The organism is Burkholderia sp. R-40 (genome assembly GCF_049942845.1).
GTDB classification, from domain to species: Bacteria; Pseudomonadota; Gammaproteobacteria; order Burkholderiales; family Burkholderiaceae; genus Burkholderia; species Burkholderia ambifaria.
Map to the genome: position 1 here is coordinate 975137 of NZ_CP187969.1, position 56358 is coordinate 1031494.

The window sequence follows — 56358 nt, forward strand, 5'->3', positions numbered from 1 at the left end:
GGTTTGTCGGACCTGTACGTCGTTCACGCCTTCGACGGCGTTGAAACTCGTGTTCCAGGTATGACCGCCATCGGTCGAGTATTCGATCGTGGCGCCGGTTTCGACACCGGTGAGATTCAACGTGCCGACATTGGTGATGTGATCGGTCGAGCCACTGCCGGAATCGGTGGTCAACGCAACACCCGGCGCGGCGGCCGACGTATCGAGCGTGAAGCTGAACGCCGTCGAGTCCGACGTATTGCCCGCGACATCGGTTTGCCGAACCTGCACGTCGTTCACGCCTTCGACGGCATTGAAACTGGTGTTCCAGGTGTGGCCGCCATCCGTCGAGTATTCGACGGTGGCGCCAGTTTCAATACCCGTAAGATTCAACGTACCGACGTTGGTGATGTGATCGGTCGAGCTACTGCCGGAATCGGCGGTCAGGGCGACACCGGGCGCAGCGGCCGACGTATCGAGCGTGAAGCTGAACGTCGTCGGGTCTGACGTATTGCCAGCGACATCGGTCTGCCGCACCTGTACGTCGTTCACGCCTTCGACGGCGTTGAAGCTGGTGCTCCAGGTATGCCCGCCATCGATCGAGTATTCGACGCTGGCACCCGCTTCAACAGCGGTCAGATTCAACGTGCCGACATTGGTGATGTGATCGGTGGCGTTGCTGCCGGAGTCGGCGGTCAGCGCAACACCCGGTGCAGCGGCCGAGGTATCCAGCGTGAAGCTGAACGCCGTCGGATACGACGTGTTGCCTGCGACATCGGTTTGCCGAACCTGCACGTCATTCACGCCTTCGACGGCATTGAAACTGGTGTTCCAGGTATGGCCACCATCCGTCGAGTATTCGACCGTGGCGCCCGTTTCGACACCGTTGAGATTCAACGTACCGACATTGGTAATGTGGTCGGTGGCACTGCTGCCGGAATCGCCGGTGAGCGCGACGCCAGGCGCGGCGGCCGAGGTGTCGAGCGTGAAGCTGAACGCCGTCGGGGCAGACGTGTTGCCTGCGACATCGGTTTGCCGAACCTGCACGTCGTTCACGCCTTCGGCGGCATTGAAACTGGTGTTCCAGGTATGACCGCCATCGGTCGAGTATTCGACAACTGCGCCAGTCTCCACACCCGACACGTTGAGTGCACCGACGTTCGTGATGTGGTCGGTCGAGTTGCTACCGGAATCGCCGGTGAGCGCGACGCCAGGCGCGGCGGCTGACGTATCAAGCGTGAAGCTGAACGCCGTCGGATCCGACGTATTGCCTGCGACATCGGTCTGCCTGACCTGTACGTCATTCACGCCTTCGACGGCGTTGAAGCTGGTGTTCCAGGTATGGCCACCATCCGTCGAATATTCGACCGTGGCGCCGGTTTCAACACCGGTGAGATTCAGCGTGCCGGCACGGGTGATGTGGTCGGTCGAGCTGCTACCAGAGTCAGTGGTCAGCGCGACACTTGGCGCAGCGGCTGACGTATCGAGCGTGAAGCTGAACGAAGTCGGGTCTGACGTGTTGCCTGCGACATCGGTCTGCCGAACCTGTACGTCGTTCAAGCCTTCGACGGCATTGAAACTGGTGTTCCAAGTATGGCCGCCATCGGTCGAGTATTCGACGGTGGCGCCGGTTTCAATGCCGCTAAGATTCAGCGTGCCGATATTGGTGGTGTGATCGGTAGCGCTGATACCGGAATCGCTCGTGAGCGCGACGCCAGGCGCGGCGGCTGACGTATCGAGCGTGAAGCTGAACGACGTGGCCGACGACGTATTGCCAGCGACATCGGTCTGCCGAATTTGTACATCGTTCAAGCCTTCGACGGCATTGAAACTGGTGTTCCAAGTATGGCCGCCATCGGTCGAGTATTCGACAACTGCGCCAATTTCCACCCCAGACACGTTGAGTGTACCGACGTTGGTGATGTGGTCGGCGGCGCTGCTACCGGAATCGCTCGTGAGCGCGACACCGGGCGCAGCAGCTGAGGTATCGAGCGTGAAGCTGAATGAAGTCGGGTCCGACGTATTGCCCGCGACATCGGTCTGCCGGACCTGTACATCGTTCAAGCCTTCGACGGCATTGAAACTGGTGTTCCAAGTATGGCCGCCATCGGTCGAGTATTCGACAACTGCGCCAATTTCCACCCCAGACACGTTGAGTGTACCGACGTTGGTGATGTGGTCGGCGGCGCTGCTACCGGAATCGCTCGTGAGTGCGACACCGGGCGCAGCAGCTGAGGTATCGAGCGTGAAGCTGAATGAAGTCGGGTCTGATGTATTGCCAGCGATATCGGTTTGCCGGACCTGTACGTCGTTCACGCCTTCGATGGCGTTGAAGTTGGTGATCCAGGTGTGGCCACCATCCGTCGAGTATTCAACGGTGGCGCCGGTTTCAACACCGGTGAGATTCAACGCGCCGACATTGGTGATGTGATCGGTCGAACCACGGCCGGAATCGGTGGTCAGGGCGACGCCGGGCGCGGCGGCCGACGTATCGAGTGTGAAGCTGAACGCCGTCGGGTCCGACGTATTGCCCGCGACATCGGTTTGCCGAACCTGCACGCCGTTCACGCCTTCGACGGCATTGAAACTGGTGCTCCAGGTATGACCGCCATCGATCGAGTATTCGACAACTGCGGCAGTCTCCACACCAGACAGGCTAAGTGTGCTGAAGTTCGTGACGTGGTCGGTAGCTTTGCTGCCGGAGTCGGCGGTCAGTGCAACACCTGGTGCAGCGGCTGAGGTATCCAGCGTAAAGCTGAACGAAGTCGGATCTGATGTATTGCCAGCGATATCTGTCTGCCGAACCTGGACGTCATTCACCCCTTCGACGGCATTGAAATTGGTGTTCCAGGTGTGACCACCATCGCTCGAGTATTCGACGGTGGCACCCGTTTCAACACCGGTGAGATTCAGCGTTCCGACATTCGTGATGTGGTCGGTCGAGTTGCTGCCGGAGTCTGCGGTCAGTGCAACACCCGGTGCAGCGGCTGAGGTATCGAGCGTGAAGTTGAGCGAGGTCGGGTCCGACGTGTTGCCTGCGACATCGGTTTGACGGACCTGGACCTCATTCACGCCTTCGACGGCGTTGAAACTGGTGCTCCAGGTATGACCGCCATCGATCGAGTATTCGACAACTGCGCCAGTTTCCACACCAGACACATTGAGTGTACCGACGTTGGTGATGTGGTCGGTGGCGTTGCTGCCGGAGTCGGCGGTCAGTGCAACGCCCGGTGCAGCGGCTGAGGTATCGAGCGTGAAGTTGAGCGAGGTCGGGTCCGACGTGTTGCCTGCGACATCGGTCTGCCGGACCTGTACGTCGTTCACGCCTTCGATGGCGTTGAAGCTGGAGTTCCAGGTATGGCCGCCATCGGTCGAGTATTCGACGGTGGCGCCCGTTTCGACACCGGTCAGATTCAACGTGCCGACATTGGTGATGTGATCGGTCGAGCCACTGCCGGAATCGGTGGTCAGCGCGACACCCGGCGCGGCGGCCGAGGTGTCGAGCGTGAAGCTGAACGAGGTCGGATCCGACGTATTGCCTGCGATATCGGTCTGCCGAACCTGTACGTCGTTCACGCCTTCGACGGCGTTGAAGCTGGTGTTCCAGGTATGGCCACCATCGGTCGAATATTCGACCGTGGCGCCCGTTTCGACACCGGTGAGATTCAACGTACCGACATTGCTGATGTGATCGGTGGCGCTGCTACCGGAGTCGGCGGTCAGTGCGACACCGGGCGCGGCGGCCGAGGTATCGAGCGTGAAGCTGAACGAGGTCGGGGCCGACGTGTTGCCCGCGACATCGGTCTGCCGCACCTGTACGTCGTTCACGCCTTCGATGGCATTGAAACTGGTGTTCCAGGTATGACCGCCATCGATCGAGTATTCGACGGTGGCGCCGGTTTCAACACCGGTGAGATTCAACGTGCCGGCATTGGTGATGTGGTCGGTGACATTGCTGCCGGAATCGGTGGTCAATGAAACGCCGGGCGCGGCGGCCGACGTATCAAGCGTGAAGCTGAACGCCGTCGGGTCCGACGTATTGCCTGCGATATCGGTTTGACGGACTTGCACGTCATTCACGCCTTCGACGGCATTGAAGCTGGTGTGCCAGGTATGACCGCCATCGATTGAGTATTCGACGGTGGCGCCCGTTTCGACACCGGTGAGATTCAGCGTGCCGACGTTGGTGACGTGGTCGGTCGTGTTGCTACCGGAATCGCTCGTGAGTGCGACACCGGGCGCGGCGGCCGAGGTGTCGAGCGTGAAGCTGAAAGAGGTCGGGGCAGACGTATTGCCTGCGACATCGGTCTGCCGAACCTGTACGTCGTTCACGCCTTCGACGGCGTTGAAACTGGTGTTCCAGGTATGGCCACCATCCGTCGAGTATTCGACAGCCGCGCCCGTTTCGATACCGGTGAGATTCAACGTACCGACGTTGGTGATGTGATCGGTGGCGCTGCTACCGGAGTCGGTGGTCAGTGCGACACCGGGCGCGGCGGCCGAGGTATCGAGCGTGAGGCTGAACGAGGTCGGGGCCGACGTGTTGCCAGCGATATCGGTTTGCCTGACCTGTACATCGTTCACGCCTTCGACGGCGTTGAAACTGGTGTTCCAGGTGTGGCCACCATCCGTCGAGTATTCGATCGTGGCGCCGGTTTCGACACCGGTGAGATTCAACGTGCCGACGTTGGTGATGTGGTCCGTAGCGCTGCCGGAATCATTCGCGAGCACGACACCGGGCGCAGCAGCCGAGGTATCGAGCGTGAAGCTGAGCGATGTGGCCGATGACGTATTGCCCGCGACATCGGTTTGCCGGACCTGGACGTTGTTCACGCCTTCAACGGCATTGAAACCGGTGCTCCAGGTGTGGCCACCATCGATCGAGTATTCGACAGTCGCGCCGGTTTCGACACCAGTGAGATTCAACGTGCCGACATTGGTGATGTGGTCGGTAGCGTTGCTACCGGAGTCGGTGGTCAGTGCGATACCGGGCGCAGCAGCCGAGGTATCGAGCGTGAAGCTGAGCGATGTGGCCGATGACGTATTGCCCGCGACATCGGTCTGCCGGACCTGGACGTTGTTCACGCCTTCGACGGCATTGAAACTGGTGCTCCAGGTGTGGCCGCCATCGATCGAGTATTCGACAGTCGCGCCGGTTTCGACACCAGTGAGATTCAACGTGCCGACATTGGTGATGTGGTCGGTAGCGTTGCTACCGGAGTCGGTGGTCAGTGCGATACCGGGCGCAGCAGCCGAGGTATCGAGCGTGAAGCTGAGCGATGTGGCCGATGACGTATTGCCTGCGACATCGGTCTGCCGGACCTGGACGTTGTTCACGCCTTCGACGGCATTGAAACTGGTGCTCCAGGTGTGGCCGCCATCGATCGAGTATTCGACAGTCGCGCCGGTTTCGACACCAGTGAGATTCAACGTGCCGACGTTGGTGACGTGGTCGGTAGCACTGCTGCCGGAATCGGTGGTCAGGGCGACACCCGGCGCAGCGGCCGACGTATCGAGCGTGAAACTGAACGACGTTGCCGACGACGTATTGCCCGCCACATCGACCTGCCGAACCTGCACATTGTTCAGCCCCTCGACGGCGCTGAAGCTCGTGTTCCAATGCCCACCGTTATCGATGCTGTATTGAACTGTGGCGCCGGTTTCGATGCCAGTGACGTTCAACGTACCGACATTGGTGACGTGATCAGTGGAACTGCCACCGGAATCGCTCGTAAGCGCAACACCCGGCGCAGCAGCCGCCGTATCCAGCGTGAAACTGAACGAGGTCGGAGCCGACGCATTACCCGCAACATCGACCTGCCGAACCTGCACATTGTTCAGCCCTTCGACGGCACTGAAGCTCGTGTTCCAATGCCCGCCGTTATCAACGCTGTACTGAACGGTGGCCCCCGTCTCGATCCCCGAGAGATTCAACGTCCCGACATTGGTAACGTGATCTGCGGCATTGCCACCGGAGTCGGTACTCAACGCAACACCGGGCGCCACAGCCGCCGTATCCAGCGTGAAACTGAACGAGGTCGGAGCCGACGCATTCCCCGCAACATCAACCTGCCGAACCTGCACATTGTTCAGCCCTTCGACGGCACTGAAGCTCGTACTCCAATGCGCGCCATTATCAACGCTGTACTGCACGGTAGCACCCGTGTCGACCCCGGTGACATTCAGCGCCCCGACATTCGTAACATGATCCGTCGCACTACTACCCGAATCGACCGCCAACGCCACCCCGGGCGCCGTCGCCCCAGCCGTATCCAGCGTGAACGTGCACGAAGAGGCGGCCGACGCATTGCCGGTCACGTCGATCTGCCGCACCATCACGGTATTCGTTCCTTCGACGGCGCAGAAGCTCGTGTTCCAGTGCGCGCCGTTGTCGGTGCTGTACTGAACGGTCGCGCCATGCGCTACCGCGCCGACCGACAGCGTACAGTCCGACGTGAGGTGGTCGGTCGCCGACATCCCCGTGTCGTGCGCCAGCGAGACGACAGGGGCGGGCGGCGCAATGTCGACATAGGCGGTCGCCCAGCTCAGCGTACCGTTGCCCAGCCGGATCGCATACGTGAAGCTGTCCTGCGCGTAGCCGAGCGTATTGAAGCTGTTCGACAACCACGACGCGTCGAGATGGCTCGCGTCATACCCGACCTTGCCGTCCGACGTGATCCAGATGTGCGCGCCGTGCGCGCTGAAATCCGTGCTCACCGATTCGGCCCGGACCGTATCCTGCGTCAGCAACGCCGCCTGTTCGAGCGAGACGGTCGTTTCAGTGCCGGAGTCGAGCGAATAGAGCGTCTTGGCCGCGCCGCCGAGATCGTTCGCCATCACGTTCAGGTAGACGGTGGTGAGCGAGTTGTCTGTGAGCCCCGTCTGCGCCGACGTAAATACGTCGTTCGTCGCCTGCGGCGTATTGCTGATGGAAACCGCGGTCCCGCTTGAAGTCGTCGCCATGTCGTGCTCCCCGTCCTGTCATGTTTTGATGCGGGCGCTGCGCCGCCCGATGCGGCGCACCCCCGACGAACTGCAAACCGCTTTTCGTGTCAACGCTCGCGCAGCGCCATTTCCTTGGTCTTGATGACGGGCTTGAGCAGGTAATGCAATACGGTACGGCGCCCGGTGCGGATGTCGACGGTCGCGATCATCCCCGGCACGATCGCGACGGGCTGGCTCCGGCCGCTCGGCTTGCTTTGCCGGGTGCGCACCAGTACGCGGTAATAGCTGTCCGGTTTCTCGCCGGGACGGTCCGGCACGATCGTGTCGGCGCTGATGTCCTCGACGACGGCGGGAAAGCCGCCATAGATCGAGAAGTCGTACGCGGACAGCTTGACCGTCGCGTCCTGCCCCGGATGCAGGAACGCGATGTCCGCCGGCCGCACGCGTGCTTCGATCAACAGCGTGTCGTCGAGCGGCACGATTTCCAGCAGGTCCATCCCCGGCTGGATCACGCCGCCCACGGTGTTGATCTTGATCTGCTTGATCATCCCTTTCAGCGGCGCGCGCACGAGCGTGCGCGTGACGCGATCCTCGAGCGCGACGTTGGCCGCACTCAGCGCCGACTGATCGGCGCGCGCGAGATTCAGCTCCTTCATCGCGTCGGCACGAAAATGCGCGGTCGTTTCGTCGATTTTCTGGCGCGCCTCGCGATAGGCGGCTTCCAACCGCGGCATCGCGAGCCGCGTCGCATCGAGGTCGCCCTTCATGTCGGTCGCCTGCCGCTCGAGCCGCAGCACCTCGACGTCCGAGACCGCGCCTTTCTCCACGAGCGGGCTCGTCAACGCCAGCTCCTTCGCGACGAGCGCGTAGCTGTGTTGCAACTGCCCCTCGCGCGAGCGCTTTTCCGCGAGCTCCTGCCGGTGCTGTTCGGCCTGTTGTCTGAGCACGTCGAGATTGGCCTGCAATTCGCGCTGACGCGACTCGAACAGCGAGCGTTCCTCGTCGAGCAGGCCCGGGTTCGCGTGTGCCAAGGCGGTTGGCACGACGAACGCGGCGCCGTTCGCTTCGGCGCTCAGCCGCGCGATGCGGGCGAGGAGGGCGGCATCCTTCGCCTGTCCTTCCTTGTACGACGACGTGAACCGCGTATCGTCGATGCGCATCAGCGGCTGGCCTTTCTGCACGACCTGGCCGACACGCACCATGATCTCGGAGACGATCCCGCCCTCCAGGTTCTGCACCACCTGCACGCGGCTGGACGGAATTACCTTGCCTTCCCCGACGGTGACTTCGTCGACTTCGGCGAACGCGGCCCACAGGAGCGCGATGACGATGAACGCGAGCGTCGCCCACAGGATCCAGTGAGTGAAGTAGCGCGGCCCCTCCATCGCGGCCGCGCAGCGTTCGCGCATGAACGCGGTATCGTCGGCGCGCGGCTTCAGCGCGGCGCCGATGCGCGCGCGCAGCGCGTTGAGCGCGGCGATGCGATGCGTCGTCGGCGCGCCGGCGCCGTCGGGTTCAGCCAGCAGCGACATGGAGCTTTCTCCCTGCAAGAGCCGCGAGGACCTGGTCCTTCGGGCCGTCAGCGACGACACGTCCTTGATCCATCACGATCAGGCGGTCGACGAGCGTGAGCAGCGACGGACGGTGCGTGACCAGCAGCAGCGTGCGGCCGGCGAGCTGAGCCGACAGACGCGCCTTGAACAGTTCTTCGGAGCGGTTGTCCATCGCGCTGCTCGGCTCGTCGAGCAGCAGCACCGGCGGCGACAGCAGCATCGCGCGGGCGATGGCGATGGCCTGGCGCTGCCCGCCGGACAACGCTTCGCCGCGTTCGCCCACCGCGAGGTCGAAGCCGTTCGGCACCCGATTGACGAAGTCCGCGACGCCGGACACCTGCGCGGCGCGCAACACGGCGTCGTCGTCCGCGCCCGGCGCGCCGAGCACGATGTTGTCGCGCACGGTGCCGTTGAACAGCATCACGTCCTGCGGCACGTGACCGATCCCGCGCCGCAGCGCGGCAGGATCGTACTGACGCAGTTCGACGCCGTCGATCAGCACGTTGCCGGATGAAGGCGGGTAGAGGCCGAGGACGAGTTTTTCGATCGTGGTCTTGCCCGAGCCGACGCGCCCGATGATGCCGACGCGCTCGCCCGCGGCGATGCGGAACGACACGCCTTCGAGCGACACGCCGCTCTGGCCGGGGTACGCGAAGCTGACGTTGCGGAATTCGATCTCGCCGGCGAGTGCGGGCCGATGGACGAAGCGCTGCTCGGCCGGACGTTCGCCGGGCAGGTTCATCACGCCGTCGATCGACGCGAGCGCGCTGCGCGACTGGTGGTAGCGAGTCAGCAGCGACGCGACCTGGCCCATCGGCGCGAGCGCGCGGCCGGTGAAGATCGTGCAGGCGATCAGGCCGCCGGTCGTGAGCCTGTCGTCGCCGATCATGTACACGCCGCACAGGACCACCGCGAGATAGGCCGCCTGCTGCGCGAACATCGCGAAATTGACCGCGCAACCCGACAGCAGGCGCGACTTGAGGCCGAGCCGTGCGATCTCGCCGAGCATCTGCTCCCAGCGCGCCTGCATCGGTCCTTCCGCGCCGTTGACCTTGATCGTCTCGAGGCCGACCAGCGTTTCGATCAGCAGGGCCTGGCGCTGGCTCGCGTGACGCTGGCTGGCTTGCACGGCCCGCGCGAGCGGCCCCTGCACGGCCACGCCCGCGCCGATCACGAGCGGCAAGGCCAGCAGCGGCAGCCAGCCGAGCCCGCCGCCGACCCAGAACATCGCCACGACGAACACGATCGAAAACGGCAGGTCGATCAGCGCCGCCGCGGTCGCCGACGTGAGGAATTCGCGCACGGCTTCGAATTCCTGGATCTGCGAAGCGAATCCGCCGACGGACGGCGGCCGCGCCGCCATCCGGATGCCGAGTACTTTCTCGTACAGGTTTGCCGACAGGATCACGTCGATCTTCTTGCCGGCCACGTCGATGAAATAGCCGCGCAACGTGCGCATCACGACGTCGAACACGATCACGAGCGCGATGCCGGCCGCCAGCGCCCACAGCGTCTCGAGCGCGCGGTTCGGCACGACGCGGTCGTAGACGTTCATCGTGAACAGCGGCATCGCCAGCGCGAAAAGATTGACCAGCGTCGATGCGAGCATCACTTCCGCATAGATCGGCCACGATTGCGCGACCACGCCCCAGAACCAGTGGCGCGGGCGCGGCACGACGCTTTCCGGGTCGCGTGCATCGAACCGGTGGGCCGGGCGCGCGAACAGCACGTGGCCGGCATGGCGTTGCGCGAGTTCGGCCGCGTCGACGGCTTCCTCGCCGATGCCGGTTTCAGGAAGGATCACCTGCAGGGTGCCGCACGCGTTGCGGCGAACCAGCACGCAGGCCTGGCCGTCGTTGAGCAGCAGCACCGCGGGCAGGACCGCATCCGGGATGTCGGGCAGCGCGCGCCGGGCCAGTTTGGCCGACAGGCCGGCGCGCGCCGCGGCCCGCACGAACAGGGCCGGGGTGAGGCGCCGGCCGGCGAGCGGCAGGCCGGCCACGAGCGTGTCGACGCCCACCGGCCGGTCGAACAGCCGCGTCAGCACGAGCAGGCAGCCCAGCAACGGATCGTCTTCGACACCCGATCCGTGCGGCAGATTCCAGCCGTGCGCGGCGCACGGCTCCCCGGCCGCGGCAGCGGCTTGCGTAGCGGCGGCCTGCATTACAGCACGCCGCCGGCCTGATGACGGTTCGACCGGTGCGGCAGCCCGCCGCGCGCGCATATCGCCGCCGTCAAGCGCTCCGTCTTGTTCATGCCTCACCCCGATTGTTTATGTGCTGTTGGTCGCTTGTGCGACTGCTTGTGACTGGCTTGTGTTTGCTTCTGTTTGCGTCGGAGCAACAGCAAGGAGCGGGCCAGATGCGGCGACTGCCGCGCGGGGTGGGGTTTAGGCAGGCATGCGCCGGCCGACGGTGGTATGCGAATGCGGGTTTGGTTTCAGGTTTGATACATTGCGGCTGCGCGGGCGCCGTGGGATTTCGTGCCTATCCAGCGGCAATGGCGCACTGGAGAAGGCGCGCACGCTACTGCTGATGCGGAATCGCGGTCGGCACGGGGCCGGATCCCGTATCGCAAATGTTTCAGGCGTGAAACGTTGCGGTTATGGGGGCGTATCGGTGGTGTACATATCCGTCGGTCAACGCACCGTCGGGCGCCTGCACTTCATGCGCCTACGCGCCGGGTCGTGACGCCGGATGTCAGGCTTCGATCGGAACCGTGACGAATCGAAAAGGGATGCTTTGCGGTCTACCTCCATCGCAGCCGCGTTCAATCCACGATCTTGAACACCCGGTTCTTCTCGATCACGCCGGCTTTCGGCAGTTTGCCGTCGTCCTCTGCCTCGGGGCGCAGATGCCGTTCGTCGAGCGTCGGCCCCGTATAGCGGCTGCGCGGCCGGATCACCTTGCCCACGCGCAGCTGTTCGATGCAGTGGGCCAGCAGCCCGACGCTGCGTGCGATGGAAAACAGCCCGAAAGCCGCGTCGCGCGGCAACCGAAGCTGTACGGACAGCATCGCGAGCGCGACATCGATGGTCGGCCGCTGGCCGGTGAGCGTCGTCACCTTGTCGATGAAGTGCGCGAGTTCCGTCGGCGGATCGAGCCGTGCGAGCAACGCGGCCGCGCGCGGGTCGCCGTCGGGGTACAGATGATGACCGAAGCCGGGAATCGGGAGCGCGGACTTCAGGTGATGATCGACCACGTGCGCGGCGCCGAGCCGTTGCACGTCGTCGAACACCGCGCGCACGCGGCCTGACGCATCGCCGTGCAGCGGGCCCGACAACGTCGCGAGCCCGGTCAGCAGGCAGCCCGCGAGCGACGCGCCGGTCGACGCGGTGATGCGCGCGGCGAACGCCGAACTCGTGATCTCGTGATCGGCGACGAGCACCATCGCGCGGCGCAGCAGGTCCGCGCCGCGATCGTCCAGGCCCCAGCCCGCCGCGAGCCGCTGATGGGTCCACGGCAGGGCCCCATCGTCGTGTGCGCCGAACGCGCGCGCGACGATCGCGACGAGTTGTCCGGCTTCGATGTGCAATGCGCTGTCGAGCCGGCCGAGCGTCGAGTGGCCGTGCGCCGCCAACGTGGCAAGCAGCGTGAACGCGCACTGGCGATCCCGCTCGCCGCCCGGCAAAGCGACCGCGGGCGCGTCGAACGTCACGGGCGTGGTGGCTTGCCAGAGCAGCGCGGCCGTGTCCTCGAGCGTGGCGGTGTCCGACAGTTGAATGCTGTCGCGGCCGCGATACCACGCACGGCCCTTGGCGAAGGTGGTGATGCCGCTCGGGATGCACGGCTCGGCGCCGAAGATCGTGCCGGCCGCCAGCGCCGCGCGCTTGCGGCCGACCTGTTTCTTGCGGCACAGCGCGATCACGTCCTCGGCGCGGTACAGGCTCTTGCGCGGATCGTCGGGATCCTGCATCACGGCGATGCTGCCGCGGCTCGCATACGCGTAGACGGTCTGCGCCCGCACGCCGAGCCGCCGCGCGGCTTCCGTCAGGGTGATCCAGTTGTGCATGGGGAGTCGTGATGAGGACGCGGCCGGTGCCCGGCCGCTTGCGCCGACTATAGACCGGGTTCAGCCCGATGTCATCTCGGCCGGGCGCCGCTCGAGCACCTCGACGAGGATCTCGCCCGGCGCGCGCACGAAACAGCCGCGCACGCCGGCGCGGATCCGTGTCACCGGCTGGACGATCTCGGCGCCATGTTCGACCAGGTGCGCGTACGCGGCATCGAGATCCTCGACCAGCACGCCGAAGTGATCGATGCCTTGCGCACGTGCGCCGTCGGGCACGGTGGCCGGTCGCGCGTCGGGCAGGGCCGTGATGAACAGGTTGATGGCGCCGATCCGCAGGTCGACGCGGCCCGGGCGTCGCACGATCTCGGCGTTCAGGCAGCGCGCGAACCACGCCGCGCTGGCCTCGGCGTCAGCCGAGCAGAGTTGCAGGTGATCCCATTTGAATTCGATCATGATCGTGGGCCGGATGGGGGTTGAGCCGCCGCGGCGGCCGGTCAAGGGAGGCGAACGCGTTCAGAGCTCGATGCGCGACAGCTTGCCGAGCAGCACGGAGTACGACAGCGTGCCGACGAGGCAGATCGCACCCATCAGGTTCAGCGCCCAGAAGAAGTTGCCGGTGTGCTGGGTCACGTAGCCGATCATCAGTGGGGTGGTGACGGCCGCGATATTGGCCGCGAGGCTGGTGATGCTGCTGGTGAGCCCGACATAGCGTCTCGGCGCGATCTCGGAGACGGCGGCCCAGGACATCGAGCCGATCCCCTGCGCGAAGAACGCGACGGTCAGGATCGCGATCACCAGCGCGTTCGAGTGCACGAAGTTGACCAGCACGATCGACGCGCCGAGGAAGGTGCCGATCACGAGCGGCGCCTTGCGCGACGACGACATCGACACGCCGCGCCGGATGCAAAGATCGGACAGGTAGCCGGCGATCAGGATTCCCAACGTTGCGCCAATGAACGGCATCGCCTGAAAGAAGCCGACCTTGATCATCGACATGTGCCGTTCCTCGACCAGATAGGTCATGAACCAGGTCGTGAAGAACACCAGCAGCGTGTTGTTGCAGAACTTGCCGAGACAGATCGCGAGGATCTGCCGGTAGCCGAGCAGGCGCAGCGCCATGCGCCAGTCGAAGCGCTCGCGCGCGGTCACGACAGGGCGCCCTTCGGTGATGTACTGCAGCTCGGCCGCGTTGACGCTGCGATGCCGCGACGGATCGCGATAGAGCCGGTACCAGACGAGGCTGAACAGAATGCCGAAGCCGCCCGTCGCGAAGAACACCGCGCGCCAGCCGAACGCCGACGAGATCCACAGCAGCAGCCCGGCGAAGAGCGGCGTGCCGATGTACTGACCCATCACGTAGACGCTCGTCGCGAAGCCGCGCTCCTGGACCGGGAACCACATCGTCACCGCGCGCGCGTTCGACGGGAAGGCCGGCGCCTCCAGCGCGCCCATCGCCAGCCGCGAGCCGAGCAGCATGTGATAGCCGTGCGCGAGCCCTTGCGTCAGCGTTGCCAGCGACCAGCCGACCAGCGACAGCGCATAGGCGACGCGCGAGCCGAGCAGGTCGGCGAGCACGCCCGCCGGCACCAGCGCGATCGAGTAGGCGAGGCCGAACACGGCGAACAGTTCGCCCATCTGCACGCGAGTGAGCGCGAGATCCTTCGACAGCGCCGGTGCGACGATGCCGAGCGCCGAGCGATCGACGTAGTTGAGAATGGTCGCCACCAGCAGCATCGACAGCACGCCGTAGCGCACGCGCGATCTCCTGGCGACGTCCGCGTGCGAGCCGAACTCGCGCATGACCGAAACTTGTTCTTCTGCGGTTTTCAAGGTTGTCTCCTGTCTCCTGATGGGGGGGCCGGCGCGGTGTCGTCATGCGCGCCGGCGATCGTCGGGTCAGCCGCGCCCGACGTAGGGCATCGCGCTTGCCATGATCGTCATGTTCAGAATGTTGGCTTCCAGCGGAAGGCTCGCCATCTGCACGATGGCGTTTGCGACGTGCGTGACGTCCATGCGCGCCTCCGGCGCCATGCGTCCGTCGGCCTGCAGCACGCCGTCCGTCATCCGGTCGGTGAGCGACGTCGCCGCGTTGCCGATGTCGATCTGGCCGCACGCGATGTTGAACGGCCGGCCGTCGAGCGCGAGCGAGCGGGTGATGCCGAGGACGGCATGCTTGGTGGCCGTGTACGCGATCGTGTTCGGGCGGGGCGAGTGCGCCGAGATCGAACCGTTGTTGATGATGCGGCCGCCTTGCGGAGTCTGGCGCTTCATCTGGCGCCACGCGGCGCGTGCGCACAGGAACACGCCCGTCAGGTTGGTTGCGACCACGTCGTTCCAGAATTCGAGCGAGTAGTCGTCGAGCGGCACGGCGCCGGCATTGCGGCCGGCGTTGTTGAACAGCACGTCGAGGTGTCCGAACTCGCGTTCGATCCGCGCGAAGCTTGCGTCGATCGACGCCTCGTCTGCGACGTCGGTCGGAATCGCCGCGGCCACCCCGCCGGCCTGCTCGATGATCTCCTTCGTCGCGAGCAGCGGCTCGATGCGCCTGCCGAGCAGTGCCACGCCGAATCCGGCTCGCGCCAGCGCGACGGCCGCTGCGTGGCCGATTCCCGTGCCGGCGCCCGTCACCGCCGCGATTTTTTTCCGTGCCTGCATTTTCACGACCTCGTCTTCCGTCCGTTGAATATGCAAAAAGCATTGCGCGGCGGCGGTTCCCCAGCAATCTTGATTCTTTCAATCAATATCAAGTGCCCCGTCGCGACGGGGCTGCGTCAGGGTTTTCCTGAGTTCGCGGGCACGTCGTCCACGGGCCTGCGCGGGGAATGCGCATGATGCGCCGCAACCGGAGCCGGCCCGGGAAACAGGCAGCGCGATGCCGCGCGGACACGTTGATTGGATCAATCAATATTGACCCGCGCCGAGCGCGCTTCGTAGGCTGTGCTCCGTTTTCCGACCCAAGGACGAGACCATGCCTGACAACAATCACCCCCGCCTGCTGGTAGCGCGACGGGTTCCCGCGGCCGTGGCCGCCCGTGCCGAAGCCGAATTCCATGCGTACGTGACGGACGCCGACATGGATGCGCCGTCCGTCGTCGAGTTCTGCAATCGCTACGCGACGCCGGCGGTGCTGATCGGCAAGAAATCTGGGCTGCAGGCCGAGCACATCGCGGCATTGCCGCCGAGCGTGAGGATCATCGCGAACGCGAGCGCCGGCTACGACCACCTGGATGTGGCCGCCGCGCACGAGCGCGGGATCGTGGTCAGCAATGCGCCCGACGCGCTGACCGATTGCACGGCCGATTTCACGATGCTGCTGATGCTGGCCGCGTGCCGGCGTGCATCGGAGTACGAGCGCATCGTGCGCGCGGGGTGGGGCAAGTCGTTCGGCATGACCGACATGCTCGGCACGCGCGTGAACGGCAAGACGCTCGGGATCGTCGGCTTCGGCCGGATCGGTCGAGCGGTCGCGCAGCGCGCACGCGGCTTCGGGATGAAGATCGTCTATACCGACAGGCGGACGGCGCCGCCCGAGGTCGAGGCGGGCGCCCGCTATTGCGCGGATCTCGACATGCTGCTGCCGCAATGCGACATCGTCACGCTGCACGTGCCGGGCGGCGGCACGCCGTTGATGACGCGCCGCGCGTTCGGCCTGATGCGCGACGGTGCGGTGTTCGTCAACGCGGCGCGCGGGAGTCTGGTCGACGAGGATGCGCTTTACGACGCGTTGAAGTCGCAGCGGTTGTTCGGCGCGGGGCTGGACGTCTATCGGAACGAGCCCGATATCGATCCGCGTTTCGCCGCGCTCGATAACGTGTTTCTGTCGCCGCACATGGCCAGCGCGACCATCGAGACGCGCGACCAGATGGGTTTGACCGCGCTCGATAACGTCGCCGCGGTGCTTGACGGAAGGGCGGCGCCGAATGCGGTTTGACGGGGAACGCTAGGGGGTGGGGTGAAGCTCGCGGCGCGCATCCCTGCCGCTGGCATGATGCAGTGTCGGGGCTTCCGGTGACCGGAGGCACCCAGCTGTTAGCACGGCGTTACACGTCAGAATCATTTTCCGTCGATGTCCTGGCGCCCCTGCCGAGGTCCAGCCCATGCCGGTAGAGATCTCACGGGGCCGCGGCGCGCGACGCGCGTCCGTGCGACGCCGCACCAACGGATCGCATCGCCCATCGCGACGCTTCCCGCCGGCTTCATTCCATTGCGCGATCCGGTACGCCGTATCGACGCTGTAACGTTTTTGGCGCGATTTTTCCCGTGCGCGGTGCTTGGCGAGGCCGCCCGCTGTCCCGGCAGAGCGGTCGCAAGACTGGCACGTTGTTAGCTTCACCGGTTGTGGTGGGAACGAGGGTCGCCGCGCATTCGTGATCGTCCGACGAATCGATGCGCATGCGCCGCCGGTGACGCGTTCGAAACGCGGCACATTCGCTCGCCGCCAGCCGATGGCGCCACACGGCCCACGCCGGCCGCACGCACGCGATGTGCGGAACGCGCCGGCAGCAGCGTGCTGGACATCGGCAGTCATCACACCTCCGCCGGGAGAGCATAATGTTGGCCAAGTCAATTCGCACCCTACGAGCCTTTCTGATCGTCTTCACCGTTTGCGTGATGACGTTCGCGCCCGGACGGGCAAACGCCCTGTCGAACCAGTTGCTGTTGCTGCTGCCGGACAACTTCACGCTGCCCGACCCGCGTGTGTCCGCGTGGCTCGATTCCGCGTCGGAGGAAGGGCTGCAGATCAAGGTGATGACCGACAGCCAGTTCATGGAGGGCGGCTCGACGCTGTCGCAGTACCAGGGGCTCATCCTCCCGGACCAGGTACATACGGTCGCCGACGATACCCTCGTGACCGCCATCCAGAACTATGCGTTGAACGGCGGCCGCGTGATGCTCGTCTATGATTTCGGCGTACTGAACGCAACGGGCTTCTATCCGCCCGGGCAATCGCGCTTCAGCTCGATGGCCGGCGTCAACTACGTGCTCTACGACACGCTCGGCGGCAGCATGATCGGCCTCGGCCCGGTGACCGGGATGGGCAGCACGTTGCGCGCGCTGCAGGTTCCTCCGGGCAAGTCGATGGCCTGGACGACGACTGCGTCGGGCACGACCGCCAGCCCCGCAACGTCGTTGGCGTCGCGAGCAGCTCCGGCACGTCGATACTTCGCCTCGAGTCGGCTCGACGACGGATCAGCAGCTCTTCCTGCAGCCGAGCCCGTCGAACGCGGGCGGCCTCGCCGGTTACAACCATCAGGCGCACTTCACGTACCAGATGAATAACGCCCGCAGGCAGCGGCGTGCCCCCTCGAATCTCGGGCGCGTGTGGAAGGGTGGCAAGGTCAAATCCGGATCGTATTCGCCGACCTCGACGAAGCTGTCGGCAGTGAATGGCGCGACGCAACTCGCTGGTGTCCACGTTGGCCACCGTGACGACGGACGTGCTCGAAGGAATTTCCGGCTACGTATACGGTTTCCTGTCCTATCCGAGCTACGTCACGCAAGGCACGTATACCGGCACCACGATCCTGACTTCGCCGACGTTCGGGCTGGTATCGGGCTATCAGCCGTACGGAAACGGCGGCGTGATGTTCGTCAACCTGCCGCTCGCCTATCTCGACGGACAAACCGACAGCATGCCGATCCACGGCTTCCTGCGCTACTTCGGCATGAAGCTGCTGAACCTGCCGTCGCTGTCGCCGCTGCCGAAGGCGCAGGCCGGGCTCGTGTTCAACTGGCACTTCTGCGCAGGCGACCAGATCCAGCCGGCGCTTTACCTGAAGAGCCTCGGTGTGTGGAACAACGGGCCGTTCTCGCTCGTGGTGACGGCCGGCCCGGACGACGAGCTGATCGGCGACGGAGGCGGCATCAACCTCGCCAACAATCCGCCGGCGAAGCTCCTGAAGTAGTTCCTGCTCAAGCGCGGGCATCGCGTCGGCAGTCACGGCGGCTGGATCCACGACTACTGGGGCGCGAATGCAAGCGAAACGAACGCGAGCACGTTCACGCAGTATCTGGTGATGAACCATCAGGCCGTGCAGGCCGTGACCGCTCAGCCGGACGTCGAATACGCGGCGCCGGAAGGCAACACGCCGACCTGGTCGGTGAACTGGCTCGAAGCGAACGGCTATTCCGGCTACTACTTCACCGGCCATACCGGCAATGCGCAAACGCGTGCGTATCGCAACGGTTCGCTGCTGAACCCGGGCGTCTGGGCGTTTCCGGTGATGCCGTTCGGCAAGTACGCGACGTTCGAAGAGTTCCAGCAGTTCGCGGTGCCGACGACAGACGTGCAGAACTGGTATCAGTCGCTGATGGATTTCGTCGTCGCGAACCGCACGAGCCGGCTGATCTACATGCACCCGCTGGGCGCGTCGTGGTATCCGACCGTCGTCGACGATGTCCGCCATTGCAGCACTCGCTTGAAGCTGACCGGGCAGTTCAGGTGGTACACGATGGACCACCTCACGGTGTTCGACCGCGCCGTCTGAACGTGACGTGGTCGGCCACCGACACGGGCACCGGCTGGGCGTTCTCGGCGAGGCACCCGACGAGCCTCGCGGACATGACCTGGCTGCTGCCGAAGAGCACCTATCAGATGCCGAGCGTGCAAAGCGGCAGCGCGACGGTCGTGATCACCGATCCGAACAACTGGCTGGTCATCGCGGGCACGGGCAAGTCGCTGTCGTTCACGAGCGCGAAGGCGCATTGATGCACGTCGGCTTGCCTGCCAACCGGGAAACACCATGAAACGAGCTTCGTTCATGCGTGCGCTGCGCACGCTCGTCTCGGCGAGCGTCGCGCTCACGTTCGGTGTGTCGTTCGCGCAGCACGCGCCGCGGGCCCCGCACGCGTTCGCGCGGCCGCCGCTCCATCTGCACGGGCCCGCGAAACGGAACCCGGTCGGGCTGTCGCCGCAGCGGATCCGCAGTTTCTACGGGTTCGATCAATTGCCGGCGCGTGGTTACGGCGGCGACGATCAGGTCATCGCGATCGTCGATGCGTACGACAACCCGAACGTCGAAGCGGACCTGCGATCGTTCAGCAGTACGTTCGGCCTGCCGCCGTGCGCGTCCCCGCGCTGCTTCACGAAGGTGTACGCGACTCCCGACAAGCGTCCGCCGCCGCCCGACGCGCTGTGGGCGCTCGAGAGCTCGCTCGACGTGCAGTGGGCGCACGCGATCGCACCGAATGCGCGGATCGTGCTGGTCGAAGCCGCATCGAGTTCGCTCGACGACCTGATGAGCGCGATCGCGCTCGCGACGACGCCGGCTCCCGACGGCCCCGGCGCGAAGGTCGTGTCGATCAGCTGGGGCACCCCCGAATTCCTGGCCGAAACGCAATTCGATGGACAGTTCGCCAGTGCGAACGGCGTGTCGTTCGTCGCCGGGTCCGGTGACGGCGGCAATGGGATCGACTATCCGGCCGCGTCGCCGTATGTGCTTAGCGTCGGCGGCACGTCGATCGCGACCGATGCGGGCGGCGCCTATGCCGGTGAAACGGCGTGGGCGGGCAGCGGCGGCGGACAGAGCGCCATCGAGCCGGAGCCGATGTATCAGTCGAACCTCGGAATACCGTCGGATAGCCTCGGGCTGCGCGGCGTGCCCGATGTCGCCTATCACGCCGACCCGGCGTCCGGCTTCGCGGTCTACGATTCGTACGGCTACGCGGGGCAGCGCGGCTGGTTCGTCGTCGGCGGCACGAGTGCGGGCGCACCGCAATGGTCCGCGCTGATCGCGATCGCGAACAGCGTGCGCGTCGCGCGCGGCAAGACGACGTTGAATGCAGTGGGCGCGATCCACACCGTGCTGTACGGGCTTGCGTCGAGCGCCTCCGCGACGAACTTCCGCGACATTGTCAGCGGCTCGAACGGCGCGTGCGGCACGCTTTGCACCGCGACCACCGGATACGACTACGTGACCGGCCTCGGGCGCCCGATGGCCGCCAATCTGATCCAGGCGCTGATCGCCGCACCTTGATGCGGAGGTGCGCGACGAAAGCACGATCGCGCGAATAAGCGGCTTCCCGGCTTCTCGGCTTGGGGCAGTCATGGGGTGTGCGCACTGTCCCGATACGAAATCTTGAAGTCCGCATTCCGGCAGCCGGCCCATCAGCCGGCGAGCCATGCCGCATGGTCAATTCAAGCCGTTGCGTTGCACGCCACGGCTTGCGTCTCCCATCCGCCGCTGAATGACCTAGAACCGGCCCAATTCACGCGTCGTCATCGTAATCCGTTCCGTCGCAGTCGTCGCAAATCTCCGGCCGTGGACACCGCGACCCGATCGCTTGCGCGGCGCGAAAACGGATATTCCTATAAAACTACGACGCCGTTTCCGGTTTCAGTTTGATTTATATAAAGACGATAGTGCATACTGCGGAAATCGATCGCTATCGATTGTCGTCAATGTCGCGAATATAATGCCGACGGTGTAGTCGACGGCCTTTCGCGACGACATAAAGGGCTGTTGAGCCACTTCCCACATTTCAAGGAATCCTTTCATATCCATGGCTACCTACCTCGAACTCAAAGCACAGGCAGAAGCGCTGGCACAGAAAGCGGAAGCAGCGCGGCTCGCCGAACTGGAAAGCCTTATCGCGACGATGCGTGAGCAGATTGCCGAATATGGCATCACGCCCGACCAACTTTTCGGGCGACGTCGTGCCGCTTCGTCGGGCGCCGCCCGCGCGCCGGTCGCACCGAAGTATCGCGATCCGAAAACGGGCGCGACGTGGAGCGGGCGCGGCAAGCCGCCGCATTGGATTGCAGGCGCGAAGAACCGTGACCGGTTTTTGATCGAGCAGTGAAGGGAGTCGACGGTTGAGTCAGATGCCGTCAACACTCCCCGATGGAAAATACCGGGCGACGTGCCGCGAGCGGACGATCTTTGCGGCCAGGGCGATGGGACACGGCGACGTATTTCCGGACGCCGAGTTGATCGTCGAGAATGGATGGGCCACCTTCACACGGAATGCCGCTGAAGTGTGGAATTGCAGTGCGCGCTATGCCGCTGCTCACTTCGACATTCAGTCCGCCTAGGAAGCGCCGCCAATGAGCGAGCTTGTTCAGATTGCGCCGGGTGTTGTGTTCTCGTCCGATGTGCTTGGCATCGCGTGGGCGCGCAAGTATCAGCCGGGCGGTGGGAATGCGGCGCGCAATGGAAACATGCAGTCCGCGGACCGCCCGGGCCCACCGGCACAGGAAAGCGAACACGACGCTCGCGCAACCGCGTCGGGCCAATTGTCATTGTTGTAGAGAGAGCGGCAGGATGACGGGCATCCTGCGACTATCGACTATCGGCCTTTACAGTGCCGCCAACATTACTGCTCCAGCACGGCCTGCGGCGTATTGCGGAAGCTGATCGCCATACGGTTGTAGGTGTTCATCAGGCTGACTGCAATCGTGAGGTCGACGATCTCGCGTTCATCGAATACGGCGCGCGCCGCCTCGTAGGCGTCGTCCGGTACACCGGTCGCCGCGACCAGCGTGACCGACTCGGCCCATGCCAGCGCGGCACGCTCGCGTTCGTCGAACAGATTCCCGGCTTCCCGCCATGCCTGCACCAGCGCCAGCTTTTCCACCTTCACGCCTTTCTTCACCAGGTCGCGCGTATGCATGTCGAGGCAGTACGCGCAGTTATTGATCTGCGACACGCGAAGGTAGATGAGGTCGACGAGAACCGGCGACAGCCCGCTCTGCATCACATAACCATACACGCCACCGAGGGCCTTCACGCCCGCGGGCGCAATCTGGTTGTAATCGAGACGCTTGCTCATGACGTAACTCCTTGATGAAGGGGATTTACTTGACCGGGGTGGTCAGGACCGTGTCGTTGCTGTCCGCGACGAATACCGCGAGCAACCTGGCGGGCCGCGATTCGCTCGCATTGCGGCTCACGCGATGAACGGCGCCGGGCTCCTCGAAGAAGCTTTCTCCGGCGTGATAGACGCGCTTCGGGCCGTCGTTCACCTGAGACTCGATGTCGCCCGACACGACGTACGCATAGATGAAAGCCGAGCCCGCATGCCGGTGCGCCGGCGATGCGGCGCCGGGTGCGTAGTCGACGACGACGGCGGTCAGCGACTTGCCGGGAATGTTGGGAATCGCATGCTGGAAGTTCGGCGTGACGGTTTCACCGGCGCCGTGTGCCGCGGCCGGCACCGCGATGCACAAGGCGATGCTGGTGCAGGCGGCAACTGCAAAGGACTGAAGGTTCATGGTCGTCTGGCTCGTTGATGTTCGCCCATTGTGGTGTGGGACGCGGACACCCGAAAGCACCAGGAATGAACATTTTAGTTGTACCAAGACGCAATGGCGGCGCCGCGCTTGCCGCGCCGTCAGGTGCCCGCGCGAACGAGCTCCAGCAGGCGCGCACAGTCGGCGGCAAGGGTTCGTTCGGTCAGGTTCGTCACGCCGAGCAGCAGGCCCTGTGGCCGCGACGTGCCCGTGTACCACGGCGAAAGCGGGACCGGAGCCAGCCCGAACGCGCGTGCCCGCAACGCGATATCGACATCCGACACCTCCGCGGGCAGCGTCGTCACCACGGCCATGCCGGCAGTCGCCTGAATCTTGATCGCGTTCGAGCCCAGTTCCTTCAGACAACTAAGCAGAGCCTCCCGATGCGATGCGTAGAGACGTTTCATACGACGTAAATGGCGAAGATAGTGCCCGTCATGCATGAACTCGGTGACAGCATGCTGGATGCACGCCGCCGGCGCGGGCGCGAGGCATGCCGCGATATCGCCGAAGCGGCGCGTCATGTCCGGCGGCACCACGAGAAAGCCGAGACGCAGCGCCGGGCTGATCGTCTTGCTGAAACTGCCGACGTGCAGAACCCGTCCGTCCTGATCGATCGACGCAAGCGCGGGCGCTGCCCGGCCGCTCAGCTGCAGCTCGCTCAGATAGTCGTCTTCGACGATCCACGCATCGTTTTCTCGGGCCCAGGCGAGCAGGGCAATCCGCCGGGGGAGCGACATCGTCATCCCGAGCGGCGCCTGCTGGCCGGGCGTGACCACGGCAAGCGCCGCTTCCTTCGCCTGCCGGATGCCTGCCTCCACATCGAGGCCGTCGGCGTCCACCGGCACGGCCGTCACGGTCATGCCTGCCAGCCCGAGCGCGGTGCGCGTGAGCGGAAAGCCGGGGTCTTCGATCCATGCTTGCCGGCCTTCCATTCCGAGCCCGCGAATCGCGAGGCTCAGTGCGCCTGAGAAACCGGCCGTGACGAAGACCTGCGACGGACTGCAACGAAGACCGCGGGCGACACCCAGATAGGCGGCGATTTCCCGGCGCAAGTCCGGCTCGCCGCGCGGATCGGGGTAGCCGACCGGCGCCGCGGAGGCCCGGCGCGCCGCACGTGCCAGGATCCGCGACCATAGCTTGAACGGAAACGCGTCCTGTGACGGCACGCCCATTTGAAACGCGCGAGGCGTCGCGCCGAACGCGTCGAACAGATCCGGCAGGGGCGGCGCTTCCGGCGACCAGCCGGCCGCGATCGGCACGGCGGGACGCTCCGCTACCCGCGTGCCGGCCGCCCCGAGGCCGATCGCGAATTGCTCGTCGATCAGACGCTCGTAAGCGGCGCGTACGGTGCCCCGCGATACGCCGAGCTGGGCGGCCAGATCCGACCAGGAAGGCAGCCGCGCGCCCGAAGCAAGCTTGCCGGACTCGATCGCGTCGCGGATCGCGCTGTAGATTTGCGCGGACAGCGACGTGCGTCTGGAGTGATCCAGGCCAATGGAAAGCGTCGTCATGTGTCGATGGTGCATTCGAATGTGTCGATCTTGGGACTGTTTCATGCCCCGGGAGAAGCGTAGCTTTTCTCCGTGGACCCAGCCAATCGGTCCCGGCCCGAATCCTACGCGATGGGCACGCGAGCCACACGAAAACGAGCGAACAGATGAAGGAAGATACCGTGCAGACGAATGGATCGATCAACGCCGTGATCCCGGACAGCCAGCTGGCCCGCGAGGTCGCGCAACTCATTCGCGATACCGAGGGCGATTTGCTGTTCAATCACTCGACTCGCGTCTACCTGTGGGGTGCGCTGCTCGGCGCACGAAACAACATCGCGTTCGATCGCGAGTTGCTCTACGTGGCGGCCATGTTTCATGACATCGGGTTGACGTCGATCTATCACGAAAGCCAGCTTCGCTTCGAAGTGGACGGCGCCAATGCGGCGCGCGATTTCCTGCGAAGCCATCGCATCGGCGAGGCAGACATCGAGAGGGTGTGGACAGCGGTGGCGCTCCACACGACGCCGGGCATTCCGGAGCACATGCATGGAGAAATCGCGCTGGTACAAGCCGGCGCGGGGATGGACGTGGCAGGGCGCGGCTTCGAGCAGTTCACCGACGAACAACGCGCCGCGGTGGTCGACGCCTATCCGCGCGGCGCCGATTTTGCCAACAAGATGATCGATGCGTTCTACGACGGCATGAAGCATCGCCCGGGCACGACGTTCGGCACCTTCAACGATGACTTCCTTGCGCACAAGGATCCGGGATTCGTCCGAGTCGATCTGTGCAGCGTCATGTTGAATTCGAGCTGGGGCTGAGGTTTCTCCGCTTTGGGTACGGACTCATCGATGCGATCGAATGCCCGCTGAGATCTGGCACGGATAATGGTCGGAAGAAAGGGTGCGGGCCCGACGCGCGCGGGCGCCGCAGCAAAAATCCGTATGCAAAAAACGGCCCACCATCCCCTTGAAATTTTCCGCAAAATACCTATCTTAAGTTTCGCTCAGGCAGACGCGCGGGCCGCTTCACTCCGCGCGCTGCGTGTTTCGATTTGTTTGCCAGCAAGGTGGCAGGCGAACTGGAGCGCGTAGGCCCGTTCGCCTCCATGCTGCATCGAGGAGGATGTGATCATGAGCGATCTCTACTTCGGAACCGACCTCTTCAGCGAGTTCGACCGCCTGCAGCAGCAGATGGCGCAACTCTTCGGCGGTTTCCCGTCCAGCATCCGCGCAAGCCGTTTCGGCACGTTCCCGCAGGTCAATATCGGCGCGACAGACGATTCGATCGAGATCGTCGCGTTCGCGCCCGGCGTCGAGGCCGGCGCGTTCGACGTGTCGATCGACAAGGGGCTGCTGACCATCAGCGGCGAGCGCAAATCGTCCCAGCCCGACACGGACAGCGAGCGGCGCACCTATGCGCAGGAGCGCTTTAGCGGGATGTTCCGGCGCGTCATCGAGCTGCCCGAAACCGCCGATCCCGACAAGGTTCAGGCGCGCTACGAAAACGGCTGTCTGTCGATCAGCATCGGCAAGCGCGAATCGTCCAAGCCGCGCGCCATCACCGTCCAGTAATACGAGGAGCCGATCATGAAAGACACTACCCAACTGGCGGAACGGGATTCCTCTGCCGTCGCCCGTCGCGGAACCGAACAGCCGGTGCGCCGCATGACACTCGTGCCGGCCGTCGACGTCTACGAGGACAGCCAGGGCGTCACGCTGTGGGCCGATTTGCCCGGCGTCACGAAGGACAAGCTCGACGTCAAGGTTCACGACAGCAGCCTGCTGATCGAGGCCGAGGCAATGGTGCCGACGCCGCAAAACCTGCGGGTGCAGCATGCCGAGATCCGTGAGCCGCATTTCGCCCGCACGTTCACGCTGTCGGCCGACTTCGACACGTCCAGGATCGAGGCGAGCCTCCAGGATGGCGTGCTGAAGCTGACGATCCCGCGCCGCGACGAAGCGCGTCCACGACGCATCGAAATCAAGACCAGCTGATGCGTCGGCTGCCGCGGTGCAGCACGGGGTGCCTCGCTCGGTACCCGCTGCGCTGCCCGCGGCTCAAACCAGATTGAAGCTGAATCGGAGCACGCCATGAACACCGATCCGAAAAAATGGAACCCCTTCAAGTTTCTTCGCGGCGCTGCCCGCAAGTCCGATGCGGAAGGCCCGGAAAACGCGTCGGCCAGCGAGCAATGGCGCGCGTCGTGGCCCGACATTTCGCGCCTGTTCTCGCGCGAATCGTGGGGTGCGATGGAGGACTTCTTTCATGACCCGTTTGCCGGCCGCGGCGCGCTCGAGCGTTGGTTCGGCGACTTCAGTTCATCGCGTTTCCAGCCGCGCATCGACGTCGTCGACGAAGGGCCGGTGCTGCGCGTGACCGCCGAACTGCCCGGCATGGAGCGCGACGATCTGAAGGTGAGCGTCGAGGATGGGGCAATCGTGCTGCGCGGCGAGAAAAGGCAGGACGTGCACAGTGAGGAAAACGGCTGCTACCGGCTGGAGCGCGCGCATGGAAGCTTCACGCGCACCATCCCGATGCCGGAAAACGCCGACCCCGAGCACACGTTGGCAAAGTTCGACAACGGCGTCCTCACGCTGACCGTGCCGAAATCGGAGCCGGCCAAGTTCGCGAGCCGCACGATCGATATCGGCTGATGTAACGCACCGCGCGTCGGAACCGACGCGCCCGGTTCACTCGTCCGCCATCAGATGACGAATCACGAGTGCAGGATCGGCGATATCCAGAATCAGTCGGCGCAGGATGCGCCGACGCATGTGTTCCTCGTCGAGTATCCAGGGCGCGCCCTTCTCGCTGAGATAACGGGTGATCGCGTCCTGGTGATCGGCGTTGGCGGGCAAATCCAGACGGACCGCCAGCAGTCCAGCCACGACGTCGTCGATATCGACGTCCAGCGGTTTCGAATCGATGTTCAGCTTCAGTTTCATGGCCGCTTCCACCACAAAAAGCGGCGCCGCATGACGGGAACGACTTGCGGCGCCGAACGCGTTGCGCCGGCCGCGACTGTCAGCCGGCGCGTGCAAGACCCGCAGGTCAGTACTCGAGCTCCGGTGCGGGTGCCTGCGCAGGCTTTTCGTCCTTCGGCGCATCGGCAACCGTTGCATCCGTCGTCAGAATCAGCCCGGCAATCGATGCGGCGTTCTGCAGTGCCGTACGCGTGACCTTGGTTGGATCGACGACACCGGCCTCGACCAGGTCGACGTACTCGCCGGTTGCTGCGTTGTAGCCGTAGTTGCCCTGGCCTGCGAGCAACTTCGCGACGACGACGGCTGGCTTCGTCGCCGGCGTTCGTGACGATCTGACGCAGCGGCTCTTCGAGCGCGCGCAGCACGATCTTGATGCCGGCGTTCTGGTCGGCGTTCGCGCCGGTCAGGCTGGCGATTGCCGTGCGAGCGCGGATCAGCGCAACGCCGCCGCCTGCCACGATGCCTTCTTCCACAGCTGCGCGCGTTGCGTGCAGTGCGTCTTCGACACGTGCCTTCTTTTCCTTCATTTCGACTTCGGTCGCAGCGCCGACCTTGATCACTGCCACGCCGCCGGCCAGCTTGGCCACGCGCTCTTGCAGCTTTTCACGGTCGTAGTCCGACGTCGCTTCTTCGATTTGCGCGCGCACTTGCTTCACGCGCGCCTCGATGCTCGCGGCTTCGCCTGCGCCGTCGATGATCGTCGTGTTTTCCTTGCCGACCTCGATGCGCTTCGCACTGGCCGAGTTCTGCGAGCGTTGCCTTCTGGAGTGGCTTGCCGGTTTCTTCCGCGATGACGGTCGCGCCGGTCAGGATCGCGATGTCTTCCAGCATTGCCTTGCGACGATCGCCGAAGCCCGGTGCCTTGACCGCGACGTCTTCAGGATGCCGCGCATGTTGTTGACGACCAGCGTTGCGAGCGCTTCGCCGTCGATGTCTTCAGCGATGATCAGCAGCGGACGGCCAGCCTTCGCGGTTGGCTCGAGCACCGGCAGCAGATCACGGATGTTCGAAACCTTCTTGTCGTGCAGCAGCACGAACGGGTTGTCGAGATACGCGGCTTGCTTTTCCGGGTTGTTGATGAAGTAGGGGCTGACGTAGCCGCGGTCGAACTGCATCCCTTCAACCACGTCCAGCTCGTTCTCGAGCGACTTGCCGTCCTCGACCGTGATGACGCCTTCCTTGCCGACCTTCTCCATTGCGTCGGCGATGATCTTGCCGATCGCCTCGTCGGCGTTCGCCGAGATCGAACCCACCTGCGCGATTTCCTTGTTCGTGGTGCACGGCTTGCTGACAGTTTGCGCAGCTCGTCGAGCACGGCGGCCACGGCCTTGTCGATGCCGCGCTTGAGGTCCATCGGATTCATGCCGGCGGCCACGTGCTTCATGCCTTCCTGCACGATCGCCTGCGCGAGCACGGTGGCTGTCGTCGTGCCGTCGCCGGCGTTGTCGCTGGTCTTGGAAGCGACTTCCTTGACGATCTGCGCGCCCATGTTTTCGAAGCGGTCCTTCAGCTCGATTTCCTTCGCGACCGACACGCCGTCCTTCGTGATGGTGGGGGCGCCGAAGCTGCGCTCGATCACCACGTTGCGGCCTTTCGGCCCGAGCGTCACTTTCACGGCATCGGCGAGCACGTTCACGCCCTTGACGATGCGGGCGCGGGCGCTGTCATGGAATTTGATGTCTTTTGCACTCATGTTGTTGCTCCGGATAGTAGTCGTTGACTCAATGCGGCGCGAACGGCCCGTCGGGCGTTCGCGACCGGCTCAGGATCTCAGGCGGCCTTGCGGGACGCGCCGGTATCGGACTCGAGGACGCCCATCACGTCTTCCTCGCGCATGACGAGGAGTTCGTCGCCATCGACCTTGACGGTCTGGCCTGCGTATTTGCCGAAGAGAACCTGGTCACCGACTTTCACCTGGAGCGCGCGCAGCGTTCCATCCTGCAGCAGCCGGCCGCTGCCGACCGCGACGACTTCACCCTGTTCGGGCTTTTCCGCGGCCGAGTCGGGGATCACGATGCCCGAGGCCGTCGTCCGCTGCGTCTCGATTCGCTTGACGATAACCCGGTCGTAGAGGGGACGAATCTGCATTCTCATCTCCTGAGCGATTGAAGGTTCACGAAAAAGGAATCCGGTTGCCGGGCGTCCTCACATGTAAGAGTCGCCGCCGGGCAGCCGCACCACTGTCTGGCGGAATGCGAAATAGAGGCGCCCATCGCGCCCTTCAAGATGCGTCAAAAAGCTTCTTTGTAACAAATTGTTTCAGCGTGGCAGCAGGATACGACGGACCGTACCGAGGCGGTAAACCGTGCGGCCGCGTCCATTCGCGCGACGCGGCACAGGCGGCACGGGGCAGGGCGGCTCGCGTCCGCCATCGGCGTCGAGCGTGTCGTCCGGCTCGTCGAGCGTGCGCCACACGCCGCCCTTGACGGGCCGGAACAGCCAGCGCACGTAGCCTCGGCGCGCGGCAAGCTGCATCAGCGCGTCGCGATCGGTTTCGTCAACGAGAAGCTGCGTGGGGTCGGCCGCGTTCTCGCCATAGTCGCCGAACGCCTGACGGCACGCGAGCGCCTCGGCAGCGCTGGCGCCGATCACGTTGCAGCCGCGCCGCTCGACGCGCTCGACATCCCATGCGCCGGATTGCCACGCGGCATCGAGCAGCATGGCTTCGACGGTCTCGAAGCTATGCCAGGGTGCATCGATCTGGAAAGCCGAGCCCGGAACCGGCCGTGGCGGAATCTCGACGCCGGGCAGCGCGAGCGGTGTCGCGCGCCGGAATCCATGCCAGTGGAGTATCGCGAAGAGCGGCGTATTGACCTCGGCGGCCGCCGTGACCGTGACGGCAAAGAGCGGCATGCGCACGCTGTCCATCTGTTCCCGAAGCATATCGAAAAGGACCATGAAGCCTCCCGGATGACATGTTGCAGGGCCTCTTGAAATTTCCGTTGCTTGCGCTATTTTATGCATCGCTCAGGCAGTCGCGATAAGCGCTGCGTGTTTCGATTTGTTTGTCGGCGGAGCTTTTCCACGGACGGGCGAACTGGAGCGCGTGGTCCGGTTCGTTCTTCGTGAGAGGCATCCGGTTTCAAGGAGCCAGTCATGAGCGATCTTTTCTTCAGCACAAATCTGCTGGGCGAATTCGACCGCCTGCACCGGCAGATGGCCAGCGTCCTGGCTGGCTTTCCCGCGCGCCTGCGCGCGATGCGCTACGAACTCTTTTCTCCACATCGGCCGCACCGACGACAGCGTCGAGATCACCGCGATCGCTGGCGGCGCTCGACCGTGTAGCGACCGATGGATCGCTTGAGAACCGGGTGCCGACGATCAGCGACGTGTGCAAACCGCCAACGTGCGCGACACGCACCATCGGCGCCGGCTGTCTCGACGACACCGGCTCGCCGGCGCGCTTCGTCGCGCGAGTGCGCCGCGGCGCATGGCGGCGGCGCCGTTCCATACGGCCTGCACCACGCGTCGCTTTTCTGCACCGTGCCCCTGCATTGGGACGATGTCTTATGGGAGACCAAAATGCTCAGCCCGCACGAATTTGCGACCTTGATGCTGGTTCGCCAGGCGCCGGACCAGATCGATATGAATCGCGCCGAGCTCGACGCACTGTTGGAGCGCCAACTGGTGATGCTCGAACATTGCGCCGCAGGCGCACGCCGCGCATACCTGACCGAGAAGGGCAAAACGTTCCTCGATGCGCTGCACCCGAGCGACACACCACGCCGCAGCCGGCAGACCGCTGACAACGGCGGATGATGAAGCAGGGAGGCGGCTACTGGACGCGCTGAGTGATGGACTGCGCGATCTCAACGACTAGCTTTTCGTCGCGCGTCGGGCTTGCGGCAGCGACAGCCGACATCGTGTGGCCCGCGCTCAGGCGATGCACTGCAGGAGGTGTCGTATGCAAACGGACAACGTCATCGAGTATCACGGCTGCGAGGTCCGGCCGGTGGTAACCGCCACCGGCGGTGGCCGCTACGCGGCATCGGCCATCGTCACCGACCGTGCCGGCGAAACACGCACGCTCGGCGTCGATGGGGACTTCGCCGATGCGCAGGAGGCGCGCAATGAAGCACTGGAACTCGCCGTCGCATGGATCCAGCAGCGCTCGGTCGTGTCGGAGCGGTATGTCCGACGGACCTAGCGCGGCGGTTGGAAACGGGGCTCGTGAGACGTTCCATGCATGAACGTCCGCACGAACCACGATGTCGAGCCGATGCAGTCGTGCATATAAGCCGAATGTGCTCACAGGGTACGAATCGCCGATGAAACGACCGGAAAGGAGGGGTTTATAGGCGAATACGACTGGATGTTGACGAGCATACTTGAGATCCCAATGACTCAAACCGGGCTCGTCCATGGTGACCCTGAATATGCAAGCGATTGCGTGCGGCAAGACGATTCACGTTGTGCTGATGGCTGATGCCGGGAGTGCGAACGTTTTCGTGATGGACAACGAGAACGGCTCCCGTCAATCGCAGAGCATGAAGGTTCGCCAGTACCTCGACGCAGGCATGACCGACGCGAGTGTTGCCCGCCATGTGATCAGTGTTGTCGTGGCGGCGATCGAACGTCGTGGTCACCGATGGGCGCACTGAACTTCTGCTTGCTCGTTGAGGTTGATCAACCGGTACGGGGCTCGCGTTCGCGGTGAATACACATGACGGTTGGCCACGTGCTCCCCGTTCATGCCGCGATACGGTTGAATGCTCAAGGTCCGACGCGCGTTCCTGCGCGGCTTCTGCCGCAGCACGGCTCGCGGCAACCGGCCACGGAGGGGTGGCAAATGCTCATCAATTCGACGCGGTTCCGAATCGATCCGACGCCGCGCAGGGCTGACGGAGAATTCATCGCGCACGTGAGGATCCTCACGATCCTGGAGGACGGCGACGAGAGAGAAGTGCACGTCAGCGGCGATCTGGCCGGCTTCGATGTGCGTGACGATGCAGTTGCGTATGCAACGAAGTGGGCGGAGGAATGGCTGGCCGCTCAATTTGGCTGAACTTGAGGAACGGTAACGCCGCTGCTTCGGCCATCGCGGCGCGCTACATTCACGGCCGCTTCATCTCCTCGCTTTCCATCACTGCCTGTCGCGCTTCGCTTGCGGAAACGGATTCCATCGCTTCGTCGACCGACGCCAATGCATACTCGCAGGCCAATTTCGTTTCTTCGATATCGGCCTCAGGCTCTTCGTCGTCGTTCGGAGGCGGATCGAGCATGTCCCGAAGCATCGTCGCCAGCTCCGGCGTGTCCCACGGTTCGCCTTTTTGACTTTGCCGCTTGATGTAGTGGCGAATTTCCGTGTCTTGTTCGAGTGTGAGCGGCAGGTGCCGAAACGTGCTGTTCGGGTTGGCGTCAATCATGATGTTGCTCCCGGGTCATACGGAGTGGATGCCGCGACTGTCGAGTTCCCGCACGCGCTCGGCAAACGCTTATTTGCGGAAGCTCGCATCCTGGATTCGCTGGAGGCGAGCAAAAAGCTCATCCATCTGGAGTTCGAGCACCTTGTTGCGCTCGAATCGCAAGCGGAGCTTGTTGAGCTTGACTCGCCAGTACGCGGGATCATTGACGGACGATCGGTTGACGAACGCATGTTGCGTCTTTTCAAGTAATCCGATCGATCGCCTGATATTCGCCAGCTCGTGCTCCACATCGCAGTACCAGCTCATGATTGCCACCTTCCTTTTTGGATTTAAAATTTTTGTTCGCTGAGCGGCGAAAACTCGTCACGAACGGGTGGCGCTCGTGGCGACGAACCGTGAGGATGAGCCCGTTCTTACCGGATCGCCAACGCGTGGCGGGGTGACGCGAAAGGGGCAACGACACGTGCGAGAGAGGGGCGGGGGCGGGGTGAGCAGTCAAGCCGCTTACGTGCACTCGGGCAAATTCATCATACGCGCATCCAACCTCGCGTGCGGGGCATATTTTTGCCGCGATGAAGCGGCGTTCGGAGGGAAATTGGGCTGGACGGGTATCGAGACGAGGCGTGACGTGTTTGCGTGGAATCGGAGTGCGTGACGGTCGGCGGATTCGTGTCGATCATTGCAATCGTGGGGGACGTCGTGGAGACGGTGTACGCGGCGGGGGCGCCGTGACAGCGAGCGGGGCCGGCGCGAGATCGGCATCCGCAAGGCGCTGCGTTCAATGCGTGAGCGACGCACAAGCTCGAATTCGAAGTGCTGCACGGAACAAGCACAACGCTCCCGTCGGCTACCGTTCCGACCGCCTTTTACGCGTCTTTCAGCCAGGGCATTTCCACGGGCGACACGACCAGTTGCCGGAATTCGCGTTTCAGATCGAAGATGAATCCGACCAGGATCATGGAGTCGGCGTAAGGAATCGGAAAGACATGCGGATTTTCCGGAGTACGCAGCGGGCGCTCGGGTGTGTCCGCTGTCGCCGCGGCGTTCTCGCGAACGCTTTCCAGTTCGTCGGCCATGGCCGGGCCACTGACTTTCAGCACACGGCTACGCAGGTCGCTAAAGGGCTCGATGCGCGCGGCGTCTTCGTGGTATTCGGGCACTTCGTAAATGAACCAGGACATTGTCGTCTCCCATGAGAAGGGGCGCTATTCTAACGCTGCGCGAAGATCCACCGAAAATCGACCGCGTTGAGCGATGGCCGCGGTCGCTGTGAGTCAGTCTACCAGCGGCGATTTTTGACGACGCGGGCCGCCGCCGCGGAAGCGTTCTGTCGGCTAACCCACTCATCAGTCGTCAATGTTGTCGTCCGGAGCGGGCGCCACAACCATGGCTTCACGTTTTTCCGCCCATTTCAGCATCGCATCCAAAGCAGGACACAAAGCCTGCCCCCAATCCGTTAGACGGTACTCGACCTTCGGCGGCACTTGCGGATACAGCTTTCGCGACACGATTCCATCGGATTCCAGTTGCCGAAGTTGTTGGGCCAGCATCTTCTGGGAAATCCCGGGGATCAACTTCTCGAGATCCGAGTAGCGTTGTACTTTTCCATCGAACAAATGGAAAAGGATGATCAGTTTCCATCGACCTTCCAGCAGTCGAAGAACTTCCTCTACTCCCAGTGCGGCGGTCGCGGGCGTGTATATCTTTCCCATAGCGCAGTAACTTACTTTCCGGTGCGTTCTTGTTGAATAGATAGTCTATGGCGAAAATACCAGTACAGCCAACTATCGCGAGAACGCAACCATGTCCCTTTCACTACCCGATCCAGTCTCTGCGTACTTCAAGATCACCAATGGCGAGGACGTTACGCACATCGTGCGTGTCTTCTCGCAGGATGCGTTCGTCGTTGACGAAGGCCGGACGCACCACGGTCATGATGCGATCGAGTCCTGGCGACGGGAGGCGCGTAAGAAATACGAGTACACCGCGGATCCTGTCAGCGCTTCCCAGGAAGGCGGTCGGCTGACGGTCGCGGTCAATGTCGTGGGCAACTTCCCGGGTAGCCCTGTCCAGCTCGATCATGTGTTCAGCCTGGAAGGCGACAAGATCAAGTCATTGGAGATCGGTTGATGGCCATGAACCTGGAATTGCAAGGCAAGCGCGTGTTGGTGACGGCAGGCACCAAGGGGATCGGAAAGGCCGTCGTCGGCCTGTTCCACGAACTCGGCGCGAAAGTACTCACCACGGCCAGAGGACAGCCGACCGATACGTCGGCTGACGTCTTCGTCGCAGCAGACTTGACGACAGTCGACGGCTGCGACGCGGTGGCAAGGGCCGTCACGGACCACTTTGGAGGCGTGGACATCATCGTCCACGTCGCGGGTGGTTCGATGGCACCTGGTGGAGGGTTCGCCGCATTGGGTGAAGACGACTGGGGGCAAGAATTGAACCTCAATCTGCTTCCTGCCGTCCGGCTGGATCGTGCATTGTTGCCCGGCATGTTGGCACAGGGTGCCGGCGTCGTCATTCACATCACCTCGATCCAACGCGAACTTCCGTTGCCGGAATCGACCACCGCCTATGCGGCGGCAAAGGCCGCGCTCTCGACATACAGCAAGAGCCTGTCGAAAGAGGTTTCACCGAAGGGCATTCGTGTCGTTAGGGTGGCGCCCGGGTGGGTTGAAACCGAGGCATCCGTGGCGCTGGCCGAGCGGCTTGCTTTGCAGGCGGGCACCGACTACGAGGGTGGGAAAAAGATCATCATGAATTCACTGGGCGGCATTCCGCTAGGGCGGCCGTCGCAACCCATCGAGGTGGCGAACCTCATTGCCTTCCTGGCTTCTCCGCGCGCAGCCACGATCACCGGAACGGAGTATGTGATAGACGGGGGCACGATTCCTACTGCGTAGGCATTCGGAAATATGAAGCGGCAAGGTGGAATCGCGTCGCGCGGCGTCTTGCGCGCTTGCCGCAGCGCAAACGGGCGCGCCGGCGGAAGGTGTGCCGCCTGCCCTGATCTGCGAGCCTATCCAGCCTCTTGGCTCGCCATGCCTTCCATCCATTGCTCGAACGCGGACACCGCGGCATCGTCGGCGCGATCGGCGTTCGTCACCAGCGTGTAGTCGTCGGCGCGCCATACAGGCGACGCGATGGGGCACACGAGGCGGCCTTCGGCGAGATCGCGCCCGATCAACGGCAGCGACGCCAGCGCCACGCCCAGCCCCTCGATGGCCGCGCCAAGTTGAAGATTTACATGATCGAATTCGACATGGCGCGCCGCGCGCAGATCGGCGGCGCCCGCTTCCCGCAACCAGTGCGACCAGGCTGAGCGCGTCGTGGCCGAATGCAGCAGCGTGTGATGGCGCAGATCGGTCACGCTCTGTATCGGATGCTGGCGCAGCAACGCGGGGTTACAGGCCGGCACGCGCAGGTCGGGCATCAACGGGCGCGATACGACGCCCGCACCCTGTTCCGGACCGGAGCGAACACCGATATCGAAAGCGTCGGCGACATAGCGCAGCTTGCGCGATGTCGTCGACACCCTGACGTCGATGTCGGGATACTGCGCATGGAAATCGGCAAGCCGTGGCAGCAGCCAGCAAAACGCGAAGCTCATCGGCACATTGACCCGCACGACGCCCGATATCCGGTGCGCGAGGGTATTGTGGCGCAGCCGCACAACCGCGGTACCGAGGTGTTCGAACGCGTGGCTGACGTCGTTCAGCAATACGGCCCCTTCGTCGGTCAGCACGACGCCGCGCGGACGACGATCGAACAACGGCAGGCCGAACCAGTCCTCCAGCAGCCGGATTTGTTTTCCCACGGCCCAATGGGTGACATGCAGTTCCGCCGCCGCGCCAGCGAAGCTGCCGTGCCGCGCGACCGCATCGAAAGCGCGCAGCGCATTGAGCGGCGGCAACTCGTCCCGATTCTTCGCAGCACCTCGGCTTTCGCTCATGACGTACGTGACTTTTTCTCTCCGTTGACGCGATTTTAGCTCAATTGATATGACTGATACCTCGGCCATAAAATTGACGCGTCGAACCAGAAGAACACACCACGAGTGGCTTCCATCAGCCACTCGTATAGAGAGAACGTCGATGCGCTTGCCGGTTTTTTCCCCTCCCGTCATGCGGGACGCTGTGCCATCACGACCGCGCGTGCTATGGCTATCCTGCATTGCACACGCAATCCACGATGGCTATACGGACATGATCTATGCGCTGCTGCCCGTATGGCAGTCCGAGTTCGGGCTCGACTTCGCGGCCCTGGCTATCCTGCGCGGCCTCTATGCCGGCACGATGGCGGTGCTGCAGTTGCCGGCAGGACGTCTCGCGCAACGCCTGGGCAGTCGCGCCGTCCTCGCGATCGGCACGCTGCTCGCCGCGCTGGGCTATGCAATTGCCGGCATGTCGGGTGGCCTGCTCGGTTTGTGCGTGGCGCTGGCGATATCGGGCGGTGGATCCAGCACGCAACATCCGATCGCATCGGGCGCCATCTCCCGCACCTACGGGCGTGACGCGAGAGGCCCGCTGAGCCTCTACAACTTTTCTGGCGATCTGGGGAAATCCGCGCTGCCGGCAGCCATTTCGCTGCTCGTGACCATGATGCCGTGGCGTCACGCGCTGTGGGTCGTCGCTGGATTGGGCTGCGTCGCTGCCGCCGGCATCGCGCTCTGGTTTCCCGCCGTGCCAAGTGGCGCCGGAAAGACGGCGGCAAAAGAGCAAGCGTCCGCTCAACGCACGGGCAACCAGGGGCGCGGATTCAACGCGCTGTTTTCCATCGGCGTGCTCGATACGGCCGTACGCATGGGACTGCTTACCTTTCTGCCTTTCCTGCTCAACGCAAAAGGCATCTCGCCTCAATTGCTGGGAACGGCCCTTGCGCTTGTTTTCATTGGCGGGGCGGCCGGCAAATTCTTTTGTGGCTGGCTTGGCGCGCGTATGGGTGTGGTCAGGACGGTGCTGCTCACGGAAGGCGGTACGGCTGCGTGCATCATCGGCGTGATGTATCTGCCGTTGGCGCTTACCATGGTGCTGCTGCCGATTCTGGGCATGATGCTCAACGGCACGTCGTCCGTGCTGTACGGAACCGTTCCGGAGATGTCCCCGCCCGAGCGCACGGAGCGCGCATTCGCGATTTTCTACACGGGAACGATCGCATCGGGCGCGATATCGCCCGTCCTCTACGGTTTCCTTGGCGACAGGATCGGTGTGCAGGCCGCCACGTATGCCACCGCGTTTACCGCTCTGGCAATTTTTCCGCTCGTGCTCGCACTGCGCCCGCATCTCGGAGATCACACGACAGGATCAACACCATGACGAAGTCTGACTACCCGACCGTGGCCGTTGTCGGTCCGGGCGCAATCGGAACGACCGTTGCCGCAGCCCTTCATGACGCTGGCCGCACGCCGGTGATCTGCGGCCGCTCGGCGCACGAGCGGTTGACGCTGCGCTTCGATGGCGGCGAGATCGTCGTGCCCGGGCCCGTGCGGACCGATCCGCAAGCGGTCAACGAAAGGTTCGATCTCGTGTTCATTGCGGTCAAGTCGACGCAAGTGGCGAGCGCGGCACCCTGGATCCCGGCGCTATGCGATGCGAAGACGGTGGTCTGCGTGCTGCAAAATGGCGTCGAGCAAACAGCCGCCTTCGCGCCATATGCAGCCGGCGCGGCGATCGTGCCATCGGTCGTCTGGTTTCCGGCGCAACGCGAATCGGATGCGTCGGTGTGGCTGCGCGGCAAACCGCGGCTTACTGTGCCCGATACGCCGGCGAGCAACGTGGTGGTCTCGGCGTTGCAGGGCACGCGATGCCCGGTCGAGGTGGCGGACGATTTCGTCTCGCTCGCGTGGCGAAAGCTGTTGCAGAACGCGGTGGCGGGACTCATGGTGCTGACTGGCCGCCGCGCCGGCATGTTCTCGCGAAGCGACATCACCGAACTGTCGCTCGCCTACCTGCGGGAATGTCTCGAAGTCGCCCGTGCGGAGGGCGCGAAGCTGGGCGATGAAGTGCCGCGGGAGATCGTCGACGGATTCCATCGATTCCCGCCCGATTTGGGGACGTCCATTCTTGCCGATCGGCAGGGTAACCGCCCGCTCGAATGGGACTGCCGGAATGGCGTGGTGCAGCGACGCGGACGATCTCACGGAATTGCGACGCCGATCAGCGATCTGGTCGTGCCGCTTCTCGCGGCCGCCAGCGATGGTCCGGGCTAGTAGCAAGGAGCCCGGTGGCCAAGTTCGATGTCCGCGACTAGGGACGAGTTGTTGATTGAGGCGGTGACGGATAGTCTCCAGATATGGTCGTCTATTTCATAGTAGCCGCGAGCACATTTCCAATAGCTGAAATAGCGATCCTGAGTTAGTGCGCTTCGTGGATCATCGAGGCCATCTGGATGCGGCACTCGGACAGAATGGAGAGCATCTTGCAGGATCGCAGCGACGTTTGGAAAGTCGACAGTGCGATGGTCTTCAAGTATCTCGACCAGAAGATCGCTACCGTGATATATGGGCCGAACCGGCAATCGAATCAGTGTTGCCATTGCTCGTTTTTTCTGTTGATTCGGGAATCACTTGCGGTGTGCACTCGTTGTCAAGACCATGCGAAACTTGACGTCGCCCGATTTCATCCGCCGGTATGCGTCGTTGGCCTGTTCCAGCGGCATGACCTCGATCTTCGGTCGAACTCCGGCGAGCACGCTAAACGCAAGCGTCGACTCATTTTCGTAGGGCGTGCCGGTGATGGAGCCGAGCATGCTGCGCTCGCCCACGACCATTTGGCCGGTCGAAACGGGCAACGGATCCTTGCCGGCACCCAGTAGTACCAACCGTCCTTGCGGTGCCAGGTCGGCCATCAGCGCCGACACGGTGCCCGGATGAGCGATCGTGGTCAAAATGGCCTGCGCGCCGCCCATGCTGCCGAGCTTGGCCACTGCATCTTCCTGCTCGGTGTCGATGTAGATGTGTGCGCCGAGCGCGAGCGCGTCATCGGCGATGTCGTTGCCTCGTCCGACAGCGACGACTCGGAAGCCCATGCGGCGCGCGTATTGCAGCGCCATATGTCCCAAGCCGCCGATACCCAGGATGACGACCGTGTCGCCAGCTTCGGCACCGCACTTCTTCAGCGCGTTGAACGTGGCGATGCCGGCGCAGAGAATCGGCGCCGCTTCCTCGGCATCGAGTTCGTCCGGAATAGAAACTAGCCCGGTGGCGCGTGCCAGCATCATTTCGGCATACCCACCGTCGCATGTTGCGCCGACGAAAGGTTGATTCTGGCAGAGCTGAAAGTGTCCCTTTCGGCACTGGACACATTCGTTGCAATGTCCGCCCAGGCGACCAACCCCCACGCGCTGACCTACCTTCCAGATGGAGGGAACATGCGCACCGAGCGCGGCGATGCGTCCGACCACCTCGTGACCGGGCACACGCGGAGGTTGTACTTCCGTACTGGCTCCTTCGACGTCGCCGACGTCGGCGCCGCAGATGCCGCAGGCTTCTACTTCGATCAGCACTTCGCCGGTGCCCGGTGTGGGTGTCGGACGTTCCACGAGTTCAAGGAAGCCGGGGCGCGTTATTTGCATCGCACGGTAGACGGTTTTCATGATCGTTGCTCCAAGTGTGGTCGAAAGGTATGAAGGCATTAGCGCACCGGCAAGGCCAGACGCCGGGTGTGGGGCGTCGACCATGCTCGATCGAAGTCGGACATTCGGGCCGGGTTCGAAGCTGGCCCGCGAGCTGCGTGCTCCGTGCGCTCAAATTCTAAGAGCTGCGCGAATCCGCCATCGACGACGATTTCGGCGCCCATCATGTAGCGTGAATCATCGCTGGCAAGGAATAGCACGGCCTGGGCAATTTCCATCGGCTCCCCCATGCGGCCCGGTAATCAACGCGGTTTTACCCTTTAATCTCATGGTCAATTCGTTGATATGAGTAGATTGTCAGGAGAACGTCCTAATCATTCGATTGGATCACCAATTTCTCGCTTTCCATTTCGAGCGTGGTGCTGACATCCGAGCCGCGAACAAGCGTCAAATCGACGGGGCACCGGTCGGCAATTGCGAGGAGTTTCTGCCGCTGCTCGTCGTCGAGTGGCCCCTCGAGGGAGATCGTCCGAGCGAACAGGTCGGCGGGTGTCTGATCGGGGCGCTTGCTATGCGTCACACGGGTAGATGCACGCACGAGCGGAATGCCTTTTCGGCGCGCGTACATGCGCATGGTCATGACCGTACATGCGGCGAGCGCCGCACAGACGAACTCGTAAGGCGATAGTCCGCTTGCCATCCCGCCAACGGACTCCGGTTCGTCGGCCAGGAACTGATGCTTTCCGCTGCGCATGGCCAACTGAAACAGCCCGTTGCCCGTTTCCTCGGCCAATACGCCGTCTCCCTCGGAAATATCGGGTATATCGGCGGCTGCCGCGGGCAGGTAGCGTACGGCCCAAGCCGCGACCACCGACGCGACGTAGTCCGAATCCGGCCGACGAGTCAGCAGATGGTCGGCGTCGTCGAGCGACACGAAGCTCTTCGGTTGGTGCGCGGCGACAAAGATTCGCGTTGCATGCTGAATGTCCACAATGCGGTCACCGGGCGCATGCATCACAAGCAAGGGCTTGTGCATGCGTGCAATGCGATCCTCCAGCTTCTGTTGGCGCGCATCGTCGAGAAACGACTTTCGGAACGTGAACGGGCGTCCGGCAAGCAGAACCTCGGCTTCACCGTCAGCTTCGATTTGCGCGAGCGAATCGCGCCCGAACAGCCCGAGAACGTGTTCGACGCTCGAAGGTGCGCCGATCGTTGCGACAGCCTGCACCGAGGGCATATCGGCCGCGGCGGCCAACGCGGCCGCGCCTCCGAGGCTATGACCGATCAGCAGGGAAGGCGCGCGGCCTGAGGCGGTCATGGCGCGGCCGGCCGCCACGAGATCATCGACATCTGCCGCGAAAGTGGAATTTGCGAACTCGCCTTCGCTACCGCCCAAACCGGCGAAATCGAAACGAAGCACGCCGATTCCGCTCAACGCAAGCGCTCGGGCAATGCGTGCCGCAGCGACGCTGTCCTTACCGCACGTGAAGCAGTGAGCGAAAATCGCCCAACCGCGGGGCGTGGTCTGTGGGCTTTCGAGCCGGCCGGACAGAAGGGCTCCGTGCGCGCCGTGAAAATCGAAACGTTGCTCCGCCATGATCATCTCCTCAGTGAGACGCGGTCGTCAAAGAAGTGTTTGCTGTCGCAATGCGCGAAACGAGCGCCTGCACACCTAACCCGGCGGCCTCCACCGCGCCGGCCAGATAGCCGGGAAAGTGGGGTGACCATTCGCTGGCGATACCGGTCAGGCGCCCGCTCCATGGACCGGAGGAAACCGTCGCGACAGGGGCGGTGGCATGCGCGTTCGCAGCAACGAGGTCCGCGGACGTCGCCGTATAGGGTTCCTGTGCCCAGTCCTTGATGAATTCTGCGCGAGGCGTGGCTGCCGCCGGGCCGAACAGGCGTACGAACTGCGCGCGGCTATGCATGCACAGCACTTCGTCGGATACGTTCTGGCGAACCTGGGCGGGCACGCCGAAGAAGCCGAACAGTGCCGCGCTGCCGCCGGGCATCGACGCGTCGTGAATCTCTCCCAACGGCCCGCGCGCGCTGCGGGCTTCGCCGGAGAGTCCCTGATCGCGCCAGAACGGGGTATCGTAGATCGCGATGTACTTTGCGTGGGGAGCCATCCAGGTCGCCGTAGCGCGCCATTGCCGGGCCAGCATGGGTGGAAGCTCCGGCTCGAACGCGATGGTGTTCTCGGCGAGGCGGGGCGGCAGCGCCAGCAATACCTGTGTGACGCGCCACGTCGTGAAGCCGCCGGAAGCGTCTTCACTATTCAGCTCGACATCTCCGTCCACGATGCGCATGCGCTTCACCGACTGGCCGGTGATAACCCGCTGGGGATCCAGTGCCTGGCGTAGGCGATCCACTAGCGAGCTCATGCCGCCGATCACGCGCATCGAGGCCGGCGAGTTGACATAGCCGCGCATGCGCACCGGCGGCTCATCGGGTGAGCGCTCCACCATCATGTCGCCCGTTTCGAACTGTTCGAACTGTTCCAGGCCCAATGCGTCGACGAGGCGTCGCAGCTCATGCTGATACTCGGGCCAAAACCAGGTGGGCCCAAGGTCGAAGCGGTCGATCGCGTCCGCAGTGAAACCGGCGTCGGCTGAAGCCTGTCCCGGGCCTGCGACGGAGACGATCCGGCCGCCGAGCGTATCGCGTGCTTCCAACAGCACGTAGTCCCGGATGCCCTGGCGCTCGAGCAACCAGGCGGCATAAAGGCCGCTCAATCCTGCGCCGATGATGGCAATGCGAGCTGTTTGCATGGCTATACTTCCGCTCCGATGGCGACCGGAAGACCAGTCTTGAGATAAACAGTGGCTCCCTGCGAAGCAGCGACGACGTTGAGGGAGTCGTCGGCCGGAACGCGGATCCAGCTGCCGCGACCGTAAATTTCGCTCTCTGCGACCACGGCACCCGTCAGTACGAGTAGTTCGGCACCGTCTCCCTGCGCCGTGACGAGAGCATCGTTCGGCGCCACGCGGTGCAAGCAGACTTGTTCGGTGTCGCCGGCAAACAGTGGACAGACGTCGCGGCCGTTCTGCCTGCGCCAAGCGGCTGGATCACGGGTGTCCACGCGCACACGGCGCGCCTCATGTAACGGCATCTGACGTAGCTTGACGAAGATCGTGGCGCCGTCACGACTCGAGGGCTGATGACAGGAGCCGGGCGGATTACGGAGATACCAACCGGCCGGATAGTGGCCGTCTTCGTCAGAGAAAGTGCCTGAGAGCACGAGGATTTCCTCGCCGGCTGGGTGCTGATGGCGTGGGAAATGTGAACCTGGGGCGTAACGTACGATACTCGTTGCTCGCGCTTTCTCTGCGCCCACACGATCCAGCATGACGCGTTCGACGCCCCCTTGGGGCGACGCGACCCATTGGTATTCGTGTGGCGTGACGATCGCGCGGCGCGAGAAATCGGCGTTGATTAGCATGGATTCTTCCAGACATCGGATCGAAAAATGTGGGCTGGCCGTCTCATCGCCGAGCGGCCAGCACATTTTCGTATTGCTTACTTGTTGGGCAATTGCTGATAGGTTTCGATGACACGTGCCGAATAGGTCAGCGCAGCACCTGCATTGAGGGCGATCGCAACGCCGAGCGCCTCGGAGATCTCCTCCAGCGACGCACCGGCCTCGACGGCCTTCTTGGTGTGAACCGAAATACAGCCGTCGCAACGCGTGGTCACGGCCACGGCCAGCGCGATCAGCTCGTGCATCTTCGCTTCCAGATGGCCGGTCTTCGCGGCGGCGTTGTCGATTGTCATCAGACCGCGCACGACCTCGGGGCTCTGCTTCGCGTAATCGCCCACGCGTTCCAGCAGGTCGTCGCGGTAGGCATTCCAGTCTTGCATCATGGCTTTTGCTCCTGTTGAGAATTGAGACGCCGGGTGTCGGCATGGCCCGGCGACATGGAATTACACCGTCTGGTAAATGCGCACATCGGGTGCGGCATCGAGCAGCGGTTTGAGGGCGCCCACTACGTCGGCGTTGAACAACTCGCTTTGCAGATAAGCGCTCGCATGCGCTTCGGTATCGAAGCCGTGCAGCACCTGGACATCGTCGTCTCGCACCAACAGTTCCTTGGATTTCGCACCCTCGATGGTCTCGAGGAACGGCGCCTTGTATTTCTGATAAATACCGGCAGCTGCAGCGCGATTGCCTTGGGCGACCTTCAGCGTAATTTGCAGATAGACCATTTGCAGTTCTCCTTGATAAGTGGAAGTTAATGCGAACCTGCGCGGCGCTCGTGTGCGCCGTACCTCAATTGCGGCCGGCCATCACGCCGCCGTCGACATCCCAGATCGCGCCGGTGACCCAGCTCGCCTTGTCCGAGAGCAGGAAAGCGACGACTTCCGCGACGTCTTGCGGCGTACCCACGCGGCCGATCGGGTGGAACGTGTTGAACCCTTGCAGTGCGGTGTGGACTTCCGCCTTGGGGATGAAGCCCTCGTAGATGGGGGTCTGAACGACCGCCGGCGACACGGCATTGACACGGATGTGCTTGGGCGCGAGTTCCATCGCGAGGTGCTGTGTCAGCGAGTGCAGACCGGCCTTCGCCATCGAATAGGCGGACGACGGCGTGGCTGCGATGGCCTGCTTGGCCCACATCGAACCGATGTTGACGATGGCGCCCGGCTTGCCGTTGGCGACCAGATTGGCAGCGACCTTCTGCGTGATGAAGTAGAACGCCTTGTTCAGCTTCATGTATTGGTCATAATCCGCGCCGGTATGCTCGAGGAAAGGCTTGGGGAAGAACACACCCGCGGCATTGACCAGCAGATCGATGTCGGCGTGCTGTTCGTCGATGGTTTTGAGCAGCGTTGCTACGCCGTCGTCGCTGGACAGGTCTGCGGTCACTGCCCATACTTGGCCGAGCTTGGCCAGTTCCGCTCGCGCTTCTTCCGTTTTCTCCGGACGATTGCCGACGATTACTGCGCTGCCGCCTTCGGCCAGCACCATGCGCGCCGACTGCATGCCCATGCCACTGGTACCGCCGACGACCAGCAGTTTCTTGCCCTTGAATTGGTTGCTCATCTCGAAACCTCTGTTGTATACCCGCCGATGGGCAGGTGTTGGACTAGAAGAAAAACTCGCACGGCGCGGGTGCCTCGCTACTTCGATGCCTCCGCCGGTGCGGCAGACTGCGACTGTCCGGGCTTCCGCCAGCCGCCATCGGAACCAATGCGAACAGATAAATGGGTGCTGCTTTTTCCCGTATTTGCATTGCGACAACGTCGCGGGCGGAAGCTGCTGACCGTCGACATGGGAGTAATTCTTTGCCTGTTTGCATCCGCCGACAAACGAGATAAAGTGTCCGATGTTGAAAGAAAAACTTTGTCTCCATGAAATCTCCCGTCCATCTCAACGCATTACGGGCCTTTGAGGCCAGCGCTCGCCATCAGAGCTTCTCTGCGGCTGCGGTGGAACTGAACGTCACACCGGCAGCGGTCGGTCAATTGGTTCGCACACTCGAGGATTGGTTGGGCACGCCGTTGTTTCTTCGAAGCACCAGTGGGCGAGCGAGGCTCGTCCCGACGGAGATGGCCGAACGCGCGTTGCCGGACATCAGGGCCGGTTTCGACCGGCTGACGCTGGGATTGGAGCGGTTGCAGGAGATCTCGACCAGCGGTGTGCTTACCGTGACGGTCAGCCCGGCGTTTGCCGCCAAGTGGCTGTTACCGCGTATCGATCGATTCCAGGCCGCATGGCCTGACACGGACGTGCGCCTGGATACGAACCATAAGTCAGTCGATTTCGTGGCCCAGCGGATCGATATCGGTGTGCGCTATGGGATGGGAAGCTGGTCGGGCCTCAAGGCGGACAAGCTGATGGACGAGGAGGTTTATCCGGTCTGCTCACCGGAACTGCTGCGCCAACATCGGCGTCTGCGCAAACCGGCAGACATCGTGCGCGAGACCTTGATCCATGACTTGTCGATGGACGGCCATGCAGGCTTTCCGACCTGGGAGATATGGATGAAGAAAGCGGGTGTGACGAACGCTCCTCCTACGCGCGGCATGCAGATCAACAATTCGGCCGCGGTGCTTCAGGCTGCGATCGAGGGACACGGCATTGCGCTCGCACGCAGCGTCATGGCGCGAGATGATCTCGCGAGCGGACGATTGGTTCGATTATTCCCGGATGTCAGCGTTGCATCCGAGTTGGCCTACTACGTCATTTATCGGCCGGAGTGCGCCAGCTTGCCGAGATTGGTCGCCTTTCGTGACTGGTTGCTCGCCGAGGCGACGCAGCATGACGGAACACGTCCCTGATCGAAAGAGCCTGCACTTACCTGCGTCCACATCCTTCCATCGGCCGCATACCGTGGCGGCGGGTTTATTGTTTGGGCGATCGGCGATCACCGGCTTTCCACTGAAAATCCGAAAAACCGTAACCACGGAGCAGCGGCACAAATCCCGAGCTGCATAAAACGGTCGCGCCTGAACGCCAATTATCTCGCGGTCGCCGGAAACCGACATATCAGTTTGGAGCGCGGCATTTTTGTATGTGCGCGCAATCGTCAAGTGTTTTTGTTTTAATTCCATCCAAACTGAACTTAATGAAACGAAGATCCGGATAATTCCATATTCCTGCCTCCAACGCCAATGAGGCTCAGTTGCGACGCGATCCGCGGGGATAATGTTAAATATAGATTCAATCGCGATCTTTTAATAAAGAATTAAAAAAGCAAAGCCGATTACTTGTCTGTCAGGATTTACAGGTTTATTTGAGTAACCATTCTGTGTAAATTTCAAATCGCGGGACAACTTGATGGGTCAAGTTTTCATACGCATCGTCAACTGCTCGACGATTGAGGATCGTTTTGAAAAGTCCGCGCAATGGCCGACCCATTTATTTCAATTGGAGATACTATGTCACGCGTTACCGATGTGCTCGTTTCGATCGATACCGAAACAATTCTCCAGAAGTATCCGAACCCCAGCCGGGATCCGAAAAATCCGACGCTGATCGACTGGAAGCACGTGTACATGGTCACGAACCAGGACAACGTGGTCTCCGGGCAGGCGGGCGGCGAACTGGATCTGAAAGCGCAAGTCGGCGACCTGATCCGCTGGCGCGAAACGAGTCTGTCGCTGGGCTTCGAAAAGCAGGTGGTCTTCTATGGCTTCATCGCCAATCAGGGCAAGGAGCTGATCTCGACGCCGACGCCGCGCAAGGCCACCGCATCGATCCCGATTCCGAACCCGAGTTCGCCGTCGACGCCGACCTGCCAAAAAGTCGACAACTACTACTGGTCGTCGGAAACGCTGTCCGAAGGGCGCGTTACCTACCACTTCTACTTCCAGATCATCGACCGCAATTGCCAGTCGCTGGGATGCTATCAATGGGATCCGTTCATCTCGATCCATAACTGATCGCGGCACGCGGGCGGCCGCATGGCGGTCGCCCGTGTCATTGTCTTGTCCCGGAGGAAGCGCCCATGTCTGGACTTCGTTGCGATGTGCTCGCGATCGTCGACGCAGCCACGTTGCTGTCGGCTTACCCCGATGCAAGCCGGAACGCGGACAAGCCGACTGTGATCGACGGCCGGCACATTTACGTTGTGAGCCCCGGCGATACCGGAGCGCTCGGCCACAACGACAGCCGGCTCTTTGCCGGCCTGCAGCCAGGCGACCAGCTCAGTCTGCGCGAAACGGCGCTGGCGCTGCGTGCCGAGCTGAGTGTCCTGTTCATCCGGTTCACAGTGAAGGACGCCGGCATCGTCGCGCCGATCGTCCCGGAGGTGCGCGACGGAGCGGTGCCGGTACCGAATGCCGACGACCTGCTCAATCCGGAGTGCCGCCCACAGCAAGACCACTATTGGCGCAGCGACGTGCTGGCTTCGGGCGCCACGTCGTGTACGGCTGATTTCGCCGTACTTGACCGCGACGGTGCCGTTTCGGGTTATTACCGCTGGGAGACGTCGATCGAGATCGGCGGCGGCAAGCAGGCTGCCACGCAGCCCGACCTCAACTAGCCGGATTTCAAGCCGCCGCCTCACTGCGGCGGCAATTTCCATCTGCCGCCCGATACCGACGTCAGCTCGCTCGGAGATCGGAGATCGGCGCAGCACTCCCATGCCCGCAAGATGCTGACATCGTCGCCCGGATCATCGACAATCCGGCGTGTGCGCCGCGCCACCCGCGCGCGCCAAGCCGCCCGAGAGACGCCTCCATGTCCGGACTATCCATCCGATCCGCCAGCCTCGCCGATGCGCAGGCGATCGCCGATTTTCACGTCAAGGTCTGGCGGCATACCTATCGCGATCTCGCGCCGGCGCAAGCGCATGCCGTCCTCGACGCGCACTATCGCGGCAGGAAATGGCGGGAGAAGCTGGCGTCGAACGATGGCGACCAACTGGTGCTCGTGGCGGAAATCGACGGCACGATCGTCGGAATCGGCGCGGCCGGCGCGCCGTCGGAGCCGGTCTTCGGCGGCCGTGGCGAAATCAAGTTCCTGTATGTCGACCCCGAGTTCAAGCGTCGCGGCATCGGCCGCGCGCTGCTCGCCCGGCTCGCCACGCATTTGCAGCAGATGCGGTATCGCGGCGCGGCGTTGAGTGTCGTCAAGGGAAACGACGCCGCGATCGCCTTTTACGCGTCGCTGAACGGCCGGTTGGCGGGCGAGTATGTCGATCCGGGGCCGATCTGGCGATCGCACAACATCGTGATGGTATGGGACGACCTGGCGAGTCTCGCTACCTGAGTCCGCCCGCTGCCGCGCGCCCGCGCGTCACGCCAGACGGGCGCGCAACCACGTCGTGAACGCGGTTACGAGCGGCGAATCGGCCAGCTCGTGACGCGTGACCAGATAGTAGGCGTGACGCGACGGCACGGCCGCGCTGAACGGCCGCACGAGCGTGCCGTCGAGCAGGTCGTCGCGCACGGAGAGGCTGTCGCCGAGCGCGACGCCTTGCCCGTGCACCGCGGCTTCGACGCCGATATGCGCGTTGCCGATTTCCAGAATGCGGATGCCTGGTAGCTTGTCCGCGTTCGCTTCCGCCAGCCAGCGCGTCCACGACCCCGCGTGCTCGCAGAACAGCGTGCGTCCCGCGAGATCCTGCACCTTGCGGATCGCATCGGGCCCGTTCATTAGCGCCGGACTCACGACCGGGAACAGCGCCGGATGCGCGAGCAGCTCGACGCGCCGGTTTCGCCAGTTGCCTTCCCCGTAGCGAATGCATACGTCGACGTCGGGCGAGTAGGTCTCGCGATCGTCGTTCGACGGAATCACTTTCAGGTGGATCCCCGGATAGCGCTCGAGAAAATCGCCGATGTGCCGGGCGAGCCAGCGTGACGTGAGCGACAGCGGCGTCGACACGACGAGATCGCCGGCGGCTGCCGGCGAATCGAGCCTGACGGTGGCGTTCGCGATCATGTCGAACGCCGCGCCGACCGGTTCCAGCAACGCCTCGCCTTCGGGCGTGAGCTTCACGCGGGCTTTTGATCTGACGAATAGTGCGACGCCGAGCGTGCTCTCGAGAATCCGGATCTGATGGCTGACCGCGCTCGCGGTCACGTGCAGTTCGTCGGCCGCGGCCGACACGGTGCCGCACCGGGCGGCAGCCTCGAATGCGCGAAGCGGGTTCAGCGGGGGCAGGCGGTTGCGCATCGGGGGGCGCGTCGCAGGCGACGGTGCTGAGAAAAATTTCATTAAAGCGGATTCAATTTCTCGCTACAACAAAAAAAATTGAATGCCTACAGTGGGGGTAATCCAACCGAGTCGAGGTCGACCGCAATGAGCCTTACCGAACCGATCGAGCGCCTGTGGGGCGGCCGCTTCCAGTCGAAACCGTCCGAGGCGCTGCAGAACCTGTCGCGCTCCGATCCGAGTTTCTTCCGGCTCGTGCCGTACGACCTCGCGGGCTCCTGCGCGCATGCGCGCGAGTTGCATCGCGCCGGCATCGTGAACGACGACGAACTCGCGCAACTGCTGGCCGCCATGGACGGCATCGGGCGCGACCACGCGGCCGGTGCGATCGCGCCGTCGCTCGCCGACGAGGACGTGCACACCTTCCTCGAGCGCGTGCTCACGCAGCGGCTGCCGGCGCTCGGCGGCAAGCTGCGCGCCGGGCGCTCGCGCAACGACCAGGCGGCGAACGACCTGCGCCTGTACCTGCGCGACAAGGCGCGCCAGCTCGTGCGCGGTGTGCTCGACCTGCAGGATGCGTTGATCGGCCAGGCGAGCCGGCACGTCGACACGGTCACCGCGGGATTCACCCACCTGCAGCCCGCGCAGCCGATCGTGTTCGGTCATCAGTTGCTCGCGCACGCGCAGTCGCTGTATCGCGACGTCGACCGCCTCGTCGACTGGGATCGCCGCACCGCGCGTTCGCCGCTCGGCGCGGCTGCGCTCGCGGGCTCGGCGATCTGCGTGCGGCCCGAGCTGTCCGCGCGGGAGCTCGGTTACGACGCGCCGTGCGAGAACTCGATCGATGCAGTGGCCGCGCGCGATCACGTCGCCGAATTCGTATTCGTCACGAGCATGCTGGCCGTGAACCTGTCGCGGCTGTCGGAAGAAGTGATCCTGTGGACGTCACGGCAATTCCGCTGGGTGGAACTCGACGATGCCTATGCGACCGGCAGCTCGATCATGCCGCAGAAGAAGAACCCGGACATCGCGGAACTCGCGCGCGGCAAGGCGGGGCGTCTGATCGGCAACCTGACGGGCCTGCTCGCGACGCTGAAGTCGCTGCCGCTCGCGTACAACCGCGATCTCGCGGAAGACAAGATCGCGGCGTTCGATTCGATCGACACGCTCGAGCTCGTGCTGCCCGCGATGGCGGGGATGATCCGTACGATGCGCGTGAACGTCGACGAGATGCGTCGCCAGGCGCCGCTCGGCTTCACGCTCGCGACCGAGGTGGCGGACTGGCTCGCGCTGACGGGCGTGCCGTTCAGCGAGGCGCACGAGATCACCGGCACGCTCGTGCGCGCGTGCGAGCGGGACGGCATCGAGCTGGCCGACGCGAGCGCGGAACAGTTGCTGGCCGTCGACACGCGGCTCGCGCCCGCGGTGCGCGCGCATCTGACGCTCGACGCGGCCGTCGCCGCGCGCGGCGGTGCGGGCGGCACGTCGCCCGCGCGCGTGCGCGAGCAGATCGACCGCCTGAGCGACGCGATCGAACGCCAGTCCGCATGGGCGGCCGACTACCGGGGGCCGTCATGCTGAGCGCATCCGAATCGGGCCGTCTCGATGACGCGCCGGCGCCGGCCGCCCGCGCCGCGGACGATATCGCCGGGTTCGTGCGCGTGCGCCGGCGCTACTGGGGCCGCTATGTCGCGTCGATCGCGATCATTGCCGCGCTCGCGTATGTGGCGGTCGCGTTCGCGCGCGGACAGATCGAATGGCGCGTCGTCGGCCAGTTCCTGACCGCACGCTCGATCCTGACGGGGCTCGGCAACACGATCGTGATGACCGTCCTCGCGATGACGCTCGGCGTCGTGCTCGGGGTCGTCACCGCGGTGATGCGGCTGTCGTCGAACCCGGTGCTCGGCGCGATCGCGCAGGGTTACATCTGGTTGTTCCGCGGCACGCCGGTGATCCTGCAACTGCTGCTGTGGTTCAACCTCGCGCTGGTGTTTCCGACGCTCGGCATCCCGGGTATCGCCGAATACCGGACCGTCGACGTGATGACGCCGTTCCTCGCGGCGGTGCTCGGGCTCGGCATCAATCAGGGGGCCTATACATCGGAAGTCGTGCGGGCTGGGCTGCTGTCGGTCGACACGGGCCAGTACGAGGCCGCGAAATCGATCGGCATGGCGCGCCTGCAGGCGCTGCGCCGGATCATCCTGCCGCAGGCGATGCGCGTGATCGTGCCGCCGATCGGCAACGAGCTGATCGGCATGGTCAAGCTGACGTCGCTCGCGAGCGTCGTGCAGTACGCGGAGATGCTGCACAACGCGCAGAACATCTACTACGCGAACGCCCGCGTGATCGAGCTGCTGATCGTCGCGGGCATCTGGTATCTCGCGGTCGTCACCGTGCTGTCGCTCGCGCAGGCCCGCGTCGAGCGGCGTTTCGCGCGCGGCGCGGGCCGGGCGGCGGGCCGCACATGAACGACACGACCCTCAACCCTCGGGAGAACGCCATGACGAACGCGGTCGTTCGCGCGGTCGACGTACGCAAGTCGTACGGCGATTTCCAGGCGCTGCACGGCATCACGCTCGACGTCGAGCCGGGCGAAGTGCTGTGCATCATCGGGCCGTCGGGCTCGGGCAAGAGCACGTTCCTGCGCTGCATCAACCAGCTGGAGACGATCAGCGCGGGCGCGCTGTGGGTCAACGGCGAACTGGCCGGCTACCGCCGCGCCGGCGACCGGCTCCACGAACTGTCGGAGCGTCAGGTCGCGCGCCAGCGGCTGGCGACGAGCATGGTGTTCCAGCGCTTCAACCTGTTTCCGCACAAGACCGCGCTCGAGAACGTGATCGAAGGCCCGGTGCAGGTGCTCAAGCGCCGCCGTGCGCAAGCGGAGGAGGAAGCACGCGCGCTGCTCGCGCGCGTCGGGCTCGCGCACAAGTGCGACGCGTTTCCGGTCGAGCTGTCCGGCGGCCAGCAGCAGCGCGTCGCGATCGCGCGGGCGCTCGCGATGCATCCGCAACTGATCCTGTTCGACGAACCGACGTCGGCGCTCGACCCCGAACTGGTCGGTGAAGTGCTGGCCGTGATGCGCGACCTCGCGAAGAGCGGGATGACGATGATCGTCGTCACGCACGAGCTCGGGTTCGCGCGCGAGGTGGCCGACCGCGTGGTGTTCATGGACGGCGGCCGGATCGTCGAGAGCGGGCCGCCCGATCAGGTGCTGTCCGCGCCGACGCACGCGCGCACGCGCGAGTTCATCTCCGCCGTGATTGCATGACCGGGCCGGGCGCCCCGTTTTGCAGCGCCCAACGATCGAGCCGTCGACGCGCGCGGCATCGTCCCCATTCCTCCATCATGACAAGGCGACACCCATGAAAGCATCCGTCCTGACCCGCACGCTGGCCGCCGTCGCATTCGGCGCACTCGCGCTTCATGCATCGTTCGCCGCCGCGCAATCCGCCAGCGCGAAACGCACGCTGAACGTCGCGATCGTGCCGAACTATCCGCCGTTCGAATACAAGGATCCGGCGACCGACAAGCTGGCGGGCTTCGACGTCGATCTCGGCGAGGCGCTCGCCGCGAAGATGGGCGCGAAGCTGAACTGGGTCGAAACGAGCTTCGACCAGATGATGAGCGCGGTCGCGACGCAGCGCGTCGACATGATCCTGTCAGGTATGACCGACCTGCCGACGCGCCGCGATGCGGTGACGTTCGTCGACTACATCGAGACCGGCCCGCAGTTCTATACGCTGAAGACGCGCGCGGGCGAGTTCGCGCAGATGGGCGCGCTGTGCGGCAAGCGCGTCGGCTCGAGCCGACGCACGTCGTTCCCCGACAACACCACCGCGTGGAGCGCCGAGAACTGCGTGAAGGCCGGCAAGCCGGCGATCATCGTCGTCGGTACCGACGGCTCGTCGGACGCGCGGATGCAGTTACGCCAGAACCGTATCGACGCGGCCGTGCAGGGCGGCGAGACGCTGCCGTACCAGAACAGCCTCGAGCAGAACGCGTATGCGCCGGTGGGCAAGCCGTTCCTGTCGCAATACACGGGCATCGGCGTCGCGAAGAGCAATACCGCACTGAGCGGCGCGCTGACGACGGCGCTCAACCAGCTGATCGCGGACGGCTCGTATCAGAAGCTGCTCGCGAAGTGGGGGCTCCAGGAGCATGCGGTCGCGAAGGCGATGGTCAACGGCACGCACTGAGCGCGCGATGACGGATCTGGCTCCCCGCTGGCCGGACGCGAAGCGTGCGTGCGTCGCGCTCGCGTTCGATCTCGACGGCCCGACCGGCGACGCGATGCTGAACGGGTCGATCTGGCGCAACCCCGCGTATTTCACGCTGGGCAGCTACGGGCCGTGGCGCGCGCTCGGACGGCTGCTCGACATGCTTGCGTCGTTCGGCCTGCCCGCGACGTTCTTCGTGCCCGCGTGGGTCGCGCGGACCTGGCCCGACCAATGCTCGGCCATCGTCGAGCGCGGCCACGAGATCGGCTATCACGGTTACCGGCACGAAGCGTTCTGGGCGCTCGAGCCCTGGCGGCAGCGCGAGATCATGGCGCAGTCGGCCGACGTCTTCGCGCGCACGCTCGGGGTGCGGCCGGTCGGGTTCCGCACACCGTCCGGTGACTGGAGCGACGCGACGGTCGCGGTGCTGCGCGAAGCGGGCGTGCGCTATTCGAGCTCGATGCGCGGCGACGACCGTCCGTACCTGCTGCCCGGCGCGGACGGCGAGCCGCCGCTCGTCGAGATTCCCGGCCGCTGGGAAACCGACGATTACGCGTCGCTCGCGTATCACCGCAACCCCGACTATCCGGCGGGGCTCGACCGGATCGCCGGCTACGACGCGACGCTCGACAACTGGACGCGCGAATTCGACGGGATATACCGCGAAGGGCTGTGCCTGACGACGCTGCTTCATCCGAAAGTCTGCGGCAAGCCGGGGCGCATCGCGCTGCTGGAGGCCTGGCTCGGCCACATGTGCGCGCAGGATGGCGTCTGGTTCGCGCGCTGCCGCGACGTGGCCGACTGGTGGCTCGCGCAGCACGCGCACGGCGCGCAAACCACGCACCGGAGCGACATGTGAACACACCTTGTGCTTGGCCGGGCGGCGCGCGATGCGCGGTCGCGATCACGGTCGACTTCAACGACATTCATGGCATCCAGACACGCGAGCCGCGCATCGTTGGCCGGGAAAAATCGCTGTCGGTGTGGCGCTACGGCGCGACGCGCGGCGTCGACCGGCTGCTCGCCGCGTTCGATGAATTCGGCGTACCGACGAGCTGGTTCGTGCCGGGCCGCGTCGCGCAGACGCATGGCGGCGCCGTGCGGGCGATCGCCGCCGCCGGGCACGAGCTTGGCGTGAGCGGTTTTCGCTGCGAGGATTTCGACGCGCTGCCGCTTGCCGCGCAGATCGATGCGTGCCGCGCCGGGCGGGCGGCGCTCGCGGACGCGACCGGACACTGCGCGGAAGGCTTTCGCTCGTTCACCGGTAACTGGGCCGACGGCTTTGCGGATTTTCTCGTGGCGGAAGGCTTCACGTGGTCGTCGTCGTGGCGCGGCGACGATTTGCCGTACCTGCATCCGGGCGCCGACGCACGCGCGGCCGACCTGCGGCTCGTCGAGTTGCCGCTGCATTACGAACTCGAGGACGAGCCGTACTTCGAGTTCAACCTGTCGCCGCCGGTGCCGGCCGGTCAGCCGCGCATCGCCGCGTACCGTGACGTGCTCGACAACTGGCGGCGCGATGTCGACGGGTTTCGGCGCTTCGGGCTGTGCTGCGTGCTGCGCCTGCATCCGGAGATCATCGGCACGGCAGGGCGGATCGATCTGCTGCGTGCGTTGCTCGCGCACCTGCGCGACGCGGGCGACGTCTGGTTTGCGACCGGGCGCGATGTTGCGCGCTGGTGGCGCGAGCAGGCTCGCGACAACGAGCCGAACCATCCGGTCGACGTGTTTGCACGCTGCGTGGCAGACGCGTCGGTGCGATGACGATGGATACCGAAACGCGCGCCACGCGGCTCGCGACGTTTGTCGCGCAAACGCCTGCCGCCGCCGTGCCTGACGATGTCGTCGCCAAGGCCACGCGTCATGTGCTCGATACGTTCGGTGCCGCACTGGCCGGCACCTCGGCCGTCGAGACGCGCAGCGCACGTGCGCTCGCCGGCGCTGTCGCGCGCGACGGCGCGTCGCTGTGGGGCACGCGGTGCAGCGCAAGCGCGCGCGACGCCGCGTTCGTCAACGGGATCGCCGCACACGCGCTCGAGCTCGACGATGCCGGCGGCTGCGATCATTCGGGCGCCGTCGTGCTGCCGGCCGTGCTCGCCGCGTTGTCGTGCGCGGACCGCTCCGTGACCGGCCGGGAATGCGTGACCGCAATCGTGCTCGGCTACGACGTCGGCCGGCGCGTGCTGGAAGCCGCCGGCGGCTACTCGGTTCACAACGGTGCCGGCTGGCACTCGACGCTCAGTTGCGGCGTGTTCGGTGCCGCGGCCGCGAGCGCACGCGTGCTCGGGCTCGACGCTGCGCGCACGCGCGACGCGCTCGGCCATGCGGCAAGTTTCTCCGGTGGTCTGTGGGGCTTCATCCACGACGGCTCACAGACGAAGCGGCTGCATGCCG

55 protein-coding genes and 2 pseudogenes (2 of these 57 only partly in view) are annotated in these 56358 nt (G+C 64.1%); 28 read left to right on the forward strand and 29 right to left on the reverse strand.

Annotated features, from left to right (window positions below; genetic code table 11):
* The 7 genes from ACP26O_RS33050 to ACP26O_RS33080 all read right to left on the reverse strand — a co-directional run.
* Nucleotides 1–6942: the 5' portion of an Ig-like domain-containing protein gene (locus ACP26O_RS33050; protein ID WP_426284588.1), read on the reverse strand. It extends 6537 nt beyond the left edge of the window; 6942 of the gene's 13479 nt are visible here — the first part of the coding sequence; the start codon lies at nt 6940–6942; the stop codon falls past the left edge of the window.
* 89 nt (nt 6943–7031) lie between these two features.
* Entirely contained in the window at nt 7032–8456 is a 1425-nt protein-coding gene (locus ACP26O_RS33055; RefSeq protein ID WP_175666290.1) for an HlyD family type I secretion periplasmic adaptor subunit, read from the reverse strand.
* Nucleotides 8440–10641, reverse strand: a complete 2202-nt coding sequence (locus ACP26O_RS33060) for a type I secretion system permease/ATPase (protein WP_175666289.1) — start codon at nt 10639–10641, stop codon at nt 8440–8442. The genes ACP26O_RS33055 and ACP26O_RS33060 overlap by 17 nt, the downstream gene beginning before the upstream one ends.
* 605 nt (nt 10642–11246) lie before the next feature.
* Nucleotides 11247–12488, reverse strand: a complete 1242-nt coding sequence (locus tag ACP26O_RS33065) for a citrate synthase family protein (RefSeq protein WP_175666288.1) — start codon at nt 12486–12488, stop codon at nt 11247–11249.
* A gap of 60 nt (nt 12489–12548) precedes the next feature.
* Nucleotides 12549–12941, reverse strand: coding sequence for a VOC family protein (locus ACP26O_RS33070; RefSeq protein WP_175666287.1), 393 nt, complete (start codon nt 12939–12941; stop codon nt 12549–12551).
* Between the two features lie 60 nt (nt 12942–13001).
* Entirely contained in the window at nt 13002–14288 is a 1287-nt protein-coding gene (locus ACP26O_RS33075; protein ID WP_105831551.1) for an MFS transporter, read from the reverse strand.
* Between the two features lie 96 nt (nt 14289–14384).
* Nucleotides 14385–15143, reverse strand: a complete 759-nt coding sequence (locus ACP26O_RS33080) for an SDR family oxidoreductase (protein ID WP_426356424.1) — start codon at nt 15141–15143, stop codon at nt 14385–14387.
* A gap of 313 nt (nt 15144–15456) precedes the next feature.
* Between ACP26O_RS33080 and ACP26O_RS33085 the strand changes: the two genes are divergently transcribed.
* The 4 genes and pseudogenes from ACP26O_RS33085 (at nt 15457) to ACP26O_RS33100 (ending at nt 21290) form a co-directional block, all read left to right on the forward strand.
* Nucleotides 15457–16419, forward strand: a complete 963-nt coding sequence (locus ACP26O_RS33085; protein ID WP_175666285.1) for a 2-hydroxyacid dehydrogenase — start codon at nt 15457–15459, stop codon at nt 16417–16419.
* A 620-nt stretch (nt 16420–17039) separates the two neighbouring features.
* A pseudogene (locus ACP26O_RS33090) lies at nt 17040–19197 on the forward strand (hypothetical protein).
* 34 nt (nt 19198–19231) lie between these two features.
* Nucleotides 19232–20464, forward strand: coding sequence for a S53 family peptidase (locus tag ACP26O_RS33095; protein WP_175666283.1), 1233 nt, complete (start codon nt 19232–19234; stop codon nt 20462–20464).
* A 526-nt stretch (nt 20465–20990) separates the two neighbouring features.
* Nucleotides 20991–21290, forward strand: coding sequence for an H-NS family nucleoid-associated regulatory protein (locus ACP26O_RS33100; protein ID WP_175666282.1), 300 nt, complete (start codon nt 20991–20993; stop codon nt 21288–21290).
* A gap of 28 nt (nt 21291–21318) precedes the next feature.
* On the opposite strand, the gene ACP26O_RS33105 is transcribed toward ACP26O_RS33100, so the two are convergent.
* The 4 genes from ACP26O_RS33105 to ACP26O_RS33120 form a co-directional block, all read right to left on the reverse strand.
* Nucleotides 21319–21696, reverse strand: a complete 378-nt coding sequence (locus ACP26O_RS33105; protein ID WP_175666281.1) for a hypothetical protein — start codon at nt 21694–21696, stop codon at nt 21319–21321.
* A 107-nt stretch (nt 21697–21803) separates the two neighbouring features.
* A complete protein-coding gene (locus ACP26O_RS33110) occupies nt 21804–22259 on the reverse strand; it encodes a carboxymuconolactone decarboxylase family protein (protein ID WP_175666280.1) in 456 nt (151 codons plus the stop codon).
* A gap of 25 nt (nt 22260–22284) precedes the next feature.
* Nucleotides 22285–22701: a cupin domain-containing protein gene (locus ACP26O_RS33115; RefSeq protein WP_175662129.1), complete on the reverse strand. Its 417-nt coding sequence runs from the start codon at nt 22699–22701 to the stop codon at nt 22285–22287.
* 119 nt (nt 22702–22820) lie between these two features.
* Nucleotides 22821–24233, reverse strand: a complete 1413-nt coding sequence (locus ACP26O_RS33120; protein WP_175666279.1) for a PLP-dependent aminotransferase family protein — start codon at nt 24231–24233, stop codon at nt 22821–22823.
* Nucleotides 24234–24379: 146 nt separating this feature from the next.
* Here ACP26O_RS33120 and ACP26O_RS33125 point away from each other — a divergent pair, with 146 nt between their 5' ends.
* The 4 genes from ACP26O_RS33125 to ACP26O_RS33140 all read left to right on the forward strand — a co-directional run bounded on the left by ACP26O_RS33125 (nt 24380) and on the right by ACP26O_RS33140 (nt 26872).
* Nucleotides 24380–25036, forward strand: coding sequence for an HD domain-containing protein (locus ACP26O_RS33125; protein WP_175666278.1), 657 nt, complete (start codon nt 24380–24382; stop codon nt 25034–25036).
* 312 nt (nt 25037–25348) lie between these two features.
* Nucleotides 25349–25789: an Hsp20/alpha crystallin family protein gene (locus ACP26O_RS33130; protein ID WP_006751146.1), complete on the forward strand. Its 441-nt coding sequence runs from the start codon at nt 25349–25351 to the stop codon at nt 25787–25789.
* A gap of 15 nt (nt 25790–25804) precedes the next feature.
* Nucleotides 25805–26212, forward strand: coding sequence for an Hsp20/alpha crystallin family protein (locus ACP26O_RS33135; protein WP_105831526.1), 408 nt, complete (start codon nt 25805–25807; stop codon nt 26210–26212).
* 96 nt (nt 26213–26308) lie between these two features.
* Nucleotides 26309–26872 carry an Hsp20/alpha crystallin family protein gene (locus tag ACP26O_RS33140; RefSeq protein ID WP_105831525.1) on the forward strand — a complete coding sequence of 188 codons (564 nt, stop codon included), beginning with the start codon at nt 26309–26311 and terminating at the stop codon, nt 26870–26872.
* Between the two features lie 36 nt (nt 26873–26908).
* Here the strand turns inward: ACP26O_RS33140 and ACP26O_RS33145 are convergent, their stop codons facing one another.
* The 4 genes and pseudogenes from ACP26O_RS33145 to ACP26O_RS33160 form a co-directional block, all read right to left on the reverse strand.
* Entirely contained in the window at nt 26909–27163 is a 255-nt protein-coding gene (locus ACP26O_RS33145) for a hypothetical protein (protein WP_012372428.1), read from the reverse strand.
* Between the two features lie 106 nt (nt 27164–27269).
* Nucleotides 27270–28895 (reverse strand): annotated as a pseudogene (groL, locus tag ACP26O_RS33150) (chaperonin GroEL).
* Between the two features lie 77 nt (nt 28896–28972).
* Complete coding sequence (locus ACP26O_RS33155) at nt 28973–29290, reverse strand: co-chaperone GroES (protein WP_006759515.1); 318 nt, start codon at nt 29288–29290, stop codon at nt 28973–28975.
* Between the two features lie 171 nt (nt 29291–29461).
* Nucleotides 29462–30100: a diguanylate cyclase gene (locus ACP26O_RS33160; protein ID WP_175666276.1), complete on the reverse strand. Its 639-nt coding sequence runs from the start codon at nt 30098–30100 to the stop codon at nt 29462–29464.
* A 198-nt stretch (nt 30101–30298) separates the two neighbouring features.
* Between ACP26O_RS33160 and ACP26O_RS33165 the strand changes: the two genes are divergently transcribed.
* From ACP26O_RS33165 to ACP26O_RS33185, 5 genes are all read left to right on the forward strand, one after another.
* On the forward strand, nt 30299–30487 hold the full coding sequence (locus ACP26O_RS33165) for a hypothetical protein (protein WP_244096857.1): 189 nt from the start codon (nt 30299–30301) through the stop codon (nt 30485–30487).
* Between the two features lie 237 nt (nt 30488–30724).
* Complete coding sequence (locus tag ACP26O_RS33170) at nt 30725–30961, forward strand: hypothetical protein (RefSeq protein WP_006751139.1); 237 nt, start codon at nt 30725–30727, stop codon at nt 30959–30961.
* A 145-nt stretch (nt 30962–31106) separates the two neighbouring features.
* Entirely contained in the window at nt 31107–31349 is a 243-nt protein-coding gene (locus ACP26O_RS33175; protein WP_012372434.1) for a hypothetical protein, read from the forward strand.
* A gap of 214 nt (nt 31350–31563) precedes the next feature.
* Complete coding sequence (locus ACP26O_RS33180) at nt 31564–31803, forward strand: hypothetical protein (protein WP_011661267.1); 240 nt, start codon at nt 31564–31566, stop codon at nt 31801–31803.
* A 188-nt stretch (nt 31804–31991) separates the two neighbouring features.
* The gene (locus tag ACP26O_RS33185) at nt 31992–32207 is read left to right on the forward strand and encodes a hypothetical protein (RefSeq protein ID WP_126224671.1); all 216 of its coding nucleotides are present in this window, start codon (nt 31992–31994) and stop codon (nt 32205–32207) included.
* A gap of 49 nt (nt 32208–32256) precedes the next feature.
* On the opposite strand, the gene ACP26O_RS33190 is transcribed toward ACP26O_RS33185, so the two are convergent.
* The 4 genes from ACP26O_RS33190 to ACP26O_RS33205 all read right to left on the reverse strand — a co-directional run bounded on the left by ACP26O_RS33190 (nt 32257) and on the right by ACP26O_RS33205 (nt 34280).
* Entirely contained in the window at nt 32257–32568 is a 312-nt protein-coding gene (locus tag ACP26O_RS33190) for a hypothetical protein (RefSeq protein WP_175666275.1), read from the reverse strand.
* 69 nt (nt 32569–32637) lie between these two features.
* Nucleotides 32638–32874 carry a hypothetical protein gene (locus tag ACP26O_RS33195; protein ID WP_011661270.1) on the reverse strand — a complete coding sequence of 79 codons (237 nt, stop codon included), beginning with the start codon at nt 32872–32874 and terminating at the stop codon, nt 32638–32640.
* Nucleotides 32875–33434: 560 nt separating this feature from the next.
* Nucleotides 33435–33749, reverse strand: a complete 315-nt coding sequence (locus tag ACP26O_RS33200; protein WP_011661271.1) for a hypothetical protein — start codon at nt 33747–33749, stop codon at nt 33435–33437.
* Nucleotides 33750–33914: 165 nt separating this feature from the next.
* Nucleotides 33915–34280 (reverse strand): winged helix-turn-helix transcriptional regulator, encoded by a 366-nt coding sequence (locus ACP26O_RS33205; protein WP_175666274.1) that lies wholly within the window; start codon nt 34278–34280, stop codon nt 33915–33917.
* Nucleotides 34281–34371: 91 nt separating this feature from the next.
* On the opposite strand from ACP26O_RS33205, the gene ACP26O_RS33210 reads away from it, so the two are divergent.
* Together ACP26O_RS33210 and ACP26O_RS33215 are read left to right on the forward strand one after the other, a co-directional pair.
* Nucleotides 34372–34698 carry a nuclear transport factor 2 family protein gene (locus tag ACP26O_RS33210; RefSeq protein ID WP_175666273.1) on the forward strand — a complete coding sequence of 109 codons (327 nt, stop codon included), beginning with the start codon at nt 34372–34374 and terminating at the stop codon, nt 34696–34698.
* Nucleotides 34698–35477, forward strand: a complete 780-nt coding sequence (locus ACP26O_RS33215; protein WP_175666272.1) for an SDR family oxidoreductase — start codon at nt 34698–34700, stop codon at nt 35475–35477. Before ACP26O_RS33210 ends, ACP26O_RS33215 begins: the two co-directional genes overlap by 1 nt.
* Before the next feature lie 116 nt (nt 35478–35593).
* Here ACP26O_RS33215 and gcvA (ACP26O_RS33220) read toward each other — a convergent pair whose 3' ends face one another.
* Nucleotides 35594–36526, reverse strand: coding sequence for a transcriptional regulator GcvA (gene gcvA, locus ACP26O_RS33220; RefSeq protein WP_175666271.1), 933 nt, complete (start codon nt 36524–36526; stop codon nt 35594–35596).
* 142 nt (nt 36527–36668) lie between these two features.
* Between gcvA (ACP26O_RS33220) and ACP26O_RS33225 the strand changes: the two genes are divergently transcribed.
* Both ACP26O_RS33225 and ACP26O_RS33230 read left to right on the forward strand, forming a co-directional pair.
* The gene (locus ACP26O_RS33225) at nt 36669–37889 is read left to right on the forward strand and encodes an MFS transporter (protein ID WP_175666270.1); all 1221 of its coding nucleotides are present in this window, start codon (nt 36669–36671) and stop codon (nt 37887–37889) included.
* Nucleotides 37886–38782, forward strand: a complete 897-nt coding sequence (locus ACP26O_RS33230) for an oxidoreductase (protein WP_175666299.1) — start codon at nt 37886–37888, stop codon at nt 38780–38782. Before ACP26O_RS33225 ends, ACP26O_RS33230 begins: the two co-directional genes overlap by 4 nt.
* Nucleotides 38783–39135: 353 nt before the next feature.
* Here the strand turns inward: ACP26O_RS33230 and ACP26O_RS33235 are convergent, their stop codons facing one another.
* The 8 genes from ACP26O_RS33235 to ACP26O_RS33270 form a co-directional block, all read right to left on the reverse strand.
* Nucleotides 39136–40167: an alcohol dehydrogenase gene (locus ACP26O_RS33235; RefSeq protein ID WP_175666269.1), complete on the reverse strand. Its 1032-nt coding sequence runs from the start codon at nt 40165–40167 to the stop codon at nt 39136–39138.
* Nucleotides 40168–40205: 38 nt separating this feature from the next.
* The gene (locus tag ACP26O_RS33240) at nt 40206–40424 is read right to left on the reverse strand and encodes an SDR family oxidoreductase (RefSeq protein ID WP_426284601.1); all 219 of its coding nucleotides are present in this window, start codon (nt 40422–40424) and stop codon (nt 40206–40208) included.
* A gap of 92 nt (nt 40425–40516) precedes the next feature.
* On the reverse strand, nt 40517–41743 hold the full coding sequence (locus ACP26O_RS33245) for a bifunctional alpha/beta hydrolase/OsmC family protein (RefSeq protein ID WP_175666268.1): 1227 nt from the start codon (nt 41741–41743) through the stop codon (nt 40517–40519).
* Between the two features lie 10 nt (nt 41744–41753).
* Complete coding sequence (locus ACP26O_RS33250; RefSeq protein WP_175666267.1) at nt 41754–42917, reverse strand: flavin monoamine oxidase family protein; 1164 nt, start codon at nt 42915–42917, stop codon at nt 41754–41756.
* Nucleotides 42918–42919: 2 nt separating this feature from the next.
* Nucleotides 42920–43588, reverse strand: coding sequence for a cupin domain-containing protein (locus ACP26O_RS33255; protein ID WP_175666266.1), 669 nt, complete (start codon nt 43586–43588; stop codon nt 42920–42922).
* 77 nt (nt 43589–43665) lie between these two features.
* The gene (locus ACP26O_RS33260; protein ID WP_175666265.1) at nt 43666–44010 is read right to left on the reverse strand and encodes a carboxymuconolactone decarboxylase family protein; all 345 of its coding nucleotides are present in this window, start codon (nt 44008–44010) and stop codon (nt 43666–43668) included.
* Between the two features lie 60 nt (nt 44011–44070).
* Nucleotides 44071–44352, reverse strand: coding sequence for a hypothetical protein (locus ACP26O_RS33265; protein ID WP_012372478.1), 282 nt, complete (start codon nt 44350–44352; stop codon nt 44071–44073).
* Between the two features lie 64 nt (nt 44353–44416).
* Nucleotides 44417–45190, reverse strand: a complete 774-nt coding sequence (locus ACP26O_RS33270; RefSeq protein ID WP_011661318.1) for an SDR family NAD(P)-dependent oxidoreductase — start codon at nt 45188–45190, stop codon at nt 44417–44419.
* Between the two features lie 308 nt (nt 45191–45498).
* Here ACP26O_RS33270 and gcvA (ACP26O_RS33275) point away from each other — a divergent pair, with 308 nt between their 5' ends.
* From gcvA (ACP26O_RS33275) to ACP26O_RS33290, 4 genes are all read left to right on the forward strand, one after another.
* Nucleotides 45499–46428, forward strand: coding sequence for a transcriptional regulator GcvA (gcvA, locus tag ACP26O_RS33275; RefSeq protein ID WP_175666264.1), 930 nt, complete (start codon nt 45499–45501; stop codon nt 46426–46428).
* A 600-nt stretch (nt 46429–47028) separates the two neighbouring features.
* A complete protein-coding gene (locus tag ACP26O_RS33280; protein WP_175666263.1) occupies nt 47029–47532 on the forward strand; it encodes an inclusion body family protein in 504 nt (167 codons plus the stop codon).
* A gap of 65 nt (nt 47533–47597) precedes the next feature.
* On the forward strand, nt 47598–48134 hold the full coding sequence (locus ACP26O_RS33285; RefSeq protein WP_175666262.1) for an AidA/PixA family protein: 537 nt from the start codon (nt 47598–47600) through the stop codon (nt 48132–48134).
* Nucleotides 48135–48331: 197 nt separating this feature from the next.
* Nucleotides 48332–48862 (forward strand): GNAT family N-acetyltransferase, encoded by a 531-nt coding sequence (locus tag ACP26O_RS33290; RefSeq protein ID WP_175666261.1) that lies wholly within the window; start codon nt 48332–48334, stop codon nt 48860–48862.
* A gap of 27 nt (nt 48863–48889) precedes the next feature.
* Here the strand turns inward: ACP26O_RS33290 and ACP26O_RS33295 are convergent, their stop codons facing one another.
* A complete protein-coding gene (locus ACP26O_RS33295; RefSeq protein WP_175662144.1) occupies nt 48890–49768 on the reverse strand; it encodes a LysR substrate-binding domain-containing protein in 879 nt (292 codons plus the stop codon).
* 126 nt (nt 49769–49894) lie between these two features.
* Between ACP26O_RS33295 and argH the strand changes: the two genes are divergently transcribed.
* The 7 genes from argH to ACP26O_RS33330 all read left to right on the forward strand — a co-directional run.
* Entirely contained in the window at nt 49895–51328 is a 1434-nt protein-coding gene (gene argH, locus ACP26O_RS33300) for an argininosuccinate lyase (RefSeq protein ID WP_175666260.1), read from the forward strand.
* Nucleotides 51322–52215 carry an amino acid ABC transporter permease gene (locus ACP26O_RS33305; RefSeq protein WP_175666259.1) on the forward strand — a complete coding sequence of 298 codons (894 nt, stop codon included), beginning with the start codon at nt 51322–51324 and terminating at the stop codon, nt 52213–52215. Before argH ends, ACP26O_RS33305 begins: the two co-directional genes overlap by 7 nt.
* On the forward strand, nt 52212–53015 hold the full coding sequence (locus ACP26O_RS33310) for an amino acid ABC transporter ATP-binding protein (protein WP_279607067.1): 804 nt from the start codon (nt 52212–52214) through the stop codon (nt 53013–53015). The genes ACP26O_RS33305 and ACP26O_RS33310 overlap by 4 nt, the downstream gene beginning before the upstream one ends.
* A gap of 94 nt (nt 53016–53109) precedes the next feature.
* On the forward strand, nt 53110–53943 hold the full coding sequence (locus tag ACP26O_RS33315; protein WP_012372490.1) for an ABC transporter substrate-binding protein: 834 nt from the start codon (nt 53110–53112) through the stop codon (nt 53941–53943).
* A gap of 7 nt (nt 53944–53950) precedes the next feature.
* Nucleotides 53951–54823: a polysaccharide deacetylase family protein gene (locus tag ACP26O_RS33320; protein ID WP_175666257.1), complete on the forward strand. Its 873-nt coding sequence runs from the start codon at nt 53951–53953 to the stop codon at nt 54821–54823.
* Nucleotides 54820–55728 (forward strand): polysaccharide deacetylase family protein, encoded by a 909-nt coding sequence (locus ACP26O_RS33325; protein WP_175666256.1) that lies wholly within the window; start codon nt 54820–54822, stop codon nt 55726–55728. The genes ACP26O_RS33320 and ACP26O_RS33325 overlap by 4 nt, the downstream gene beginning before the upstream one ends.
* On the forward strand, nt 55725–56358 hold the start of the coding sequence (locus ACP26O_RS33330) for an MmgE/PrpD family protein (RefSeq protein ID WP_175666255.1). It continues 743 nt past the right edge of the window; 634 of the gene's 1377 nt are visible here — the first part of the coding sequence; it begins with the start codon at nt 55725–55727; its stop codon lies beyond the right edge, outside the window. Before ACP26O_RS33325 ends, ACP26O_RS33330 begins: the two co-directional genes overlap by 4 nt.

Bases quoted from the DNA above. Each gene is read 5' to 3' on its own strand.
- ACP26O_RS33260 (WP_175666265.1), bottom strand. From the start codon at position 44,010: ATGATGCAAGACTGGAATGCCTACCGCGACGACCTGCTGGAACGCGTG.
- ACP26O_RS33180 (WP_011661267.1), top strand. From the start codon at position 31,564: ATGGTGACCCTGAATATGCAAGCGATTGCGTGCGGCAAGACGATTCAC.
- ACP26O_RS33055 (WP_175666290.1), bottom strand. From the start codon at position 8,456: ATGTCGCTGCTGGCTGAACCCGACGGCGCCGGCGCGCCGACGACGCAT.
- ACP26O_RS33290 (WP_175666261.1), top strand. From the start codon at position 48,332: ATGTCCGGACTATCCATCCGATCCGCCAGCCTCGCCGATGCGCAGGCG.
- ACP26O_RS33250 (WP_175666267.1), bottom strand. From the start codon at position 42,917: ATGCAAACAGCTCGCATTGCCATCATCGGCGCAGGATTGAGCGGCCTT.
- ACP26O_RS33235 (WP_175666269.1), bottom strand. From the start codon at position 40,167: ATGAAAACCGTCTACCGTGCGATGCAAATAACGCGCCCCGGCTTCCTT.
- ACP26O_RS33080 (WP_426356424.1), bottom strand. From the start codon at position 15,143: ATGCAGGCACGGAAAAAAATCGCGGCGGTGACGGGCGCCGGCACGGGA.
- ACP26O_RS33145 (WP_012372428.1), bottom strand. From the start codon at position 27,163: ATGAAACTGAAGCTGAACATCGATTCGAAACCGCTGGACGTCGATATC.
- ACP26O_RS33175 (WP_012372434.1), top strand. From the start codon at position 31,107: ATGCAAACGGACAACGTCATCGAGTATCACGGCTGCGAGGTCCGGCCG.
- ACP26O_RS33120 (WP_175666279.1), bottom strand. From the start codon at position 24,233: ATGACGACGCTTTCCATTGGCCTGGATCACTCCAGACGCACGTCGCTG.
- ACP26O_RS33135 (WP_105831526.1), top strand. From the start codon at position 25,805: ATGAAAGACACTACCCAACTGGCGGAACGGGATTCCTCTGCCGTCGCC.
- argH (WP_175666260.1), top strand. From the start codon at position 49,895: ATGAGCCTTACCGAACCGATCGAGCGCCTGTGGGGCGGCCGCTTCCAG.
- ACP26O_RS33170 (WP_006751139.1), top strand. From the start codon at position 30,725: ATGCTCAGCCCGCACGAATTTGCGACCTTGATGCTGGTTCGCCAGGCG.
- ACP26O_RS33095 (WP_175666283.1), top strand. From the start codon at position 19,232: ATGAAACGAGCTTCGTTCATGCGTGCGCTGCGCACGCTCGTCTCGGCG.
- ACP26O_RS33225 (WP_175666270.1), top strand. From the start codon at position 36,669: ATGCGCTTGCCGGTTTTTTCCCCTCCCGTCATGCGGGACGCTGTGCCA.
- ACP26O_RS33190 (WP_175666275.1), bottom strand. From the start codon at position 32,568: ATGATTGACGCCAACCCGAACAGCACGTTTCGGCACCTGCCGCTCACA.
- ACP26O_RS33160 (WP_175666276.1), bottom strand. From the start codon at position 30,100: ATGGTCCTTTTCGATATGCTTCGGGAACAGATGGACAGCGTGCGCATG.
- ACP26O_RS33065 (WP_175666288.1), bottom strand. From the start codon at position 12,488: ATGCACAACTGGATCACCCTGACGGAAGCCGCGCGGCGGCTCGGCGTG.
- ACP26O_RS33295 (WP_175662144.1), bottom strand. From the start codon at position 49,768: ATGCGCAACCGCCTGCCCCCGCTGAACCCGCTTCGCGCATTCGAGGCT.
- ACP26O_RS33305 (WP_175666259.1), top strand. From the start codon at position 51,322: ATGCTGAGCGCATCCGAATCGGGCCGTCTCGATGACGCGCCGGCGCCG.
- ACP26O_RS33230 (WP_175666299.1), top strand. From the start codon at position 37,886: ATGACGAAGTCTGACTACCCGACCGTGGCCGTTGTCGGTCCGGGCGCA.
- ACP26O_RS33245 (WP_175666268.1), bottom strand. From the start codon at position 41,743: ATGGCGGAGCAACGTTTCGATTTTCACGGCGCGCACGGAGCCCTTCTG.
- ACP26O_RS33210 (WP_175666273.1), top strand. From the start codon at position 34,372: ATGTCCCTTTCACTACCCGATCCAGTCTCTGCGTACTTCAAGATCACC.
- ACP26O_RS33140 (WP_105831525.1), top strand. From the start codon at position 26,309: ATGAACACCGATCCGAAAAAATGGAACCCCTTCAAGTTTCTTCGCGGC.
- ACP26O_RS33310 (WP_279607067.1), top strand. From the start codon at position 52,212: ATGAACGACACGACCCTCAACCCTCGGGAGAACGCCATGACGAACGCG.
- ACP26O_RS33265 (WP_012372478.1), bottom strand. From the start codon at position 44,352: ATGGTCTATCTGCAAATTACGCTGAAGGTCGCCCAAGGCAATCGCGCT.
- ACP26O_RS33155 (WP_006759515.1), bottom strand. From the start codon at position 29,290: ATGCAGATTCGTCCCCTCTACGACCGGGTTATCGTCAAGCGAATCGAG.
- ACP26O_RS33315 (WP_012372490.1), top strand. From the start codon at position 53,110: ATGAAAGCATCCGTCCTGACCCGCACGCTGGCCGCCGTCGCATTCGGC.
- ACP26O_RS33075 (WP_105831551.1), bottom strand. From the start codon at position 14,288: ATGCGCGAGTTCGGCTCGCACGCGGACGTCGCCAGGAGATCGCGCGTG.
- ACP26O_RS33185 (WP_126224671.1), top strand. From the start codon at position 31,992: ATGCTCATCAATTCGACGCGGTTCCGAATCGATCCGACGCCGCGCAGG.
- ACP26O_RS33085 (WP_175666285.1), top strand. From the start codon at position 15,457: ATGCCTGACAACAATCACCCCCGCCTGCTGGTAGCGCGACGGGTTCCC.
- ACP26O_RS33200 (WP_011661271.1), bottom strand. From the start codon at position 33,749: ATGTCCTGGTTCATTTACGAAGTGCCCGAATACCACGAAGACGCCGCG.
- ACP26O_RS33060 (WP_175666289.1), bottom strand. From the start codon at position 10,641: ATGCAGGCCGCCGCTACGCAAGCCGCTGCCGCGGCCGGGGAGCCGTGC.
- ACP26O_RS33130 (WP_006751146.1), top strand. From the start codon at position 25,349: ATGAGCGATCTCTACTTCGGAACCGACCTCTTCAGCGAGTTCGACCGC.
- ACP26O_RS33110 (WP_175666280.1), bottom strand. From the start codon at position 22,259: ATGAGCAAGCGTCTCGATTACAACCAGATTGCGCCCGCGGGCGTGAAG.
- ACP26O_RS33205 (WP_175666274.1), bottom strand. From the start codon at position 34,280: ATGGGAAAGATATACACGCCCGCGACCGCCGCACTGGGAGTAGAGGAA.
- ACP26O_RS33100 (WP_175666282.1), top strand. From the start codon at position 20,991: ATGGCTACCTACCTCGAACTCAAAGCACAGGCAGAAGCGCTGGCACAG.
- ACP26O_RS33255 (WP_175666266.1), bottom strand. From the start codon at position 43,588: ATGCTAATCAACGCCGATTTCTCGCGCCGCGCGATCGTCACGCCACAC.
- ACP26O_RS33285 (WP_175666262.1), top strand. From the start codon at position 47,598: ATGTCTGGACTTCGTTGCGATGTGCTCGCGATCGTCGACGCAGCCACG.
- ACP26O_RS33070 (WP_175666287.1), bottom strand. From the start codon at position 12,941: ATGATCGAATTCAAATGGGATCACCTGCAACTCTGCTCGGCTGACGCC.
- ACP26O_RS33270 (WP_011661318.1), bottom strand. From the start codon at position 45,190: ATGAGCAACCAATTCAAGGGCAAGAAACTGCTGGTCGTCGGCGGTACC.
- ACP26O_RS33280 (WP_175666263.1), top strand. From the start codon at position 47,029: ATGTCACGCGTTACCGATGTGCTCGTTTCGATCGATACCGAAACAATT.
- ACP26O_RS33215 (WP_175666272.1), top strand. From the start codon at position 34,698: ATGGCCATGAACCTGGAATTGCAAGGCAAGCGCGTGTTGGTGACGGCA.
- ACP26O_RS33125 (WP_175666278.1), top strand. From the start codon at position 24,380: ATGAAGGAAGATACCGTGCAGACGAATGGATCGATCAACGCCGTGATC.
- gcvA (WP_175666271.1), bottom strand. From the start codon at position 36,526: ATGAGCGAAAGCCGAGGTGCTGCGAAGAATCGGGACGAGTTGCCGCCG.
- ACP26O_RS33195 (WP_011661270.1), bottom strand. From the start codon at position 32,874: ATGAGCTGGTACTGCGATGTGGAGCACGAGCTGGCGAATATCAGGCGA.
- gcvA (WP_175666264.1), top strand. From the start codon at position 45,499: ATGAAATCTCCCGTCCATCTCAACGCATTACGGGCCTTTGAGGCCAGC.
- ACP26O_RS33115 (WP_175662129.1), bottom strand. From the start codon at position 22,701: ATGAACCTTCAGTCCTTTGCAGTTGCCGCCTGCACCAGCATCGCCTTG.
- ACP26O_RS33320 (WP_175666257.1), top strand. From the start codon at position 53,951: ATGACGGATCTGGCTCCCCGCTGGCCGGACGCGAAGCGTGCGTGCGTC.
- ACP26O_RS33240 (WP_426284601.1), bottom strand. From the start codon at position 40,424: ATGGAAATTGCCCAGGCCGTGCTATTCCTTGCCAGCGATGATTCACGC.
- ACP26O_RS33165 (WP_244096857.1), top strand. From the start codon at position 30,299: ATGAGCGATCTTTTCTTCAGCACAAATCTGCTGGGCGAATTCGACCGC.